This window comes from Curtobacterium sp. MCJR17_020, from assembly GCF_003234365.2.
Lineage (GTDB): Bacteria > Actinomycetota > Actinomycetes > Actinomycetales > Microbacteriaceae > Curtobacterium.
In genome coordinates this window covers 3,636,780-3,692,335 of the sequence record NZ_CP126260.1, presented here as the reverse complement: position 1 = coordinate 3,692,335, position 55,556 = coordinate 3,636,780, and the positions used below count along the sequence as shown (strand labels likewise).

Sequence of the window (55,556 nt, the reverse complement as noted above, 5' to 3'; positions counted from 1 at the left end):
ACCGCGATGGCCCTGGTGGCCGTCCTCGGCACGGCCGGCTGCGCCGAGGCTGCTCCGACCAGCGCTGCGGCGAGCTACCGCAACCTGCCGACCTCGGGGCGCCCGGACTACCAGCTCGGCGGCTCCTACACGCCGCCGTCCGGTGTGACGATCGTCGAGCGGGACAGCACCGCGAAGGCCGCGAAGGGCAAGTACGACATCTGCTACGTCAACGGGTTCCAGACGCAGCCCGAGTCCGCCCGCACGTGGACGAAGTCGTACCCGTCGGCGATCCTGCGCGACCGGGCCGGCAAGCCGGTGTCCGACCCGGGCTGGCCGGACGAGATGCTCCTCGACACCCGGACGGCGGCGAAGCGCGCGCTCATCACGAAGGTGCTCGCGAAGTCCATCGCCCGCTGCGGCGACCGCGGGTTCGACGCGGTCGAGTTCGACAACCTCGACTCGTGGACCCGGAGCGGGAAGCGGCTCACGCGCGCCGGCAACCTGGCGCTCGCCAAGTCACTCGTCGACACCGGGCACCGCCACGGCCTGGCCGTCGGGCAGAAGAACACGCCGCAGCTCGGGGCCTCCGGCCGGAAGCAGACCGGGTTCGACTTCGTCGTGGCCGAGGAGTGCGTGCAGTACCGGGAGTGCTCGGCGTACACGAAGGCCTACGGCAAGCGGGTCATCGACATCGAGTACGCGGACACCCTCGAGCGCTCGTGGGGCTCGGTGTGCGGGCTGAAGAGCCGCCCGGCCATGACGATCCTGCGCGACCGCGACCTGGTGACCCCGAAGGACGACGCCTACGTCTTCGAGCACTGCTGAGCGCGGGTTCCTTCCCAGAACGCCCGCGATGGAACGTCGAATCGGGCGTACCGGGCCGGAACTTCCGACCAGGTACGCCCGGAAGCACCAGGTACGCCCCCGAAGCCCCGCGCCTACGCGGGCCAGGCGTCCTTGAGCGCGGTGGCCGCCTGGTCGGCCGACAGACCCGCCGCGCGGGCAGCGGCTGCGAGCGCACGTGCGGCGTCGGCGACCGCGTCGGGCACCTCGGCCGGCCGCACCACCCGAGTACCGGCACCACGCGCGGTGTGCACGAGCCCGGCCTCCTCGAGCAGCTGGTAGGCCTTCGCGACCGTGCCGGCCGCCAGCCCGAGCTCGTCGGCCAGCCCCCGCACGCTCGGCAGCCGTTCGCCGTCGACGAGGTACCCCGCGCCGATCTGCGCCGCGATCTGCGAGCGGACCTGCTCGAAGGGCGGCACGCGTCCGCCGGCGTCGAGTGCGACCAGTCCTGCCATGCGTTCCACCCTAGAAGTCGTACTGCTCGCCGACCGGGATCGGCACCGGCACGGTGTTGCCCGGAGGCGCGAGCGGACACGCCCACGCCGGGTCGTACGCGCACGACGGGTTGTACGCGAAGTTGAAGTCCAGCACGAGCGAGTCGGCGTCGTCGCCGCCCAGGTCCGAACCCTTGATGGTGTCGAGCAGGTAGCGTCCGCCGCCGTACGTGCCGCGGGCCTTGCCGGCGCTGGAGTCCTTCACGGGGACGAACAGCCCGCCCGCGTAGCCGCCGTGCGACCAGACGTCGAGCGTCCCGACGCCCGGGACCGTCACGACGCCGAGGCGGTCGAAGTGCACGGTGCCGTCGGTTCCGGTCTCGTAGTCGAACTCGGCGGGCTCGGCCGGTTCGATGGGCATCTGGAACCGCCAGGCGGGGTCGTAGTCCGGAACGGGCAGCGACTCGAAGTCGCGGGCGTCCTCGTCCAGGAGCGGCGACGCGGGGTGCTCCGCGAACATCGCGTCGCGGGTCTCCCGCCACAGTGCGTGCGCCGTCTGGGGGTCCGGCGTCGCACGGACACGGCGGTACAGGTCGAACGTCATGCGCCGCCAGTCCACGGTCGCCAGCGTGCTGCGCACACGGTCGTCGGTCGTCGGCTCCTGGGGGCGCGTCTGGCTCACGTGGTCGAGGCTACGCCCGCTCCGCGGTGGACGGGAGGCCCGACTCGCCTCGGTCAGGCAGCATCCGTCCGCCAGGTGGGCGCGAGCGCACGCATCCGGTACGCCCGCCACTGCCAGATGACCCACATCCCCGGCCACAGCAGTGCGCCGAGGGCCCACGGCCGCATCCGGTAGGTCAGGCGGTCGATGAGCAGCGTCCGGTCGCCAGGAGCCGGCGCGACCGCCATCCGGTGGCGCATCGTCATGCGGCCGAACAGCCCGCTCGTGCCGCCGCCGTTGTCACGCTGCACGGGGACGCCGTCGATCTCGTACAGGTCGAGGTCGACGTGCGTGTCGCCGCTCGGAAGCAGGCCGAACGCACTCGCGGTGATCGGGTGCGGGTGCCCCGGTTCCCACCGCTCCGGGAACCCCTCGGGGCTGCGCGAGCGGTACACCAGGAACGGCTTCGTCACCGCGACCATCACGGACGGGGACAGCAGGGCATCGCGCACGGCGTCGACCGGCGCATCGAGGACGATCCGGATGCCGACGTGCATGCCCAGGACCCTACGCTCGCGGCTGACGACCACACTCGGCAAATGTGAAATACGAGTATGTGAGTGTGGACAGCATGCGAACCACTCACCACCGCCTCCCCCTGCTCGCCGCCCCAGCCGTCCTCCTCCTCGCCGGCTGCGCGGCCGGAACACCTCCCGAGGCCGACCCGCACGACGCCGGCACGTCGTGGTCGTACGAGGGCGCCGGGTCACCGGAGCGCTGGGGCGCTCTCGCTGACGAGTACGGCACCTGCGGCACCGGCGAGCGGCAGTCCCCGATCGACCTGCCGGCAGCTCGCGGTGGCGCCGACCTCGACCTCGTGGGCTCGGGTGCTGTCCGGGGGCTGACGGCGGACAACGGGCACACCGTGCAGTTCACCGCTGACGACGGCGCCTCGACGACCGTCGCCGGCGAGGAACTCGACCTGGTCCAGATGCACTTCCACGCGGGCTCGGAGCACACCGTCGACGGCGAGCCGGCCGACGCGGAGTTCCACTTCGTGCACGCCGACGACCGCGGAGCCCTGACCGTCGTCGGGGTCCTCGCCGAGCGGGGCGCGCACAACCCGGCGTACGAGAGCTACCTCGCCGGGGCGACGGCAGGGGCGGGTCGCGAGAGCACCGTGGACGTCGAGGCGATGCTGCCTGCGTCGCGCTCCTTCGCGACCTACGAGGGCTCGCTCACCACGCCGCCGTGCACCGAGGGGGTGCGGTGGATCGTGCTCGAGGACCCGATCGAGCTCGGCGCCGACCAGCTCGCCGACCTCGAGGCAGCGCACGTCGAGAACGCGCGTCCGGTCCAGCCACTGGGCGACCGGACGGTCCGTCACACGCTCTGACGGTCAGGCGTGCCGGGCGGACCGGCGGCGCGACCCCTCGGCGCGGTCGTGCCGCCGGAGCCGCTCGGCCAGGGACAGCCGGACCGCCGGCCACTCCGAGGCGATGATCGAGAACACCACGGTGTCGCGGAGCGTGCCGTCGCGGCCGATCGAGTGGTTCCGCAGCACGCCGTCCTGCTTGGCGCCCAGACCGGCGATCGCGGCGCGGGACTGGTGGTTGTGCCAGTGCGTGCGGAACTCCACCGCGATGCACTGCCAGGCCTCGAACGCGTGGGACAGCATCAGCAGCTTCGCCTCGGTGTTGATGCCCGACCGCTGCGCCGACTTCGCCAGGAAGGTGCTGCCGATCTCGACGTGCCGGTTGCCCGGGTCGATGTTCATGAAGGTCGTCGAACCGACCACGCGACCGGTCGGGCGGTCCCGCACCGCGAAGGGCACCATGCGGCCGGCCTCGTGCTCGGCGAGGCGGCGGTCGATCTCGTCCTCGACCTGGGCCGGCGCGGGCACCGAGGTGTACCAGGTGCGCCACAGATCGCCGTCGGTCACCGCTGCCCGCAGGTCGTCCGCGTGCTCCTGCGACAGGGGCTCGAGCGTCACACGGTCGCCGGTCAGGGTGGGCGCGGGGGCGATCTCCATGGAAGTGCATCCTACGGTCGTCGACCATGGTGGAGCCTGTCGGGACGGCCACCCTGTGGAGAGGGACAGCATCGTCCGGGCGGCTATCGTGACGGACGTGGCAGAACGCACCCAGGAGCAGTACCAGGTCCGGTTCGCGTGGGGCACCGGTGGTGCGGCACGCATCGTCCACGGCGCACACCTCGTCGTCTGGGTGGACGTCCTGCCGAGCTCGCCGGACGCGGCGGCGCAGCGCCGCGCGCTGCGGAACGCGACCGCCCAGCTGCCGGACGGTCCGGAGGTCGTGCTCGGCCACCTCGGCAACGCGAGTGCGATCGCGGAACGGGTGACGGGCCTCCAGGCCGATCGCGGCGACCGGTGCGTCGTCGCGGTCGTCGCCGCCGGGCTGCACCATCCCGGAGCACTGGACGACGCGGCCGAGGCCGCGGGCGAGACCGTCGACGTGCCCGACGCACCGGACTTCGCCGTCGAGGACCTGCTCGCCGCCGGCGCCGTCGTCGACGCACTCGCCGCGGTCGGGATCGACCACACCTCGCCGGAGGCCGCCGCGGCCTGCGCGGCGTACACCGGGCTCCGGCGCGCGGTGAAGCACCTGGTCACGGCGTCCGAGAGCGCGGCCGTCCTCGGTCGCGAGCAGGCGCACGCGGCGCTCGCCGTCGGACCGGACCTCGTCGTCCTGCGGGAATCGCGGGGCCGGGCGTAGCGTTCGGGCGGACAGGGACCGGAGCGCCGCCCAGGCCGTCCGGCACCAGCGAGCGAAGGAGCAACGCATGAAGGCAGTCGTCGGCGACACGGTGATCGCGGAGGCCCCGGAAGAGGACCTCATCAAGATCGAGGGCAACTGGTACTTCCCGCCGTCGAGCGTGAAGTCCGAGCTCTTCACCGAGAGCCCCACCCAGTACCACTGCCCGTGGAAGGGCGACACCCAGTACTTCACGGTGAACGTGGACGGACAGGCGCTGCAGGACCGCGCGTGGTCCTACCCGACGCCGATCCCGTCGTCGTTCGACCGCGTCGGCAAGGACTACTCGGGCTACGTCGCGTTCTGGAAGGACGTCACGGTCGTCGAATGACGACCGTCGTCTCGGCGCTCACTGCGTCAGCGTGAGCACGATCAGCGCGACGTTGAGCGCCACGATGACCGCCGCGATCACCCACGCCACCACGCGGGTGGTCGCGGCGTTCACGTCCGTGCCCATGATGCTGCGGCGCGACGTGTAGACGACCAGCGGGACGATCGCGAACGCGATCCCGAAGCTCAGCACCACCTGGCTCACCACCAGCAGCATCGTCGCGTCGGCACCGATCGCGAGCAGCACGATCGCCGGCACCAGGGTGATCACGCGCCGCGCCACGAGCGGGATCCGGACGTGCAGCAGCCCCTTCATGATCTCGGCGCCGGCCATGCAGCCGACCGAGGTCGAGGCCAGTCCGGACGCCAGCAGCCCGACCGCGAAGAGCACCCCGACGACGGGCCCGACGTGGTCGGCGATCGCCCGCTGGGCACCGGGGATCGAGTCGGTGCCGGCGACGCCGGGCAGCGTCGCCGCGGCCAGGACGAGCATGCAGATGTTCACGCCGCCGGCGACCACGAGCGCGAGGCCGACGTCCCACCGGGTCGCGACGAGCACGCGGCGGCGCTCCGGGCCGGCGGGTACGTCGCCGTGCCGGTCGCGCGCGAGCGCCGAGTGCAGGTACACCGCGTGCGGCATGACCGTCGCGCCGAGCATCGACGCCGCGAGCATCACCGACTCGGAGCCCTCGAACCGCGGCACCAGGCCGCTGACGAGCTGGGCGGGGGAGACCTGCGCGAAGAGCAGCCCGGCGCAGAAGCCGACGGTCAGGATCGCGAGCATCGCCGTGACGACGGCCTCGAAGGTGCGGGTCCCGCGGCGGCTGTGCAGGGTCAGCAGGAGCATCGAGACCACGCCCGTGATGAGCCCGCCAGCGACGAGCGGCAGGCCGAAGAGCAGGTGCAGGGCGAGTGCGCCGCCGATCACCTCGGCGATGTCGGTCGCGGCCGCGACGATCTCGGCCTGCCCCCAGAACAGCAGTCTCGGGGTGCGACGCATCCGCAGGCCGAGGTGCTCCGGCAGGGACTTGCCCGTGACGACGCCGAGCTTGGCGGACAGGTACTGCACGACCACGGCGCTGGCGTTCGCGGCGACCAGGACCCAGAGGAGCAGGTAGCCGTACTTCGCCCCGGCGGTGAGGTTGGCCGCCACGTTGCCGGGGTCGACGTAGGCGATGGCCGCCACGAACGCCGGGCCGAGCAGGGTGAGGCCCGCGGCGCGGCGGCGCGGCGTGCCGGAGGGCTGCTCGGTGGTCCTGGCGGCGGCGGTGTCGGTCACGGGACCAGCATGCCAGAGAATTCGGTGCGCCGAATCTTTTTTTTCGCGCTGCCTTGTCGGCTGATTGGAGGGTGGTCAGACCGCTGCGCGCCGAGCGCGGTGCGCGCGGACCTTTGCGCGGTTCCCACAGCGCTGCATCGAGCACCAGCGGCGCGTCCCGCCCCGCGAGGAGTCGTAGAAGACCAGCGCGCAGTCGTCCGCCGAGCAGCGGCTCAGACGCGTCGGCCGGCCGTCGGCCTCGACGTCGTCGAAGCCGACCTCGGTGAACAGCGCGACGGCGTCGCGCGCGACGCTGGACAGTGCCTGGGCCAGGCGGACGCGGTTGGCTCCCGCACGGCGTCGGCCACCCGGGAGGCTCGGGGGCACGTCCGGCAGGGCGGCGAACAGGTTGACGGTGTCGATGTCGTCGGGCGCGGGGCGCGTGCGGCCGGTCCCGGCACGCAGGCCCGCCGCGACGGCGGTGCGCTCGGCCGCGGTGGTCGCCGGGCCGGGGGCCGCGGCGACGGCGAGTCGGGCGATCGCCGCGCGGAGCGCGCGGGCGTCCTGCAGCTCGCGCGCGCTCGCCCCGACGTCGATCGGTTCGGTGTGGTCGCTGAGCCACTCGTCCAGGTCCGCCGGGCTCGCGAGCAGCTCACCGAGCTGCGATCGGGGACGCCGGCCGTCCGGGTCGTCGGCGAACCCGCCGGTGTGCGCGAAGTCCAGGGCGATCCGACCGGCGTCGAAGAACCATGTGGATCCGGCGTCCGTGCGGATGTGCTGCCCCGTGTGCATCCGTCCAGGCTAACGGGTTACCGGCGCGCCTCCGAGCGCGGACGGACTCATGCGGTAGTCGAGGCCACCGTTGACGGGGTGTCAGCCTCGCTCCGGCGCCGCCAGACGATGGCGTTGCGCGCATCGAACCGGCGGGAGCACCGGGCGCAGGCGAGCTGGCGGGTGGGCGTCCGGTAGCGGAAGTGCTCGTGTCCGGCGGGACAGGTCCCGATCCACGGTGCGAGCTCGCTGGCGATCGGACCGTCGTGCAGCCGCGACCCCGTGTACCCGATGGCGGCCGCGGTCCGCTTCCACTTCGGGCCGTGGCCCGCACGAGCGCCGGCGAGGGCGTGGGCGACCTCGTGCAGCAGGACCTGCTCGACGTCGTCGTCCGAGAACCGTGTCGCCAGGTGCCGGCTGACGGTGATGCGCTTCCGGGCGAAGTCGCACTGTCCTGCCCGGGTCTTCGCGTGGTCGAACCCGAAGGCCCATGAGCCCGCGCCGAGGTGCTGGGTGATGAGTGCCTCGGCACGGGAGCGGACCGTCTCGAGTGCGGTCACTGGTCGGCGCGGGGGTCGGCCTGGCCCTTCTTGGCTGCCCGGGCGGCGATCCGTCCCCAGATGTCGTCGGCCTCGGTGCGCGCGGCGTCCGGCGCCCCGAGCACCCGGCGGCGGATCGGCGGCACCTGCTTGACCGGCTCGGCGACGCGCATGGTCGGTTCGTCGTCCTCCGCGCGGCGGGCGGCGACCTCGCGGGCCGTCCGTGGCTTGTCGGCGGGTTCGGCGGGATGCGTGATCGAGGCACGCATCGCCGCCTCGACCGCGGTGCGCAGGGCGTCGGTGCGCTCGGACGGGGCTCCGGCCTGACGGAAGGCCTGGTAGGCGCGGGACAGTGCGGCGCGGGCCTCCTCGAAACGGTCGTTCTCGAACAGCGACCAGCCCTCGATCTCGGCGGCGGCACCCTCGAGCTCCGGCCACTCCTCGGTGGCTGCGGTGTCGCGGGCCAGGGCGGCCTCGGTCGCGGCACGCTCGTGGCGCCCGAGGTCGTGCAGGATGTGCGCGCGCCGGATCCGGGCGGCGACCTTGTCCTGGCGTTCGCCCGTGAACATCGCGAGGCGGAAGACCTCCTCCGCGACGACGAGGGACTCGTCGAGACGGCCGAGCAGACGGAGCAGCTCGGCGCGTTCCGCGAGCGCCTCGGTGCTGCGGCTCTGACCGAGGTCGCGCAGACGCTGGTGCACGGCGTCGACGTCGACCGCCGGCCGCAGGCTGATGGGCGCGAAGGTGCTGCCCGGGCTGACCCCGGCCGTCACGGGAGCCGCGTGGCGCGGTTCACGGGACGGGTCGGACGGGTCGGGCTGCTGACGGTCGTCGGGCGGGAGGGACATCGGTTCGAGGGTAGCCGCGCTCTGCCGGGAGCGGCCGGTGCGACGCGCTCAGGCTTCGCGCCGGTGGACGCGGAACGGCCCGCCGTGCCGGAGCACGACGGGCCGTTGCGGACCGGTTCAGCGGATCAGGACATCCCGCTCGCGGCGACTGCCGCGATGCCGATGGCGATGGCGAACGCGATCACCGCGACGACGGCGAGGACGATCGCGAAGACGCCCCAGGCGCGCCCGCGCTTGGTGACGGCGGCGATGATGCCCTGCACGATCGCCCACAGGCCGAGTGCGGTGCCCAGGTAGAACATGAGGGATCCGGTGACGGCGCTGGACGACGTCATCAGTTCGGTGATCTGCGAATCACTCGGCGTCGCCCCGCTGTTCTCCATCGAGTCGCGGAACGCGTCGGAGCCACCGAACGCCTGTCCGAACAGGTACCCGCCGATGACACCGACGACGAGCGCCGCGAGGCCGACGACGAACGCGATCACGCCGAGGGTCTTCTTCTTGGCCTTCGGCTCCTCGTAGCTCTGCCAGGCGGGCGAACCGGAGCTCGCGGGCGCCGCGGCGTACGGCTGCTGGCCGTACTGCTGCTGGCCGTACTGGTCCTGCTGCTGCCCGTACTGGTCCTGCTGCTCGCCGTACTGCGGGGCGGACTGCCCGTACTGCGGGGCGGACTGCCCGTACTGCGGCGTCGGCTCGCTCCGCTCGCCGTACCGCGGTGCGTCGGCGGCGGGCTGCTGCTGCGGGGCTTCGCCCCAGCGCGGCGCCTGGCCGTCGCCCGTCCGGTCCTGGTTGCTCCGGTCGTCGTTCGTCATCAGGGGATCCCATCGCTCGGTCGCGCACCTGCGCGGTCGTTCAGACCATCCTGACAGCCGCATCCGCCGAGTGTCCGGCAACGGCCTGGCGCGCCGTCCCGTCGTCACCGCGGGGTCAGGCGCCGAACACGCTCCGGTTCGGCTCCGGTGACGCCACGGCCGTCGCGTCGGTGACGATCGGCGCCCCGGCGATGAACGCCCGCAACTCGGCACCGTGGACGACCTTCGCCGGCATCGGGTCCGACGAGTACCGCCGCGGCATCTCGGCGATCGGCAGCTCGGTCGGCGAGCCGAGCAACACGATGTTCCCGAACCGTCGCCCCTTGAGCATGCCGGTGTCCGCCACCGCTGCGACCGACGGCAGCACGGCCTGCAGCGTCGACGCCTGCCCCCGCGCGAACGCGAGGCCCGCGCCGTCGGCCACGTTCACGGCGACGATGCCGGTCGGTGACAGGAACGCAGCGACCTCGCGGTAGAACTCGATGCTCGTCACGTGCGCCGGGATCTGCGAGCCGCCGAAGACGTCCACCACCGCCAGGTCCACCGTGCCGCGCAGCCCGGAGGGGAGCTTGCCGAGCACCTCGCGCGCGTCGCCGTACCGCACCCGGATCGACGCACCGCGGGGGAACGGCAGGACCTCGCGGACGTGGTCCACCAGGTCGCGCTCGAGCTCGATGACCTGCTGGCGCGAGCCCGGCCGGGTCACCGCGACGTACCGGGGGAGCGTCAGGGCGCCGGCGCCGAGGTGCAGCGCCGTGACCGGGCCGGACGGCAGCAGGTCGATGGCGTGCCCGATCCGCCGGATGTACTCGAACGCCAGGTGGGTCGGGTCCTCGAGGTCGACGTGCGACTGCGGAGTGCCGTCCACCACGAGCGTGAAGGACCCCGGGCGGTGCCGGTCCGGCTCGACCACCGAGTACCCCGCACCGATCCGGAACCCGTCGAACGCATCAGCCATGCCGTCAATCGAACACCACCCGACCGGCACCACGATCACCACCCGGGCCCCCACCCCTGGTTGGTGTGCCCGCGGGCGCCCCGGAACGAGGCTGGATCCATCGGTCGGGAACGTCCCGCCGGGTCACCTCGAAAGGCACACCATGTCGGTCCAGCTCCTCGTCAACGTCCTGATCGGCGTCGCACTCGTCGGCTTCCTCGGGTACCGCCAGGCCACCTGGCAGTACCTCGACCCGGCGCGCATCTGGCGCACGCCGATGACCATGGCGATCGTCGGCGTGGTGGTCCTGGCGCAGTCGGGGGCGACGATCACCACGACCGACGTCGTGTTCCTCGGCATCGAGGCCCTGATCACGATCGGCGTCGGCCTGACGATGGGCACCATCACCCGGTTCCGCACCGTCGCCACCCCGGACAGCAAGGGTCGGACGATCCAGTCCCGCACGGGGTGGCTCGGGGCGTCGCTCTGGATCGTGCTCATCGCCGTGCGCGTCGGCCTCGACGTGCTCGGCGGCCACCTCGGTGCGCACCTGCTCACCTCGACCGGCGCGATCCTGCTCGTGCTCGCCCTGAACCGCGCCGCACGCGCCGTGGTCATCGACCAGCGCATCCCGCGCGGACACGGCGGAGACCAGAGCGACCGCGGAGACCGGACCGCCAGTGGCCGCACCACCCGCGGCATGATGGTGCGGTGACCCTGCTGAGCGGACAGGACCCGACCGACCTCCCCGGGGGTCGGTCCCGTTCGGCGACCGCCTGGGGACTCAACGCCCTCGGCATCGTGATCGTCGGGTTCTGGTTCGTGAAGAACGGACTCGAGCTGCAGCCCCCCGCGTGGGTGTGGGTGCTCGGTGCGGTGGCGCTCGCCGCGTGGGCACTCCGTGAGTTCGGCCGGACGCCGCAGCTGCTCGTCGTCGCGGGCACGGTGATGATCGTCGCCGGGTCCCTCACCGTGGTGGCGACCGACTCGCTCATGATCGTCCCCGTGATCGTCGGGCTCGTCCTGCTCGGCGCGAACCTCCGGGTGCCGGTCTGGGGCGCAGCGGTCGCCGCGGTGGGGGCGGTGGTGGTCATCGCCGTCTGCGCGAGGATCGAGCACGCCTCGGTCCAGTTCGTCCTCGGCACGAGCGGCGGGCTGTTGCTCGGCGTGCTCATCGGGTTCAGCCGCCGGCAGTTCCGGGTCGCGGCGCAGCGTGCGCGGCAGGCCGAGCGGGAACAGCAGCGGGCACAGCTCCTCGCCGACCGGTCCCGGGCCTCGCGGGACATCCACGACGTCCTCGCGCACTCGTTGGGCGGTCTCGTCCTGCAGCTCGACGCGGTCGAGGCCCTGCTCGAGGCCGGCCGGGTCGACGACGCGACGAAGCGCGCCGGCGAGGCCAGGACCCTGGCGGCGGACGGCCTGGCCGAGGCCCGCCGAGCCGTGCACGCGCTGCGCGACGACGCGGACGCCGAGCCCGACGCCACCCCGGACCGCGCCACCACCCCGGACCGCGCCACCGCCCCGGGCGCCTCCACCCCGGACCAGGCCACGGCACTGCAGCCGGCCACGCGGACGCGCGGCGCCGACCTGACGGACGCAAGCCGGGCCTCCCGGCCGTCCGACGACGACAAGCCGGGCCACACCGACAGTGCCCGCACCGACCGCACCGACCTGACCGCCCTCGTCGACGCCCACCGCTCGTTCGGCGGCACCATCGTGGTGCAGGGCGACGCGACCCTGGCCGCACTCGACGAGGCGCACCGCGCCGCCGTCGTCCAGGTCGTCCGCGAGGCCCTCAGCAACGCTCGCCGACACGCCCCCGGCCGCCCCGTGTCGCTGTCCGTCATCCGCGACGGCGACGCCGTGGACGTCGTCGTGGCCAACCCGCTCACCGGCGGCGGTCAGGGCCTGATCGGGATGCGCGAGCGCGTCGAGGAGCTCGGCAGCGGCGCGACGGTCGAGGCGGAGCGGTCCGACGACGAGTTCGTCGTCGCGGTGCACCTGCCGATGGACGCCGGGGTCACCACCGAGGGGGATGCCGTGGTCACCACCGAGGGGGAGGCCTCGTGACCATCCGTGTCCTCGTCGTCGACGACCAGGCGATCGTCCGCGACGGCCTGGTGACGGTGCTGTCGCTCGTGCCGGACCTGCAGGTGACGGGTGAGGCCGCCGACGGTGCCGAGGCGATCGCGGCGGTGGACCGTGACGCTCCCGACGTCGTGCTGATGGACCTGCGCATGCCCGGTACCGACGGACCGACGGCGACCGCGCGCATCGTGGCCGACCACCCGCAGGTGGCGGTGCTCGTGCTGACGACCTACGCGGACGACGAGTCGATCGTGACCGCGCTCCGGGCGGGTGCGCGCGGGTACCTGACGAAGGACGCCGGACGGACCGAGATCGCGACGGCGATCCGGGCGGTCGCGTCGGGGCAGTCGACGTTCGACGCGACGGTGGGCGCGCGGCTGGTGGCGCAGCTCGCCGGCGGCGGCGGGGCGACGGGGTCCGCACCCGCTGTGCCGGCGCTGCGTGACCGGTTCCCGGACCTCACCCCGCGCGAGGCCGACGTGCTCGAGCACATCGCGGCGGGCCGGACGAACCCGCAGATCGCGGCGGAGCTGTTCCTGACGGTGCCGACGGTGAAGTCGTACGTGAACCAGGTCTTCGCGAAGCTCGGGGTCGCCACCCGTGCCGAGGCAGTCGCGCGCGTCCTGCGCTGACCGGTCCTGGCCGGTACGTGAATGCGTACACATGGACGGCCAGCGGACGCCAAGACTCGTTCCGTACTGTTCATCCGGTCGTCACGCGGAACCGCGTCGATGCGTGCTGTGCCCCACACCTCGCGCGTCCGCCCTCCCGACGTGACCACGACGTGCCGTCGAGCGCCCCCACCGCTCGAGCGTGCGCGCCGTCGGCGCGCGTCAGCGTGCCCCTTCCGGTCACCCGCGCGCGCTGGCCGTGATCACATCGCACCCGTCATGTAAAATACGGGATGCAACACTCCGCCGAGCCGCAGGAGACCCGCATGACCGCCGACACGATGAGCGTGCCCACCGCACGCCTGGCCGCACCGACGACCCGCGCCACCACGCGCACGACCGCGAGCCGGACGACGCGGGTGCCCCGCGCCTCCCGTCCGGCCCACGCCGACCACGAGACGGCGCCCACCTGGATGCGCGTCGTCGGCGCGGTCCTGCTCCTCGGCGGGCTCGGGCTGACCGCGGCGGTGACCGCCTGGCCCGGCGACGCACCGGAGACCGCACTCATCGTGCCGGCGCTGGTCGCCGTCGTGGCGGGCGTGCTCCTGCTGCTCGCGCGGGCCGGGTTCGCCGTCACCGACACGCACGTCACGCTGCACTTCCGGCCGCTGCCGCCACGGCGCATCGCGCGTCGGCGCATCACCGACGTCCGACTCGTCGAGGCGGACGCCCGCACCTACGGCGGCGTCGGCCTGCGGATCGGTCGCGGCGTGCGCGCCCTGATCCTCACCCCCGGACTCGGGATCGAGCTCACCGACGACCGTGGCCGCGTCACCTTCGTGCGCACCCGCCGCCCCGAGGACGCCTTCCGTGCGCTGGCGGGACGGCAGGTGCGGCCGGGAGGCTCGGGGCACGTCGAGCGCGAGCGCCTCGGCTGAGCGCACGGCCGGGTCCACTGCGCGGGGCGGGTACGCAAGTCCGTTGCGGGCCGTTGCGGGCCGTTGTGGGCCGTTGTGGGCCGTTGCGGGCCGTCGCGTGCGGGCGCGGGCCGGTCGCGGGCTGGGAATTCCGCGGGCACGCGGCGGCTTATACACGCCACTGCCGAATCTGGTCAAGCCAGGACTGGACAGCACGACTCGGCGCGAACTATGATGGCAGTTCGCGCTCCCTGGCATCCGTGTCGTCATATTGCGGTCGACGCAGAGTTCTGAGTTGTACAAGCTCAACTCGCCCTGGTGCAGCCGGACCCGTATATGGCGGCGGGTCCCGCTCACGGAGATCATCCCACACGTGCACCGACGTTCCGCGTCAGGCACGCGTCGGCGTGGTCGCAGGGCATGAACTCGCGGGGATCGCCGAGCGATCATCTACTCACCTACATGCTGCTCGTCAGTATCGGCCCGACGGGGCCTACGGAGGTCACACCCTTGGCTGCTGCGCCCAACGCATCCACCAACCCCAAGAACGGTCGCAACCACTCGCGACTCTCGTTCGCCAAGATCACGGACACCCTCACGGTTCCTGATCTGCTCGCACTCCAGACGGAGAGCTTCGACTGGCTCGTCGGCAACGACGTCTGGAAGGCCCGTCTCGCAGAGGGACAGGAGCAGGGTCGCACCGACCTCGCCCTGCACTCCGGGTTGGAGGAGATCTTCGAGGAGATCTCCCCGATCGAGGACCTCGGCGAGACCATGCAGCTCTCGTTCACGGCGCCCGAGCTCGAGGACCCCAAGTACTCGATCGACGACTGCAAGGAGCGTGGCAAGACCTACGCCGCACCGCTGTACGTCAACGCCGAGTTCATGAACCACATGACGGGTGAGATCAAGACGCAGACGGTCTTCATGGGCGACTTCCCGCTCATGACCGAACGCGGCACGTTCATCATCAACGGCACCGAGCGCGTCGTCGTGTCGCAGCTCGTCCGTTCGCCCGGCGTGTACTTCGAGCGCCAGCAGGAGAAGACGTCCGACAAGGACATCTACTCCGCTCGCGTCATCCCCTCGCGTGGTGCGTGGCTCGAGTTCGAGATCGACAAGCGCGACCAGGTGGGCGTGCGCATCGACCGCAAGCGCAAGCAGTCGGTCACGGTCTTCCTCAAGGCGCTGGGTCTGACCAGCGAGGAGATCATGGAGGAGTTCCAGGGCTTCGCCTCGATCGAGTCGACCCTCGAGAAGGACGCCATCCTCACGAAGGAAGAGGCGCTCAAGGACATCTACCGCAAGCTGCGCCCGGGCGAGCAGGTCGCTGCCGAGGCCGCGCGTGCGCTGCTCGACAACTTCTACTTCAACTCGAAGCGCTACGACCTGGCGAAGGTGGGCCGCTACAAGGTCAACCGCAAGCTCGGGATCGACGCCCCGCTGTCCGACTCGGTGCTGACCGTCAAGGACATCGTCGCGACGATCAAGTACCTCGTGTCCCTGCACGCCGAGAAGACCACGCTGAACGGCGTGCGTGACGGCGAGCCGGTGCAGCTGCGCCTCGACGTGGACGACATCGACCACTTCGGCAACCGTCGCATCCGCGCCGTCGGCGAGCTCATCCAGAACCAGGTCCGCACGGGTCTGTCCCGCATGGAGCGCGTCGTCCGCGAGCGCATGACCACGCAGGACATCGAGGCGATCACGCCCCAGACGCTCATCAACGTGCGTCCGGTCGTCGCCGCGATCAAGGAGTTCTTCGGAACGTCCCAGCTGTCGCAGTTCATGGACCAGAACAACCCGCTCGCGGGCCTGACGCACAAGCGTCGTCTCTCGGCCCTCGGCCCGGGTGGTCTGTCCCGTGAGCGTGCCGGCGTCGAGGTCCGTGACGTCCACCCGTCGCACTACGGCCGCATGTGCCCGATCGAGACCCCGGAAGGCCCGAACATCGGCCTGATCGGCTCGCTCGCGTCGTTCGGTCGGATCAACTCGTTCGGCTTCATCGAGACCCCGTACCGTCGCGTCGTCAACGGCGAGGTCACGAAGACCATCGACTACCTGACCGCCTCGGAAGAGGACGAGTTCGTCGTCGCGCAGGCCAACGCGCCGCTGACTGACTCGTTCCACTTCGCCGACGACAAGGTCCTCGTCCGCAAGAAGGGTGGCGAGGTCGAACTCGTCGCCAAGGGCGAGGTCGACTACATGGACGTCTCGCCGCGCCAGATGGTGTCGGTCGCGACCTCGCTCATCCCGTTCCTCGAGCACGACGACGCGAACCGCGCCCTCATGGGTGCGAACATGCAGCGTCAGGCCGTCCCGCTGCTCCGTTCCGAGTCGCCGCTCGTCGGCACCGGCATGGAGGGCTACACCGCGATCGACGCCGGTGACGTCGTCACCGCCGACAAGGCCGGTGTCGTCTCCGAGGTCTCGGCCGACGCCGTGACCCTGCAGCTCGACGAGGGTGGCACGCAGACCTTCTACCTGCGCAAGTTCGACCGCTCCAACCAGGGCACGAGCTACAACCACCGCGTGGTCGTCTCGGCCGGCGAGCGTGTGGAGCAGGGCGAGGTCATCGCCGACGGTCCCGCGACGGAGAACGGCGAGCTCGCGCTCGGCAAGAACCTCCTCGTCGCGTTCATGCCGTGGGAGGGCTACAACTACGAGGACGCGATGATCCTGTCGCAGAACCTCATCAAGGACGACACGCTCTCCTCGATCCACATCGAGGAGTACGAGGTCGACGCCCGCGACACGAAGCTCGGCAAGGAGGAGATCACCCGTGACCTCCCCAACGTCAGCCCGGACCTGCTGGCCGACCTCGACGAGCGCGGCATCATCCGCATCGGTGCCGAGGTCCGCCCCGGCGACATCCTGGTCGGCAAGGTCACGCCGAAGGGCGAGACCGAGCTCTCCGCTGAAGAGCGCCTCCTCCGCGCCATCTTCAACGAGAAGTCGCGCGAAGTCCGCGACACCTCGCTGAAGGTGCCCCACGGTGAAGAGGGCACGATCATCGGCGTCAAGGTGTTCGACTCGCAGGACGGCGACGACGAACTCGGCTCTGGTGTCAACCAGCGCGTGGTCGTCTACATCGCCCAGAAGCGCAAGATCACCGCGGGTGACAAGCTCGCCGGTCGTCACGGCAACAAGGGCGTCATCTCGACCATCCTCCCGGTCGAGGACATGCCCTTCCTCGCCGACGGCACCCCGGTCGACATCGTCCTGAACCCGCTCGGCGTCCCCGGCCGCATGAACTTCGGCCAGGTCCTCGAGATCCACCTCGGTTGGCTCGCCAAGCAGGGCTGGAACGTCGAGGGCATCCAGGAGTGGGCATCGGCCCTCCCCGAGGCAGCGCACAGCGCCGCTCCGGGCACGAAGGTCGCCACCCCGGTGTTCGACGGTGCGTACGAGCGCGAGATCGAGGGCCTCCTCGACTCGACCCTCCCGAACCGCGACGGCGAGCGCCTGATCGGCTCGTCCGGCAAGGCGCAGCTCTTCGACGGTCGCTCCGGCGAGCCGTTCCCCGAGCCCGTCTCGGTCGGCTACATGTACATCCTCAAGCTGCACCACCTGGTCGACGACAAGATCCACGCTCGTTCGACGGGGCCGTACTCGATGATCACGCAGCAGCCGCTGGGTGGTAAGGCGCAGTTCGGTGGCCAGCGATTCGGTGAGATGGAGGTGTGGGCGCTCGAGGCGTACGGCGCCGCGTACGCCCTCCAGGAGCTCCTGACGATCAAGTCCGACGACATCCTCGGCCGCGTGAAGGTCTACGAGGCGATCGTCAAGGGCGAGAACATCCAGGAACCCGGCATCCCCGAGTCCTTCAAGGTCCTCATGAAGGAGATGCAGTCGCTCTGCCTGAACGTCGAGGTCCTCTCGGCCGACGGCCAGGCGGTCAGCCTGCGCGACAACGATGACGAGGTCTTCCGCGCTGCGGAGGAGCTGGGCATCAACATCTCCTCGCGGTTCGAGTCGTCGTCCGTCGACGACATCTGATCCCGCCCGTACATCGAAGCCTGAATCAAGCAAGAGAGAAGAACATTGCTCGAAGCAACTTCCTTTGACGCCATTCGGATCGGCCTCGCGACCGCCGAGGACATCCGTCAGTGGTCGTACGGCGAGGTCAAGAAGCCGGAGACCATCAACTACCGCACCCTGAAGCCCGAGAAGGACGGTCTGTTCGGCGAGCAGATCTTCGGTCCTTCCCGCGACTGGGAGTGCGCCTGCGGCAAGTACAAGCGTGTCCGGTTCAAGGGCATCGTCTGCGAGCGCTGCGGCGTCGAGGTCACCAAGTCCTCGGTCCGTCGTGAGCGCATGGGCCACATCGAGCTCGCTGCCCCCGTCACGCACATCTGGTACTTCAAGGGCGTCCCGTCGCGCCTCGGGTACCTCCTCGACATGGCGCCGAAGGACCTCGAGAAGGTCATCTACTTCGCGGCGTACATGATCATCGACATCGATGAAGAGGGCCGTCACGCGGACATGCCGGGTCTCGAGAACGAGATGCGTCTCGAGATCAAGACCCTCGAGGGCCAGCGCGACTCGATCATCGCCGACCGCCTCAAGAAGCTCGAGGACGACCTCGCAGCCCTTGAGGAAGAGGGTGCGAAGGCTGACGTCAAGCGCCGCACCAAGGACACCGCCGAGAAGGAGATGTCCCAGGTCCGCAAGTCGTTCGACGAGGACATCACCCGTCTCGAGCGTGTGTGGGAGGACTTCCGCAACCTCAAGGTGGGCGACCTCAAGCCCGAGGACGCCGTCTTCCACGAGCTCCAGGACCGGTTCGGGATCTACTTCGACGCCTACATGGGCGCCGAGGCGATCAAGCTCCGGCTCGAGGCGTTCGACCTGGCTGCCGAGGCCGAGGCGCTGCGTCTGCAGATCGCCGAGGGCAAGGGCCAGAAGAAGATCCGCGCGATCAAGCGTCTGCGCGTCGTCAGCTCCTTCCTCGCCACCGGCAACTCGCCGGCAGCGATGGTGCTCGGCGTCGTGCCGGTCATCCCGCCGGAACTGCGCCCGATGGTGCAGCTCGACGGTGGCCGTTTCGCCACGTCGGACCTCAACGACCTCTACCGTCGTGTGATCAACCGCAACAACCGTCTCCGCCGCCTGCTCGACCTCGGTGCCCCCGAGATCATCGTGAACAACGAGAAGCGCATGCTGCAGGAAGCCGTTGACGCGCTGTTCGACAACGGTCGTCGTGGACGTCCGGTCACGGGTACCGGCAACCGCGCCCTGAAGTCCCTGAGCGACATGCTCAAGGGCAAGCAGGGTCGTTTCCGCCAGAACCTGCTCGGCAAGCGCGTCGACTACTCGGGCCGTTCGGTCATCATCGTCGGCCCGCAGCTGAAGCTGCACCAGTGCGGTCTGCCCAAGCAGATGGCGCTCGAGCTCTTCAAGCCGTTCGTGATCAAGCGCCTGATCGACCTGTCGCACGCGCAGAACATCAAGTCGGCCAAGCGCATGGTCGAGCGTTCGCGTCCGCAGGTGTGGGACGTGCTCGAGGAGATCATCCGCGAGCGCCCCGTGCTGCTGAACCGTGCGCCGACGCTGCACCGTCTGGGCATCCAGGCGTTCGAGCCGCAGCTCGTCGAGGGCAAGGCCATCCAGCTCCACCCGCTCGTGTGTGCTGCGTTCAACGCGGACTTCGACGGTGACCAGATGGCCGTGCACCTGCCGCTGTCGGTGGAGGCCCAGGCCGAGGCCCGCATCCTGATGCTCGCCTCGAACAACATCCTGAAGCCGTCCGACGGCCGTCCGGTGACCCTGCCCGCACAGGACATGATCATCGGTCTGCACCACCTGACGACCGTCCGCGAGGGCGCCGTCGGTGAGGGCCGTGCGTTCTCCTCGGTCGCCGAGGCGATCCTGGCCAACGACCAGCACACGCTGCACCTCAACGCCATGGCGAAGATCCGCATGACGGGTGTCCACTTCGCCGAGGGTGAAGCTCCCGAGGGCTACGAGCAGGGCGACACCGTCCTCCTCGAGACGACCCTGGGCCGTGCGCTCTTCAACGAGACCCTCCCGGCGAACTACCCGTTCGTCCAGAAGGTCACCGACAAGGGCGTGCTGTCCGCGATCGTCAACGACCTCGCCGAGCGGTACTCCAAGACCGAGACGGCCGCTGCGCTGGACCGGATCAAGGACGCCGGCTTCTACTGGGGCACGCGCTCCGGTGTGACCGTCGCCCTGTCGGACGTCGTGACGCCTCCTCGCAAGAAGGAGATCATCGCGGGCTACGAGATCCAGGCCGCCAAGGTGCAGGGCGAGTTCGACAAGGGTCTGATCACCGACTCCGAGCGTCGCGCCGACCTGATCAAGATCTGGACCGAGGCCACCAACGAGATCGCGCAGGAGATGCGGGACAACTTCCCCGTCGACAACACGATCAACCGCATGGTGTCGTCGGGTGCTCGTGGTAACTGGCTGCAGGTCCGCAACATCGCGGGTATGCGTGGTCTGGTGAACAACCCGAAGGGCGAGATCATCGCCCGCCCGATCATCAACTCGTACCGCGAGGGCCTGACCGTGGCGGAGTACTTCATCGCCACCCACGGTGCTCGCAAGGGTCTTGCCGACACCGCGCTCCGTACCGCGGACTCCGGGTACCTCACCCGTCGTCTCGTGGACGTCTCGCAGGACGTCATCATCCGCGAAGACGACTGCGGTACGACCCGTGGCCTCGAGCTGCCGATCGCGACCGTGGACGCCGACGGCAAGCTGGTCCGCGACCCGCGCGTCGAGAACACCGTGTACTCGCGCACCCTGGCCACCGAGGCCGTGGACGCCAAGGGCACGGTCGTCGCCGAGGCTCGCGAGGACGTCGGTGACGTGCTCCTCGAGAAGCTGCTGGCAGCCGGAGTCGAGAGCATCAAGGTGCGCTCGGTCCTGACCTGCGAGTCGGCCGTCGGTGTCTGCGCGAAGTGCTACGGCCGTTCGCTCGCCACCGGCAACCTGGTCGACATCGGTGAGGCAGTCGGCATCATCGCCGCACAGTCCATCGGTGAGCCCGGTACCCAGCTGACGATGCGTACCTTCCACACGGGTGGTTCGGCCTCGGCCGACGACATCACCCAGGGTCTGCCGCGTGTCACGGAGCTCTTCGAGGCCCGTACGCCCAAGGGCGCGTCCCCGATCGCCGAGGCCCCCGGCCGCGTCGTCGTCGAGGACACGGACAAGGGCCGTCGGATCATCCTCACGCCGGACAACGGTGACGAGCCGTTCATCTACCCGGTGCTCAAGCGTGCGACGCTCCTCATCGAGGACAACCAGCACGTCGAGCTCGGCGAGCAGTTCATCGCCGGTACCGTCGACCCGAAGGAAGTCCTCCGGGTCAAGGGTGTCCGAGAGGTCCAGAAGCACCTGGTCAACGGTGTGCAGGACGTCTACGGCTCGCAGGGTGTGCCGATCCACGACAAGCACATCGAGGTCATCGTCCGTCAGATGCTCCGCAAGGTCACCGTCGTCGACCACGGCGACACCGACCTGCTGCCGGGTGAGCTCGTCGACCGGTCGCGTTACAACATGCTGAACCGTGCGGCGCTGCAGGAGGGTCGCAAGACCGCTTCGGCTCGCCAGGAGGTCATGGGCATCACGAAGGCGTCCCTCGCGACCGAGTCGTGGCTGTCCGCCGCTTCCTTCCAGGAGACCACCCGCGTGCTCACGCAGGCGGCCATGGAGGGCAAGCAGGACCACCTCGTCGGCCTCAAGGAGAACGTCATCATCGGTAAGCTCATCCCCGCCGGGACGGGCCTCAGCCGGTACCGCGACGTGGACGTGAACGCGACGGAAGAAGCGAAGGCAGAGCGGTACCCCAACCGCATCTTCGCGGACGACTCGTCGTTCTCGGACGCCGACCTGAGCTTCGTCGACTTCGACAGCTTCTCGTCGGACGACTTCACGCCGGGCACCTACAACTGAGTCTGATGTGATCCCACGAAGGCCCCGTCTCCGCAAGGAGGCGGGGCCTTCGTCGTGTCGTCACCACGTGACGGACGGGAGGCCCGGTGCCAGGCCGCCACGGGCCTCCCGGCCTGCGGGCGGTGGCGTCTAGAGCGCGCGGTCCGCGCCGTTGTCGCGTCCCGATCCGCGACCCGTCTCGTCCACGAGCGAGAACAGGCTGAGGACGTTGCCGTCGGGGTCGCGGACGTCGAACCAGTTCACGGCGCCGTCGACGCACTCGACCGGGCCGATGTCGATGCCGAGTGCACCGATCCGGGCGTGCTGCGCGCCGACGTCGTCGACGCCGAACCGGACGCTCACCGGGTTCTCCTCGGCGGAGTCGTCTTCGTAGAGCTGGATCCAGATCCCGCCGACCTCGTACTCGGCGACACCGTCCTCGGGTTCGAGGTCCGGTTCGGTGCGCTCGAAGACGGCGCCGTACCAGAGGCAGGACGCCTCGATGTCGGTGACGGGCAGCCCCACGGTCACGCTCGTGATGTCCATGACTCATCATGGTCCCGGTCGGGCCTGCTCGTCGAGGGGCTTTCCGCGGCGTCTCGCTGCGCGACGGAACTGGCAGGCTGGAGGGATGGCGACCCTGCGCGAACGGATCACGGCCCCGGCACACCTCTCGTTCCCCACGCCGATCGGCGGCTTGACGTTCCGGGCCGGCGGGCTCGACGACGTCGGGGCGATGCACGCCGTCGCGGTCGCGTCAGCCGCGGTCGACGACCCGCACGCTCGTCCCTCCACAGCTGACCTCGAACGGTCGTTGTCCACCGATGGGCTGGACGTCACCAGGGACACCGTGGTGGGCGTCGATGCTGGAGGGCATGTGCAGGCCTACGGCATCGTCATCGACGTCCCCTCCCGCGTCACCGCTGCGCGCGCCGTGCTCGACGGGGCGGTCCACCCCGACCTGCGCGGGCAGGGGATCGGACGGCGGCTGCTCGCTTGGCAGGTCGGCCGGGCACGGCAGCGCCTGGCGACGCTCGACGTCGACCTGCCGGCGACGCTCGACGTCGGTGGGCGCCGGGGGTCCTCGGCGCTCCGGCTGGCGGCGCACCACGGCTTCGCGCCGGTGCGCACCTGGCTCGACATGCAGGTCGTGTTCGACGACCGCGGTCCGGACACCGACGGGGTGCCCGTGCTGGCGGACGGGTTCGTCCTGCGGCCCGTCACCGCGGACGACATCGAGCCGCTCCGGACGGCCAAGAACGACGCCTTCCGCGACCACTGGGGTTCCCAGCCGATGGTCGCGTCGGACTGGCGGGGGTTCCTCACCTCGGACAAGAGCCGGCTGGACCTGTCGCGGGTCGTCGTCGGTGCCGACGGTTCGGTCGTGGCGTTCACGATCGTCGAGGTGGAGCCCGACGGGTTCGCTGCCCGGGGCCGTTCGTACGGGTACGTGCACTGGGTCGGCGTCGTGCGTGCAGCTCGGGGGACGGGGCTCGCCCCGATCGTCCTCGACGCCACGCTGCAGGCGATCCGCGCCGACGGGTTGTCCGCGGCGGTGCTGCACGTCGACGCTGAGAACCCGAGCGGAGCCGGGCGCATCTACGAGCGACTCGGGTTCGTCGCCGGCGAGGTCCACGTCACCGCGTCGACGTCGCTCTGACCGTCGCGTCGGGGGTCCTGGACCCCAGTTCTGGGTGCATCCGGCCCCCCTCCGCCCCCTCCTTCTGGGACTGCGGCCGACGACTGACGCAGAAGTAGCGTGGTCGAGCGCCACATCCCTGGTGGTGCGCAACCCGACCACGTCTCGCCGCGCGCGAGTCCAAGGAGGCACAGGACGCATGGCGACCCTGTCCGAGATCCTCATCCTGAACGGCGCCCTGCCGATCGAGCACCTCGACTCGATGACGGGCGACGAGGACCTCGACGAGCGCGCGATCCGCGGACTGGTCGACCAGGGCGTCGTGAGCGAGGCGCAGTTCATCACCGCCCGCGCGGCGTCGAACAACTCCCGCACCGTCCCGTTGACCGACTACCCGGTCGACGGCACCGCGGTCTCGATCCTCCCCGCTGCGCTCTGCCGGCGCCACGGCGTCCTCGGCGTCGGGTTCGAGGGCGAGCTGCTCATCCTCGCGATGGTCAACCCGACGAACGTGCTGGCGATCGACGACGCCCGCGCTGCGTCCGGCCGGCCGATCAAGCCGCTCCAGGTCGACGAGCGCGACCTGCTCACCGCGCTCGACCGCTACCTGCGTGCCGACGACGAGCTCAACGACCTGACCTCCTCGCTCGAAGAAGAAGCCTCGGTCAGCTCCTCGGCCCAGGTGGACCTGGCCGACGGTGCCCTCGACGACGTCCCGATCGTCCGCTTCGTGAACCTGCTCGTGTCGCAGGCGATCCAGGACCACGCCTCGGACATCCACATCGAGCCCGGCGAGCACGAGGTCCGGATCCGCTACCGCATCGACGGTGTGCTGCACGAGATGGCCCCGGCGCCGAAGAACATCCAGAACGGCGTCATCAGCCGTCTGAAGATCATGAGCGACATCGACATCGCCGAGCGTCGCAAGCCGCAGGACGGCCGCATGTCGGTCCGCCACGGTGGCCGCCAGATCGACCTCCGTGTGGCGACACTGCCCACCGTGTGGGGCGAGAAGGTCGTCATGCGGATCCTCGACAACACGAACACGTCGCTGACCCTCAAGGACCTCAACCTCCTCGAGCAGAACTTCCAGGCCTACCAGCGGTCGTACTCGAAGCCGTACGGCATGATCCTCGTCACCGGGCCCACCGGCTCGGGCAAGTCCACGACGCTGTACACGACCCTGAACGCGGTCGCGAAGCCCGAGATCAACGTCATCACGGTCGAGGACCCGGTCGAGTACCGGATGGCCGGCATCAACCAGGTGCAGGTCAACCCGAAGGCCGGGCTGACCTTCGCCTCGGCGCTGCGCTCGATCCTGCGATCCGACCCCGACGTCGTCCTGCTCGGTGAGATCCGCGACCACGAGACCGCCCAGATCGCGATCGAGGCATCCCTCACCGGACACCTCGTGCTCTCCACCCTGCACACGAACGACGCCCCCTCGGCCGTCACCCGCCTGACCGAGATGGACATCGAGCCCTTCCTGGTCGGCTCCGCCCTGGACTCCGTCGTGGCCCAGCGTCTGGCGCGACGGCTGTGCGACCGGTGCAAGGCACCCGCCGTGTACGAGGCCGAACAGCTCCGCACCCTCGGGTTCCTGCGCCCCGGCGACGAGGTCCCGGCGTTCTTCGCCCCCATCGGCTGCGCGGTCTGCTCGAACACCGGGTACCGCGGCCGCATCGCCCTGCACGAGGTCATGACCGTCACCGAGGAGATCGAACGCCTCGCCGTCTCGCGCGCCTCGAGCGCCGAGATCAGCCGCGTCGCCCAGGCGCAGGGGATGCTGACGCTCCGCCAAGACGGTTTCGAGAAGGTCAAGCTCGGTCTCACGAGCGTCGACGAGATCCTGCGCGTGGTCGCGTAGTCACGAGAGAGCGCAGCACATGACCGACTCCGTGTACGACATCACGCACCCCGGCGACGAGCCCGTCGCCGGCTGGCACCCGGGCAACCCCGGCACCGAAGTGGGCTCCCGCCGTGCAGCACGTCTGGCCGCCGCCGCAGCGTCGGCCCCTCCGGAGCAGGTGTACGACCTCGGGGACGACACCGCCGGATGGCCGGCACCGTCCGGATCGCCCGTCGCCGTCCCCGTCGCGCAGCCGCTCGCCGCTCCGGCGACGCCGCCCGCCGGGGTGCCGTCGTCGACTGCGACCTACGGCTACGCCGAGGCGCCGACGCAGCAGCTCCCCACGGCGCCAGCGGCCCCGGCGAAGACCGCCACGATCGGTGGCGACATCGAGTTCTCGCGCCACGCGCGCGAGGTCGCCGACCCCGACCTGATCACCGCACTCGCCCAGGTCGTGTACCAGGGCGCATCCGACCTGCACGTCACCGCCGACGCCCCGCCCACCGTCCGCGTCGACGGCTCGCTCCGTCCCGCAGTCCCCGGAGGCGCGTGGTCGCGCGGCAAGGTCATCGCCGCACTCAAGACGATGCTGTCGGTCGAACAGGCCGGCCAGTTCGACCAGGAGCAGGAACTCGACTTCGCGTACTCGCTGTCGCCGGAGTACCGCTTCCGCGTGAACTTCTACCAGCAGCGCGGCAACTGGGGCGCGGCCTTCCGCATCATCCCCACCAAGATCAAGACGCTCAAGCAGCTCGGCATCCCCGAGCACGTCGGCGACTTCGCCGGCCTGCCCCGCGGACTCGTCCTGGTCACCGGTCCGACCGGCTCCGGCAAGTCCACGACCCTCGCCGCCCTGATCGACCTGGTGAACGAGAGCCGTGCCGACCACATCGTGACGGTCGAGGACCCGATCGAGTTCATGCACGAGCACAAGAAGGCGATCATCAACCAGCGCGAGGTCGGTGCCGACACGCACTCCTTCGCCGCAGCACTGAAGCACGTGCTGCGTCAGGACCCCGACGTCATCCTGATCGGGGAGCTCCGCGACCTCGAGACCATCTCGGTCGCGCTCACCGCGGCCGAGACCGGTCACCTGGTGTTCGCCACCCTGCACACGCAGAGCGCCCCCGGCACGATCGACCGCGTCATCGACGTCTTCCCTCCACACCAGCAGGGCCAGATCCGCACGCAGCTCGCGGCGACCCTGCAGGGCGTCGTCTGCCAGACCCTGGTGCCGAAGGCCAACGGCGTCGGCCGGGTCGTCGCCACCGAGATCATGACGATCACCCCCGCCATCGGCAACCTGATCCGCGAGGGCAAGACCTACCAGATCACCTCGGCCATGCAGGCCGGTCGTGACCTCGGCATGCACACCATGGACCAGGACCTCGCCGAACTGGTCAACGTCGGCACGATCTCGCGCAAGGCCGCGATGGAGAAGGTGCACGACGAAGAGGGCTTCGACCGGCTGGTGCAGCGCGTCGAGTCCCCGTCCGACTCCTCGGCAGCCGCGATCGCCGCCAGCGGGATCGACTTCGGCGACAAGTTCTCCGGAGGCTACTGATGTCCCTCGCATTCGACTACCGCGGGCGCGACGGTGCCGGCAAGCTCGTCAAGGGCCGTCTCGACGCTTCGTCCGAAGGAGCGGTCGTCCAGCGGCTCCGGGGCATGGGCGTCTCGCCGATCGCGATCACGGAGTCCAAGGCCGGCACCGGCCTGCAGACCGAGATCAAGATCCCGGGCTTCGAGAAGGGCGTCGGTCTCAAGGACCTCGCGATCATGTCGCGCCAGGCCTCGACGATGCTCACCTCGGGACTCTCGCTGCTGCGCGCGCTGTCGATCCTCGCCGACCAGACCGAGAACAAGAAGCTCAAGGACATCCTCGGCAAGGTCCGCGACGACGTCGAACGCGGTGTCTCCTTCTCCGAGGCCGTGGCGAAGTACCCGGTCGACTTCCCGCCGATCATGATCAACATGATCCGTGCGGGGGAGACCGGTGGGTTCCTCGACCAGGCCATGGACTCCATCGCCACCAACTTCGAGAAGGAGCACAAGCTCCGGACGACGATCAAGTCGGCGATGACCTACCCCGTGGTCGTCCTCGTGATGTCGTTGCTCGCCGTCGCGATCATGCTCATCTTCATCGTGCCGATCTTCCAGGACATGTTCTCGTCGCTCGGCGGCAAGCTCCCCCTGCCGACGATGATGCTCGTCTACCTGTCCCACGCCATGCGGTACATCGCGATCCCGCTCGCCATCGCCATTGCGGTCTTCTGGTTCTGGTGGCGTGCGAACAAGAACACCGATCGGGTCCGCGCCTTCGTCGACCCCATCACCCTGAGGCTGCCGGTGTTCGGTCCGCTGCAGAAGAAGATCGTCATCGCACGGTTCTCCCGGAACTTCTCGAACATGATCGGCGCCGGCGTGCCCATCCTGCAGGCATTGCGCATTGTTGGCGAGGTCTCGAACAACTTCGTCGTGAAACGCGCGCTCGACAATGTCGCAGAAGCCGTGCGAAAAGGCGAATCAATTGCTGAACCCTTGTCCAAGGAAGCAGTCTTCCCGGCAATGGTGACGCAGATGGTCGCCGTCGGTGAAGACGCCGGATCGCTCGAGATCATGCTCGAGAAGATCGCGGTGTTCTACGACGCCGAGGTCGAGGCGACCACCGATGCCCTGACGTCGCTGATCGAGCCGCTCCTGATCGCGTTCCTCGGGGTCGTCGTAGGCGGCATGATCATCGCGCTGTACATGCCGATCTTCCAGATCACCAACGTCGTCCAGAACGCTTCCTAGTCATTCCACCCCCATGCGGGGGCGGTGCGCAATTGCCGCATCCCCCGCACTGGGGGTGTTTCGCACCCCGGGTGCCCCCCGTTCTCGGGATTCCCCGGTGGATTGCCCCCCGAATACGCTGATGTGCGGCGGCCGAGCAAGCCCCGAAACAATTCCTCCTCATTCCCCGCAGAATGGAAACAAACATGTACTTCGCTCTCATGGGCAAGCTCGACGCTCGCCGCAAGGGTCTCCTGAAGGACGACGAGAAGGGCTTCACCCTCATCGAGCTCCTGGTCGTCGTGATCATCATCGGCATCCTCGCCGCGATCGCCATCCCGGTCTACATCAGCGTGCAGAACAACGCGAAGAACTCGGCTGTGAAGTCCGACATCTCCAACGCGAAGACCGCGGTCGTCACCGTGATGACGAACGGAGCGACGAGCACCCTCCCGGCATCTCTGACCGCGGATCAACTCACGTCGGGCGACTACAAGGCCGCGGGGAGCACCTCTGGCGTTGACACGACCCTGACCTACACGGTGACCAACGACAAGAGCGCGTTCTGCATCCAGGGGAAGAGCACTTCCACCGGGAAGACCTTCGGCGCCACCGACGCGTCGGGCGTTGCTGAGGGTACGTGCAGCGCAGGCGTCTTCACGAAGGCCTCCTCGTAACCAGTCCCGGATGGGCTGTGGTCTCCGGATCGCAGCCCTTCTGGGCGTCTCGGCAACCGACACGAGGAAAGGAACGCCATGATCTCGCGCATCGCCGAGCGACTGCGTTCCGCCCGTGAGGACGAGGACGGCTTCACCATCATCGAGGTGATGGTCGCGATGACGATCTTCGCCGTGATCGCCGCCGGCATCGCCGCCGGCATCACTGCGTCGCTCGTCCTCTCGAAGGACACTCGCGCTCGCGAGGTCGCGTCGACGGTCGCGATGGAGGACATCGACAGCCTCCGCGACCTTCCCAGCATCTTCGACATCAAGAGCGGCACCGCGACCCCGACGGTCGGCAACCAGACGTTCGCGTTGACGCGGGAGGTCTCCTGGACGCGTTCCTCCGGCAGCGCGACCGCATGCGGAACCGGTGACGGCTCCCTGTCGTACAAGGCCGTCACCGTCACGGTCAGTTGGAAGACGAGCGCGTCGTCGTCCGGTTCGCAGCAGGTGACGATGTCCAGCGCGATCGCCCCGCTCACGAACATCAACTCGGACACCACGGGCTCGATCCTGATCGGCGTCACGAACGCGAACGGCCTCGGGGTCTCGGGAATCGTCCCGACGATCACCGGTCCGGACGGCGTCACCGTCCCCGCGACGGACGCCGAAGGGTGCACCTACGTCTCCGGTGTCGCACCCGGCACCTACACGGTGAAGGTCGCCCGGACCGGGTACGTCGACACGAACCAGCAGTCCAGCCCGTCATCGCAGACGGTCACCGTCGCTGCTGGCGCATCCGGAGCGGCTGCGTTCAGCTTCGACGCGGCGGCGAAGTACACCTTCGGGTACACGACCACACCATCGGTCGGTGCGGTCCTCCCCACGAACATGCCGACCACGCTCATCAACCCGGCCTCGGGGACGACACAACTGACGAACACGGCTGGGTCCGCATCATTGTTCCCCTTCGGGGTCGGCTACCGGGCGGTTGCCGGCACCTACGTCGTGGATGCGTCGGGCTCCGCGTCCTCGACGACATGCCTCGCCCCCGAGCCGGGATCCTGGACGACCCCCAATGCGAAGGGCAAGGTCGGAACGCCGTCCGAACCTGCGAACAACACGTCGACCGTCTCAGTGCAGATGGGCGCGGTCAAACTCTCCAAGCTCACCGCTGGCCAGTACCTGACCGCGAAGACCACAACGCCAGTGAACGGTGACCCGGGCTGCGCCGTGGGCATGACCCTGCAGTTCCCCGTGCTGAAGGCGGACACCGCGACGATTGCGCTGCCGTGGGGCACGTGGAGGCTCTACTCGGGGTCGTCGGCCGGTTCCACGACCAACGCCCTGACGCTCAAGACGGAGAACGCCGCCATGGTCACCAACGGGGTCGTCACCGGTGGCGCCGTCATGGTCGACCCGCGGCCGGCCAGCTGATGCGCGCGCTGCTCCGCCGTCTCCACCGCGACCAACGCGGGATCACCCTCGTCGAACTCCTCGTTGCGATGCTCATCACGTCGCTGCTCCTCACCCTGGTCGGCAGCTTCTTCGTGTCGATGCTCAAGGCGCAGCGGACCGTCTCCTCGGTGAACGAGAGCACTCGCCAAGGAACGACCTCGATGACGCAGGTGAGTCGCTACCTGCGCGAAGCATCGCGGTGGCAGGTCACGAAGACGACGAACCGAGCGGCGTTCGAGAGCGCCTCGGCGACGAGCATGCAGTTCTACTCCGGCGTCGATCTCTCGACGTCTCGCGCCGGACTCACCAAGGTCACCATCGACGTGCAGGGCACCAAGCTCCGCATGCAGCTGCAGCGTGGAGACTGTCCTGCGGGCGGGTACTGCACGTTCACCGGCACGACGAAGACCGTCGTCCTGGCCGACGTCGTCCGGACGAGCGGCGCCAACAGCGCCCTGTTCGGCTACGTCAACGCGTCGGGGGACACGATCAGCCCGACGTCCGCCACCCTCGACTCGATCCGGTCCGTCGACGTCACACTCAAGGTGGCATCCGCATCGGGCACGACGGCGAACGACACCACGTTCCAAGCCACCATCAACCTGCGCAACCTCGACTACGGCGCAGCGACGGAGTCATGATGCTCATCCGTACCCTCCGCGCTCTCCGCGCCCTGCGCGAACGCGACGACGAACGCGGTGTCGCTCTGGCGGCGGTCATCGGCCTCGGCGCGGTACTCATGATCGTGCTGTCGCTCGTCGTCGCCACCGCGACGAGCGGTGCGACGAAGGCGGCGAACGACGACGACTACAACAAGGCCATGGCCGCGGCGTACGCAGGCCTCTCCGACTACCAGGGTCGCCTCGCTGCGGACAACTCCTACGTCAACTACGGCGTCCGCACCGCGTTCTCGAGTACGAGTACCTACTCCCTCGACAGCACCAACAAGGCATTCGGGACCGCACTGGGCGGGACCTGGGCCCCGGTCGTCGGCAGCACCGACCAGTTCTTCCGGTACGAGGTCGACAACTCCGACTACGCGAACACCGGCAAGGTGCGGCTGCGGGTCACCGGCAAGGCGGACACCGCGACCCGCACGCTCGTCGTCGACCTCCGCGGCGACGGGTTCGTCAACTACCTCTACTTCACCAACTACGAGTCGCAGGACCCGAGCCTCACGGGCGAGACCGTCACGGGCGGATCGGCGCGGTGCACGTCAGCGCACCGCAACGACAGCAACTGGAACCAGACCACCAGCTGCAACGCCGTTCAGTTCGCCTCCGGAGACACACTCGACGGTCCGGTCCGGACGAACGACGTGATCACCGCCTGCGGTGCGACCTTCAACTCGACCGTGCAGGACACGGGCGCCGCCGGCTTCTTCTACACCAGCAAGGAAACTGCGATCAGCTCGGCCTGCAGGACCTCGACGAAGTTCAACGGCGGCCCGATCACGACCGCCGGCACGCTGCCGATGCCGAGCACGAACGCGAACATGAAGCAAGAGGCCCGGACTGACATCCCGGACAAGGTCGCGAAGCCCGGGTGCGTCTACACCGGACCGACCTCGATCACCTTCCTGGCCGGGGGCAAGATGCGGGTCGTCTCGCCGTGGACGAAGAAGACCCAGCTGACCGGGGCGACGAACGGCACGATCACCGGTGGCAGCACCAATGACGCGCTGTGCGGATCCGTGTCGGCACTCGGTGGTTCGGGTGCGGTGATCCCGACCCTGCCGTCCAACCTCGTCTACGTGCAGACGGTTCCGAGCGTCAGCGGCGATCCGAACTACTGGGCCGCCAACACCACGCCGAGCGGGACGGTGAACGGAACCGTGACCTCGGGGTCACCGGTCTACTGCCAGCAGAACGTCAAGAGCGGGAGCGGGAGCAACGCGACGACGACCTCCGACTACGGCAACGGACTCGGGTACCCGAAGAACAACGAGTTCACCGGGAGCCTCGGTGACTCCGGGTACTACGGGTGCCGGAACGGCGACGTCTTCGTGTCCGGGTCGTTCGGCGGGCAGATGACCCTCGCGGCCGAGAACTTCGTGTACGTCACCGGCAGCATCGTCTACCAGAACGGCCGGAGCTCGGACGACATGCTCGGCATCGTCGGCCAGAAGGCCGTCTCGATCTACAACCCCATCTCGTGCTCCTCGGGAACCAGCAGTGCTTGCTCCACGTCGAACGGATCGTCCGCGAACCTCGCGGCCACCACGAACATCGAGGTCGACGCCGCGATCGCGAGCAACCTGGGGACCTTCAACGTCCAGAACGGCGCGTTCGGGGCGAACCTGGGCACCCTCACGATCTACGGTTCGATCGCGCAGCAGTTCCGAGGATCGGTGCGCACCTCGTACTCGGGCGGCAGCAGCTGGTCCACGGGCTACGCGAAGGTGTACTCCTACGACCGACGGCTGAAGACGTCCGCCCCGCCGAAGTTCCTGCAGCCCGTCTCGACCACCTACGGCGTGACCACGGAGACCGAGTCCGCCACGGCCTACCGCGCCGACGGCACCCCGACGGGCAAGTGACCATGACCGTTCTGTCGTCCGTCGCACCGTTCGTCACCGTTCTCGTCGGGCTGCTCGGACTGGCGATCGGCTCGTTCCTCAACGTCGTCGTGTACCGGGTGCCCGCGGGGATGTCCGTCGTCGCACCCGCGAGCTCGTGCCCGGGCTGCGGGCACGAGATCCGCCGTCGGGACAACGTCCCGGTCGTCTCCTGGCTCCTCCTGCGCGCCCGGTGCCGCGACTGCAGCGCGCCCATCTCGGCCCGCTACCCGCTCGTCGAGGCCGCCACGGGCCTCCTGTTCGTCGTGGTGGCGATGTTCTCGATGCTCGCTCCGTGGTCGCCGTTGGCCGGCCTCGACGGCACCCGGGGACTCGTCCGCGGCGCGTTGTTGCTCGCCGCGTTCCTGTACTTGATGGCGATCAGCGTCTCGCTCACCCTCATCGACCTCGACACGCACACGCTGCCGAACCGCATCGTGCTGCCGGCCTACATCGTGCTGCCGCTGCTCCTGCTCGCTGCGTCGGCGGTCTCCGGTGACTGGGCTGCTGCGCTCCGGGGCCTCATCGGTCTCGTCGTCCTCGGGTCCGTCTACCTGGCGCTTGCGCTCGCAGTGCCCGGCGGGATGGGACTCGGAGACGTCAAGCTCGCTGGCGTCCTCGGCCTCGTGCTCGCGTACCTCGGATGGGGACCCCTCGCAGTGGGTTCTTTCGGGGCGTTCCTGCTCGGCGGTACCTTCGCAATCGTCCTCCTGGTCGTACGCCGGGCGGGCCGCCGGAGCGGGATCCCGTTCGGCCCCTGGATGCTCGCGGGTGCCTGGCTCGGCATCGCCGTCGGAGCGCCGGTCTGGGACCTCTACCTGGGTGTGCTCGGGCTCGCCTGACGTCGGAACCACGACGCCGCACCGCACCATCAGACCGACCCGAAGACGGTCACGGAAGGACCAGCAATGCCGAAGAGCATCGTCGGCGTCGACATCGGCGCCGCAGCGATCCGCGCCGTCGAGGTGCAGGACGCCGATCGGCCGAAGCCGACCATCGTGCGGTTCGCCGAGGTCCCGGTCCCCGAGGGCGCCACGCGTCAGGGGGAGGTGGTCGAGCCCAACACCGTCGCCGGTGCGCTCCGCCAGCTCTGGTCGATCGGACGCTTCCGGTCGAAGGACGTCGTGCTCGGTATGGGCAACCAGCGTGTGCTGTCGCGCGACCTGACGGTGCCACGTGCACCGATCGCACAGATCCGCGAGTCCCTGCCGTTCCAGGTGCAGGACATGCTCCCGGTCCCGGTCGGCGACGCCATCCTCGACTTCTACCCGACGGGTGAGGGTTTTGGGGAGAACGGCCCCACCGTCACCGGCCTGCTCATCGCCGCCGTGAAGGACGCGGTACTCGCGAACGTGCGCGCCGTCCAGAACGCCGGCCTCAACCCGGTCGGCGTGGACCTCATCCCGTTCGCGTTGGCGCGGGTGCTCGCTCCGACGAGCAGGCGGGGAACGGTGGCCATCGTCGAGTGCGGTGGCAACACGACGACCGTGGTGGTCGTCACCGACGGGGTTCCGAAGTTCGTCCGCATCATCCCGACGGGTGGCGATGACGTCACGCGGATGCTCGCTGGACGGATGTCCATCAACGAGAACGCTGCCGAGGCCGTGAAACGACACCTCGGCATGGACCCGCTCACCGCGAAGACGGGAGACGACGCGCTCGCCGTCGCTGCAGTCCGCGAGACGGTGGGCGAGATGCTCGCAAGTCTGCGGAACACGATCAACTACTTCGCGAACACCCACCCGGAGGAGCCCGTCGCCGAGATCCTGCTCAGCGGTGCGGGAGCGGCCCTTCCCGGATTCGCGGTCGCGTTGTCGGAGTTCACCCGGACGCCGGTCCGGTTCGGTGCTCCCTTCGCCAACGCGGCCGTCGCGAAGTCGGTCCGGACTGAGGACCTGCACGCGCACGGCACGTCGATCGCGGTCGCCTGGGGACTCGCGGCCGGAGGGAAGGCAGCATGAGCCAGACGACCAAGTCGATGCTGCCCACGGTTGCTCGTCGACGCGGCAACGCGGACAGCGCCGCCGCCCGGGTGGCGGTGGACAGTGCCGAGCGTGTCAGGCGGCAAAGTCGGGGCAACGCGAACGAGATCGTGATCGGCAGACGTCCCAGTGTGGACCTGCTGCCCACCGAGGTACTCGCCGATCGCCGAGCGCGCAGGGTGGTCCGCCGCATGTGGGCCGGTGTCGTCCTGGTCGCCGTCCTCGTCGGCATCGCGATCGGCGGCGCCGATCTCCTCGGCACGCAGGCGCACGACGACCTCACCGATGCCCAGAACCAGACGCTCTCCCTGCTGCGACAGCAGTCCCAGTTCAAGGACGTCCGCGACACCGAGACCGGGACGGTGCTGCGCGAGGCCGCGCAGTCCGTCGGCGGTTCCACCGAGATCGCATGGCAGCCCTACCTGACGTCGCTGAAGTCCTCGCTGCCCGCCGGCGTCGCGATCACCGGCGTGGCCATCGACTCGGCGACCCCGCTCGAGGCGTACGCCCAGGCGGACACTCCCCTGCAAGGGCAGCGCGTCGCGACCCTGACGATCGACGCCCAGAGCCCGACCCTGCCGTCGGTGCCGGAGTGGCTCGATGCCGTGAAGGGGTTGACCGGCTTCGTCGACGCGACCGCGAACTCGGTCACCCTCGACGAGACGACCGGCACCTACACGGTGAACATGACGATCCACGTCGACGATGCCGCCTACGACGGCAAGTACCAGGACAAGGGCGAGTGAGATGACGCGCAACCGACTCAACATGCTGGTCGCCGTGGTGGCGATGGTCGTCGTCGCGCTCGCCGGGTTCTTCCTCGGTGTGCAGCCGCAACTCGCCCAGGCCGCGAACGACCGGGTCGAGCAGACCTCGGTGGACGCGACGAACCGCACGACGGCGGCGGAGTTGGCCCGGCTCAAGGACCGCGCAAAGTCCCTGCCGGCGCTCAAGGCCGAGCTCGCGAAGCTCACGGCCTCGGTGCCGTCGGGAGCGAACATGTCGTCCTTCTACGGAGCGGTCGACGGGGTCGCCGCCAGCTCCGGCGTCAAGGTCTCCGCGATCACGACGTCGGACGCGGTCGCCTACACCGCACCCGTGTCGGCTGGTACCGCCACGGACGCTGAGGTAGCCCCGACCGACGAGGCGACGGCAGACGCGACGGCCCCGGCGACGGCCGAACCCACCGCCGCGACCACCACGCCGCTGACCGACCCGGCGATCTCAGGCGAGAACTTCTCTGCCATCCCGGTCTCCGTGTCGGTCGACGGGTCCTTCGACCAGGCCCTCGCGTTCGTCGGTGGACTCCAGGACGGAGCCCGTCTCTTCCTCGTCAACACCGTCTCGTCGTCGGCCACGCAGGACTCCACTGACCAGGCCGCAGCCGCTTCGACGACGTGGACCTTCGGCGGGTACGTCTACGTCCTGACGACCGAGGCGAGCGCCTCGGCGAAGGGCTGATCCGACCCCCTCCCACTGGGGTGTGACGCGCCACGCCGACCCCTCTTCCGCGACACCCGTCGCTGTGCGTACGATGCTCACGACGCCGTGATCGCGGCTGCTCATCCCCTCTCGAACGGTCGGCTCGAACCGGCCGTTCCCGTCGTGCCCGGAGTCGCGCGTGTTGGTCGGAATCGTGGAATTCTTTGGTTGGTTCGGCGCCGTAACTGTGTTGGCAGGTTACATTCTCTTCTCCACGGGGAAGCTCCCGAACGGGCCGGTGTACCAGCTCTTCAACCTCGTCGGTGGGCTGGCCGTCGCCGTCAACGTGGCGGCGCACCACGCGGTGCCGTCCACCATCGTCAACGGCATCTGGGCGATCGTGGCCGTGGTCGTCCTGGTGAAGATGGGACGCGCCCGTCGCGCGGCGAAGCGCGGCGAGCCGGCGGCCTCCGAGGCGACCGTCCTGCACGCCGAGCCGGCGTCCACCACCGGCGTCCTGCCGATCATCGGCCCGGCCCTGCGTGACCACGAGCCGGAGGAGCCCTCCGAGGCGGACGCAGCCCCGGGCCTCCAGGCCGCACCGGCCGCCAGCACGACGCAGGCCGCTCCGATGACCGAGACCGTCCCGATCATCACCGCGACGATCGCTCTCGCCCTCGTCGCCGCAGCGCAGCAGCAGGTGGACCACGCCGACCACGCGGAGCGGACCGAAGCCACCCGCTGACCGTCCCGGCGGCGATACGATCACCTCATGTCCCGGTGGTTGATCGCGACGATGACGTCCGTCCTCTTCATCGCGCTCGTCGTCGCCGTCGCGGGGTTCGAAGCGCTCCTCGCCGACGTCGAGGCGATCGCGCAGCCGGACGCGACCCCGTACCTCGGCCCGGCCATGGTGATCGGCGCCGCAGTGGTGGTGTTCCTCGCGACAGTGGTCGGCGCGCGAGAGGGCAACCCCGGTGTCACCGGCCTGGTCGCCGCCGCGACCGCCTACCTGGTGATGCTCGGCGTCGGTGCCGTCGGGTACGCGGCGATCCGTCGCGACCTGACCGAACTCCTCGTCTTCCCGGCCGGCTACGCGCTCGGACCGTTCGTCGTCGGGTCCGTCGTGGTGGCGCTCCTGTCGGTGATCGGCGGGATCTCCATGGCCCGGCACCAGGCCCGGACGACGGGCTCGACACCCACGGCGGGGCAGCGGCAGGAGCCGACCGTCGCGGGTGACGACACCGTCGGGCGGTAGTCTGCCCGGGCAGGACGCATACGCAACGGGGGAACGATGAGCGACGAGAACACGCCGGATCCGGACCAGCAGGACGGTTGGGGAGCCGTGCCGTCGGTGGCGTCGATCCGCGGGACGCACGAGGGGCCGGCAGGCGCCGGGTTCACCACGCCCGCGCCGCGCGCTCCGCGCCGGAAGCTCCGCCGTGGCCAGCTGGTCGGGATCATCGCCGGCAGCACCGCGGTCGTGCTGTTGCTCGTCGCCGGTGTCGTCGGGTTCTCGGTCGGCTCGGCCACCCACTCGGCCGACCGCCCCGTGCGGGCGTTCCTCGACGACCTGACCGCGGGGAAGGTCACCGACGCCCTCGACGCAGCGGGCATCGACCGGACGAAGGCCGACGTGCTCCTGACCGACGCCGCGTACGCGAAGGCGACCGCGAAGGTCACCGGCTACCGGGTGGCTGCGACGCGCACGGACGGCGACACCGCCACCGTCCGCGCCTACCTGCGCCAGGCCGGGCGGGACGTCGCGGCGACCTTCACGCTCGACAAGACCGGCACCGACTGGGGCGTGTTCCCGGTGTGGGAGCTGCAGGCGCCGGAGCTCGGCAGCGTCGACGTCAGCGTCCGGGGTCCGTCCGGTGCCTCGGTGCAGGTCGCGGGCACGTCGACGAAGACCCCGAAGGACGGCACGGTCGGTCTCCGCGCCCTCCCCGGCACCTACGCGGTCACATACGACGGCGGCAAGTGGACGAAGGCGACTGGTGGCAGCGCCGTCGTGGGCGGGTTCGGTGGCAGCGCCTCGACGCCCGTGCAGATGACCGCGACGCTCACGAACGCGGGGGACCAGGCAGCGAAGCGGGCCGTGGACGCCTGGGTGGACGGCTGCATCGCCTCGAACGACGCCGCGCCGGCCGGGTGCAGCTTCTACGCGTACGGCGAGAACCCCGCGTACACGTACACGAACGAGAAGTGGACGCTCGAGTCGCGGCCGACCGTCGCCGTCGGCAGCTGGACCACGAACGGATGGCTCGTCTCCACCACCACGTTCGGCCGGGCCACCTTCACGGCGGACATCGCCGGCGCGGGCGGCACCGGGACGGCCACGGCAGGGCCGCTCAACGTCAACGCGAGCGGGTACATCACGGGGTTCTCGAGCTCGGGCGCGACGTTCCGGTCGGCGGTCGGCAATGGGTCCTCGGACACCGGCTCATGACGGTGTCCGGCGTGGTGCCGGCCCGGATTGATTTCGTCCCGTTACGCGGGTAGTCTCTTCTGGGTGTGCGCCCTCGGGCGCGCCCGAAAAGTCCGGCGAGCGAGATCGCCCAGTCGGACCACTCCGTCCCCCCGCAGGTTCCTCCGCCGTCAGGCGGTCATCAGCGTGGGACGAGGAAGCCGGCGGATCGCGCCGGCCAGAGAGCACGAGCGAAGAACCAGGAGAACAGTTGCCTACTATTCAGCAGCTGGTTCGCAAGGGTCGTACGCCGAAGGTCACCAAGACCAAGGCGCCCGCCCTGAAGGCGAACCCCCAGCAGCGTGGTGTGTGCACCCGCGTCTACACCACCACCCCGAAGAAGCCGAACTCCGCACTGCGCAAGGTCGCTCGTGTGAAGCTCTCGAACGGCACCGAGGTCACGGCGTACATCCCCGGTGAGGGCCACAACCTCCAGGAGCACTCGATGGTGCTCGTCCGTGGCGGTCGTGTGAAGGACCTCCCCGGTGTGCGGTACAAGATCATCCGTGGCGCCCTGGACACCCAGGCCGTGAAGAACCGTAAGCAGGCTCGTAGCCGCTACGGCGCGAAGAAGGGTTGAGTTAGATGCCTCGTAAGGGTCCCGCCCCCAAGCGTCCCGTCGTCGCCGACCCGGTCTACGGTGCGCCGATCGTCAGCCAGCTCGTCAACAAGATCCTGCTCGACGGCAAGAAGGGCCTCGCCGAGCGCATCGTCTACGGTGCACTCGAGGGCGTCACTGCCAAGAACCAGCAGGATGCTGTCGTCACGCTCAAGAAGGCGCTCGACAACGTCCGTCCGACCCTCGAGGTCCGCAGCCGCCGCGTCGGTGGCTCGACCTACCAGGTCCCGGTCGAGGTCAAGCCGCACCGCGCGAACACCCTCGCGCTCCGCTGGCTGACCTCGTACGCCAAGGCCCGTCGCGAGAAGACGATGACCGAGCGTCTCATGAACGAGATCCTCGACGCGTCGAACGGTCTCGGTGCCGCGGTCAAGCGTCGCGAGGACACGCACAAGATGGCCGAGTCGAACAAGGCCTTCGCCCACTACCGCTGGTAGTCCCGGCACCGTCCGGGCACCGGTGGTCAAGAACCCCGGCGCCCGGACGGCCGCCAACCTCTCCTACAACTCTTCCGGAGGAACCCTGTGGCACAGGACGTGCTCACCGACCTGAACAAGGTCCGCAACATCGGCATCATGGCGCACATCGATGCCGGCAAGACCACGACGACCGAGCGCATCCTGTTCTACACGGGCATCACGCACAAGATCGGTGAGGTCCACGACGGCGCTGCCACGATGGACTGGATGGCGCAGGAGCAGGAGCGCGGCATCACGATCACGTCGGCCGCGACGACCTGCTTCTGGGACAACAACCAGATCAACATCATCGACACCCCCGGTCACGTGGACTTCACGGTCGAGGTGGAGCGTTCGCTCCGCGTCCTCGACGGTGCGGTCGCCGTCTTCGACGGCAAGGAGGGCGTCGAGCCCCAGTCCGAGACCGTGTGGCGTCAGGCCGACAAGTACAACGTCCCGCGCATCTGCTTCGTCAACAAGATGGACAAGCTCGGCGCGGACTTCTACTACACCGTCGACACGATCATCAACCGCCTCGGTGCGGAGCCCCTCGTGCTCCAGCTGCCGATCGGTTCGGAGAGCTCGTTCGAAGGCGTCGTCGACCTCGTCCAGATGCGTGCACTCACCTGGCGCGGCGACGCCAAGGGTGACGTCGCGATGGGTGCGAAGTACGAGATCGAAGAGATCCCGGCCGACCTGCAGGACCGCGCCGCCGAGTACCGCGAGAAGCTCATCGAGCGCGTGGCCGAGGCGGACGACGTCCTCATGGAGCGTTACCTCGAGGGCGACACCGACTTCTCGGTCGACGAGATCAAGGCCGCGATCCGCGCCCTCACCGTGAGCAGCACGCTCTACCCGGTGCTGTGCGGTTCCGCGTTCAAGAACCGCGGTGTCCAGCCGATGCTCGACGCCGTCATCGACTACCTCCCGTCCCCGCTCGACGTGCCGCCGATGATCGGCCACGACGTCAAGGACGAGGAGAAGGAGATCATCCGCAAGCCCGACGCGTCGGAGCCGTTCTCGGCTCTCGCGTTCAAGGTCGCGGTGCACCCCTTCTTCGGTCGCCTCACCTACGTCCGCGTGTACTCCGGCTCGATCGAGTCCGGCGCACAGGTCATCAACTCGACCAAGGGCAAGAAGGAGCGCATCGGGAAGATCTTCCAGATGCACTCCAACAAGGAGAACCCGGTCGCCAACGTGACCGCTGGCCACATCTACGCGGTCATCGGCCTCAAGGACACCACCACCGGTGACACCCTGTGCGACCCGACCAACCAGGTCGTCCTCGAGTCGATGACGTTCCCGGAGCCGGTCATCGAGGTCGCGATCGAGCCGAACACCAAGGCCGACCAGGAGAAGCTCTCCACGGCCATCCAGAAGCTCGCCGAAGAGGACCCGACGTTCCGCGTCGAGCTCAACGCCGAGACCGGTCAGACGACGATCAAGGGCATGGGCGAGCTCCACCTCGACATCCTCGTCGACCGCATGAAGCGCGAGTTCCACGTCGAGGCGAGCGTCGGCAAGCCCCAGGTGGCCTACCGCGAGACCCTCACGAAGATCGTCGAGCGGTACGACTACACCCACAAGAAGCAGACCGGTGGTTCCGGCCAGTTCGCGAAGGTGCAGATCGCCCTCGAGCCGATGGAGGTCACGAGCGAGAAGGTCTACGAGTTCGTCAACGCGACCTCCGGTGGCCGTGTCCCGCGCGAGTACATCCCGTCGGTCGATGCCGGTATCCAGGACGCCATGCAGGTCGGCATCCTCGCGGGTTACCCGACCGTCGGCGTGAAGGCCATCCTCAAGGACGGCGCGGCGCACGACGTCGACTCGTCCGAGATGGCGTTCAAGATCGCCGGTTCCATCGCCTACAAGGAAGCGGCCCGCAAGGCCGGTCCCGCGATCCTCGAGCCGATCATGGCCGTCGAGGTCCGTACTCCTGAGGAGTACATGGGCGACGTCATCGGTGACCTGAACTCCCGTCGTGGCCAGATCGCCTCGATGGAGGACGCCTCGGGCGTCAAGGTGGTCCGCGCGAGCGTGCCGCTGTCCGAGATGTTCGGCTACGTCGGCGACCTGCGGTCGAAGACCTCTGGTCGTGCGGTCTACTCGATGACCTTCGAGACCTACAGCCAGGTCCCGGCCAAGGTCGCCGAGGAGATCATCGCGAAGAACGCGGGGGAGTGACGCTCGAGCGTCTCTCCACAGGCGGGGGTGCCCGGCGACGGGCCCCTCGTCACCAAGTAAAGTAAAGACACACACCGCGCATCAACGGTCGCGAGCCCATCCAGGGCCGGCCGGGGATGACGCTTCCGAGTCCTGAGGAGGACCCACAGTGGCCAAGGCCAAGTTCGAGCGCACCAAGCCGCACGTCAACATCGGAACCATCGGTCACGTCGACCACGGCAAGACCACGCTCACGGCGGCGATCACCAAGGTTCTGCACGACCAGTACCCGGACCTCAACGAGGCCCGTGACTTCGCGCAGATCGACAACGCTCCCGAGGAGCGCCAGCGCGGCATCACGATCAACATCTCGCACGTCGAGTACCAGACCGAGAAGCGTCACTACGCGCACGTCGACGCCCCCGGTCACGCCGACTACGTGAAGAACATGATCACGGGTGCGGCGCAGATGGACGGCGCGATCCTCGTGGTCGCCGCCACCGACGGCCCGATGCCCCAGACGCGTGAGCACGTGCTGCTCGCCCGCCAGGTCGGCGTCCCCTACATCGTCGTCGCGCTGAACAAGTCCGACATGGTGGACGACGAGGAGATCCTGGAGCTCGTCGAGCTCGAGGTCCGCGAGCTCCTCGGCTCGCAGCAGTTCGACGAGGACGCCCCCGTCGTGCAGGTCTCGGCGCTCAAGGCGCTCGAGGGCGACGAGAAGTGGGTCAAGTCGGTCCAGGACCTCATGGCCCAGGTCGACGAGCACGTGCCGGACCCGGTGCGCGCCACCGACCAGCCGTTCCTGATGCCGATCGAGGACGTCTTCACGATCACCGGTCGTGGCACCGTCGTCACCGGTCGCGTCGAGCGTGGCACGCTCAACCTGAACGAGGAGGTCGAGATCGTCGGCATCCGCGCGACGCAGAAGACCACCGTCACGGGCATCGAGATGTTCCGCAAGCTGCTCGACCAGGCGGTCGCCGGTGACAACACCGGTCTGCTCATCCGTGGCCTCAAGCGCGAGGACGTGGAGCGCGGCCAGGTCGTCGTCAAGCCGGGTTCGGTCACGCCGCACACCGAGTTCCAGGCGAACGCGTACATCCTGACCAAGGAAGAGGGCGGGCGTCACAACCCGTTCTACGCGAACTACCGCCCGCAGTTCTACTTCCGCACCACGGACGTCACCGGCGTCATCACGCTGCCCGAGGGCACCGAGATGGTCATGCCCGGCGACACCGTCGCCATGACGGTCGAGCTGATCCAGCCGATCGCCATGGAAGAGGGCCTCCGTTTCGCCATCCGTGAGGGTGGTCGTACGGTCGGCGCCGGTACGGTCGAGAAGATCGTCAAGTAACTCCGGTTACCTGCCTCAGCGGGGTCGAGCCTTCGGGCTCGGCCCCGCTTTGCCGTTGCCCCGACAGGTCGTGGTACCGCCCACGAGTCACTGACGGCCGCTCACGGCCCTGGCGGGCGGCGGACGGGAGGCCCGGGGTACGCCCGCCACGACGGCGCCGGTCCGCCCCGTACGGCGTCCCAGGCATCGGGGAGTTGGCTCGGACGGGTGACCCGTCTCCGCCGTTCCACGACCTCCGGTCGTGGCTACCACCGTGTCCGGAGCGGACGCGGCTTCTCGTACCGTGACCCCGACGGTGCGACCGTCACCGATGCCGCGGTGCGTCAGCGGCTCGAGGACCTCGTCATCCCGCCGGCGTGGGACGACGTCTGGATCTCGCCGTACGAGAACGGGCACGTCCTCGCGACCGGGATCGACGGGGCCGGCCGCCGCCAGTACATGTACCACCCGTCGTGGCGCGAGCGGATGGACCGGATCAAGTACGACCGCGCGCTGGCACTCGCGGAGTCGTTGCCGGTCGCACGGCGCGGGGTGACGCTGGACCTCCGGCGACCGGAACCGGATCGCCGCCGAGCGCTGGCCGCGGCGTTCCGGATGCTCGACCAGGGATCGCTGCGAGTCGGTTCGGAGCGATATGCCAGCGAGCACGGCAGCCGCGGGCTGTCGACCCTGCTGTGCGCGCACGCCCACGTCTCCGGTGACGACATCGAGCTCGACTTCCCCGGCAAGAGCGGGCAGGAGTGGTCGTCGTCGATCCACGACGCCGACCTCGCGACGGTGATCGCCGGCATGAAGCGCCGCGGGCCGAACGCCCGACTGCTGTCGTTCCGCGAACGCCGCGGTGACGAGTGGGAGCCGTTGTCCGCCGAGGACATCAACGCCTACGTCAAGGAGCGTGCGGGTGACGACTTCACCGCGAAGGACTTCCGCACCCTGCACGGAACGGTGGCGGCAGCCGTCGACCTGGCGCAGACCGGTCCGCTGTCCTCGCAGGCGAAGCGGAAGCGTGCGGTGTCCCATGCCGTGAAGGCCGCGAGCGACGAGCTCGGCAACACCCCGACGGTGTGCCGGCAGAGCTACATCGACCCGCGGCTGCTCGACGCCTACGAACACGGCGAGACCATCGATCCGGCCCGGATCCACGCCGCCGAGTCCGAGGTCCGGGCGCTGCTCTACCGACAATGACCCCGGGAGCGTCCGGATGACGTAGCGTTGGTCGACGTGCCGGACCACCCCACACGGCACGGAAGGACCCACAACAGTCGTGACTGACGAGTGCATCCACGGTTTCCCCACCGAGCTCTGCGACATCTGCGCGCCCCGGCAGCGTGAGGAGTCGGCGATCCCAGCCGCTCCGGCGCCACGGCGGACCCGCATCACCACCAACCTGCGCGTCGACCCGCCGGCCTCCGGCCCCGGGACGTCGCTGCGTTCGCCGACGTCCCTCCGGTCGTCGTCGGCCGACCTGCCCGAGGCTCGGGTGTTCGCGTCGCTGCGTGCGCACCACGTGACCCATATCGACAACCTCGACGGCATCGTCGGGTCCGGCGCCATCCTGGCGGCGGACCAGGCGGAGCCCGCCGTCGACGTCAGCAGCCCCGAGACCCGAGCCGCTCGCGCCGAGGCCGAAGCACCCGACGGCAGCACCATCGCGAGCCACGTCCCCTTCACCCTGTCGCCGGATGCCGTCCGGTGGGACGAGCTCCGCTCCGGCGCCGTCGGGGAGCGGTGGTCCGACGCCGCCCGACGCACGCGCGCGGTGGACTACGTCGTGCTCGTCGTCCCGGTCTCGGCGTTCGGTGACTCGGTGGTCGTCGCCGACCAGGACGCCGACGCCGACGACGTCCGGTTCGCCGTCGGCCCCGACGCCGGGACGAACCTGATCCGCCGCACCGACTTCTCCGACCCCGAGATGCTCGGACTCGAGCTCCTCGCGGGGCCGAGCGTGCCGTTCTCGTCCGTCGCGGTGATCGGTGTCCCGAACGACAAGGCCCGTCAGACGGTCCGTGCGGTGCTCGCCGACCACGGCGGCCACGCGCCGCGCGTGGCGGTCTTCCCGCCGTGGTTCGTCCCCCCGGTGACGGCCGAGTAACCGTGTCCACGAGCGCCCTCCGGACCATCTCCGGAGGGCGCTCCGCGTTGCGGCGGCGACCCGTGCCTCCAGGCCGTCCGATCCGCGTGGATCCGGGGAAGCGAGCCGGTGTCGACACGCCCGGCAATTCGCGACACGCCCGGGTTGCACGTGGGCTCGGGACATGCGAGACTTGTCCGGTTCCGAATTCCCCGCGGGTGCGAGTCCGCAGGATCACTGCTCTGGCAGTGCACAACCCCCCTGTTCAGCAGGGCTGGGTTGGGCCGCAGGCAGCAGAACACGACTCCCCGAGGTCATGACGGACGCGACACTGTTGCGCCCGGAGTGCGAGGAAGTCGATTGCCCACGCTGGACGGCCAAGGTCGCCCGCGCGGTTGACAGGTGAACAGCGGTCATCCCCAGCGGATGCGGCCGGTTGGTTCAGGAAAACAGCACGGTCTGCAGCAATGCGGAGCCGAGCGGCGTCAGGCGGCCTGCGGGTGCGCGGCGCAGAGAGAGGACAAGAGACACATGGCGGGACAGAAGATCCGCATCCGGCTCAAGTCGTATGACCACGAGGTCATCGACACGTCGGCCCGGAAGATCGTCGACACGGTGACCCGTGCCGGTGCGACCGTGGTCGGCCCGGTGCCACTCCCCACCGAGAAGAACGTGATCGCAGTGATCCGTTCCCCTCACAAGTACAAGGACTCGCGCGAGCACTTCGAGAAGCGCACGCACAAGCGGGTCATCGACATCGTCGACCCGACGCCGAAGGCCGTCGACTCGCTCATGCGACTCGACCTGCCGGCAGACGTCAACATCGAGATCAAGCTGTAAGGGGGCTGACCAATGGCGAACTCAACCAAGACCGTCAAGGGCCTCCTCGGCAAGAAGCTCGGGATGACCCAGGTGTGGGACGAGAACAACAAGTTCATCCCCGTCACAGTGATCGAGGTCGGCCCGAACGTGGTCACCCAGATCCGCAACGCTGAGCGCGACGGCTACGAGGCGATCCAGATCGCCGCCGGTGCCATCGACCCGCGCAAGGTCAACAAGCCGGCCGCCGGCCACTTCGAGGCCGCTGGCGTGACCCCGCGTCGCACCCTCACCGAGATCCGGACCAACGACTCCGCTGAGTACACGCTCGGCCAGGAGCTCACCGTGGACGGCACGTTCACGGCGGGCCAGAAGGTCGACGTCGTCGGTACCTCCAAGGGCAAGGGCTTCGCCGGTGTCATGAAGCGCCACGGCTTCCACGGCGTCGGCGCCTCGCACGGTGCACACCGCAACCACCGCAAGCCCGGCTCGATCGGTGCTTCCTCGACCCCGTCGCGTGTCTTCAAGGGCATGCGCATGGCCGGTCGTATGGGTGGCGACCGCGTGACCGTCCTCAACCTCACGGTGCACGCCGTCGACGCCGAGAAGGGTCTGCTGCTCGTCAAGGGCGCCGTCCCCGGTGCTCGTGGCCGCTCCGTCTTCGTCCGCACCGCCGTGAAGGGTAAGTGATCATGGCCACCACGACCGCAACCACGATCGACGTCCTCGACGCATCGGGTGTCAAGTCCGGCACCGTCGAGCTGCCCGCAGCTCTCTTCGACGTCGAGACCAACGTCCCGCTGATCCACCAGGTCGTCACCGCGCAGCTCGCAGCCGCGCGTCAGGGCACCCACAAGACCAAGAACCGCGGCGAAGTCCGCGGTGCCGGTCGCAAGCCGTTCAAGCAGAAGGGCACCGGCCGCGCCCGTCAGGGTTCCGTCCGTGCTCCCGAGCACACCGGTGGTGGCGTCGTCCACGGACCGACCCCCCGCGACTACTCGCAGCGCACCCCCAAGAAGATGATCGCCGCAGCGCTGCTCGGCTCGCTCTCGGACCGCGCCCGCGGTGGCCGCATCTCGGCTGTCGACGGCTTCGTCGAGGCCGACGTGCCGTCGACCAAGGTCGCTCGCACGCTCCTCGAGAAGGTCGCGCCCGTCAAGCACGTGCTGATCGTGCTCGAGTCGAACGACGAGCTGACGCTCAAGTCGATCCGCAACCTGCCGAACGTCCACGCGCTCTCGTACGGCCAGCTGAACGCCTACGACGTCCTCAAGTCGGACGCCGTCGTCTTCAGCAAGAGCGCCCTCGACGCCTTCATCGCGTCGAAGACCGCGAAGGAGATCACCGCATGAGCGGCTTCAACAAGGACCCGCGCGACGTCATCATCTCGCCGGTCGTCTCGGAGAAGAGCTACGCGCTCATCGACCAGGGCAAGTACACGTTCATCGTGGACCCCCGTTCGAACAAGACCGAGATCAAGCTCGCCATCGAGAAGATCTTCGAGGTCAAGGTCGCGAGCATCAACACGCTGAACCGCCCGGGCAAGACCCGTCGCACCAAGTTCGGTCTCGGCAAGCGCAAGGACACCAAGCGCGCCATCGTGACGCTCAAGTCCGGTTCGATCGACATCTTCACGGCTGTCGGCTGAGGACCAGAGGGATAAATCATGGCTATTCGTAACTACAAGCCGACGACCCCCGGTCGTCGCGGCTCGTCGGTCGCCGACTTCGCTGAGATCACCCGTTCGACTCCGGAGAAGTCCCTGCTTCGTCCGCTGCCGAAGACCGGTGGTCGCAACAGCTCCGGCCGCATCACCACGCGTCACATCGGTGGTGGCCACAAGCGCCAGTACCGCGTGATCGACTTCCGTCGCTCCGACAAGGACGGCGTGGACGCCAAGGTCGCTCACATCGAGTACGACCCCAACCGCACTGCGCGCATCGCGCTCCTGCACTACGTGGACGGCACGAAGCGGTACATCATCGCGCCGAACAAGCTCAAGCAGGGCGACGTCATCGAGCAGGGCCCCGGCGCCGACATCAAGCCCGGCAACAACCTGCCGCTGCGCAACATCCCCGTGGGTACCGTCGTGCACGCCATCGAGCTCCGCCCCGGTGGCGGCGCGAAGATGGCCCGCTCGGCCGGCGCCTCGGTGCGTCTCGTCGCCAAGGACGGCCCCTACGCGCAGCTCCGTCTGCCGTCGGGCGAGGTCCGCAACGTCGACGCACGCTGCCGCGCCACGATCGGCGAGGTCGGCAACGCCGAGCAGTCGAACATCAACTGGGGCAAGGCCGGCCGCATGCGCTGGAAGGGCGTCCGCCCGACCGTGCGTGGTGTCGCGATGAACCCGGTCGACCACCCCCACGGTGGTGGCGAGGGCAAGACCTCCGGTGGTCGTCACCCGGTCAGCCCCTGGGGCCAGGCCGAGGGTCGCACGCGCAAGCCGAACAAGCCGAGCGACAAGCTCATCGTCCGTCGCCGTAACGCCGGCAAGAAGCGCAAGTAGGAGTTCAGAAGATGCCACGCAGTCTGAAGAAGGGCCCCTTCGTCGACGAGCACCTGCTCCGCAAGGTCGTCACGCAGAACGAGGCCAACACCAAGAACGTGATCCGTACGTGGTCGCGACGGTCGATGATCGTCCCGAACATGCTCGGGCACACCATCGCGGTGCACGACGGCCGCAAGCACATCCCGGTGTTCGTCACCGAGTCGATGGTCGGTCACAAGCTCGGCGAGTTCGCGCCGACCCGCACCTTCCGTGGTCACGTGAAGGACGACAAGAAGGGCCGTCGCCGCTAACGCGGGGACGCAGAGGAGGAACGAAATGGTGGAGTCGATCGCACGCGTGCGACACATCCGCGTCACGCCTCAGAAGGCCCGTCGCGTCATCGAGCTGATCCGCGGCAAGCAGGCCCACGAGGCGCTCGCCATCCTGAAGTTCGCCCCCCAGGGCGCTTCGGAGCCCGTGTACAAGCTGGTCGCCTCGGCGATCGCGAACGCCCGGGTGAAGGCTGACTCGACGAACAGCTTCCTCGACGAGCGCGACCTCTACGTGAGCCGCGTCTTCGTCGACGAGGGAACGACCCTGAAGCGGTTCCAGCCGCGCGCCCAGGGCCGGGCCTTCCGCATCAACAAGCGCACCAGCCACATCACGGTCGTCCTCGCGACGCCGGAAGAGGCTGAGGCTGCCGCGACGAGCAAGAAGGCGAGCAACTAATGGGCCAGAAGGTCAACCCGTACGGCTTCCGTCTCGGGATCACGACGGACCACGTCTCGCACTGGTTCACCGACAGCAAGAAGGCCGGTCAGCGCTACGCCGACTACGTGGCCGAGGACATCAAGGTGCGCGAGTACCTGAAGAAGACCCTCGACCGCGCCGGTGTGGCTCGCATCGAGCTCGAGCGCACCCGTGACCGTGTCCGCGTGGACATCCACACGGCGCGTCCGGGCATCGTCATCGGCCGCCGCGGCGCCGAGGCGGAGCGCGTTCGCGGTGAGCTCGAGAAGCTCACCAAGAAGCAGATCCAGCTGAACATCCTCGAGGTCAAGAACCCCGAGACCGAGGCCCAGCTCGTCGCGCAGGGCATCGCCGAGCAGCTCTCCGCTCGTGTCGCGTTCCGTCGCGCCATGCGCAAGGGCCTGCAGGGTGCACAGCGCGCCGGCGCCAAGGGTGTCCGCATCCAGGTGTCGGGCCGTCTCGGCGGCGCCGAGATGTCCCGTTCGGAGTTCTACCGCGAAGGCCGTGTGCCGCTGCACACCCTCCGCGCGAACATCGACTACGGCTTCTACGAGGCCCGGACCACGTTCGGCCGCATCGGCGTGAAGGTCTGGATCTACAAGGGCGACATCACGAACAAGGAGCTCGCTCGCGAGCAGGCGAACCAGCGTTCGTCGCGCCCCGAGCGTCGTGGCGGCCCGCGCGGTGAGCGTGGCGACCGTGGCGGCGACCGTCGTGGCGGCGACCGCGGTGACCGCCGCCCGCAGCAGGCCCCGCAGGACGCGCCGGCCGGCGCAGGAGTTGAGGCGTAACCATGCTTATTCCCCGTCGAGTCAAGCACCGTAAGCAGCACCACCCGAAGCGTTCGGGTCAGGCAACCGGTGGTACCAAGGTCAGCTTCGGCGACTACGGCATCCAGGCCCTCACCCCGGCGTACGTGACCAACCGTCAGATCGAGTCCGCTCGTATCGCCATGACGCGTCACATCAAGCGTGGCGGCAAGGTCTGGATCAACATCTACCCGGACCGTCCGCTCACGAAGAAGCCGGCTGAGACCCGCATGGGTTCCGGTAAGGGCTCGCCCGAGTGGTGGGTCGCCAACGTCAAGCCGGGTCGTGTGCTCTTCGAGCTCTCCGGCGTCACCGAGGACATCGCCCGCGAGGCGCTGACCCGTGCAATCCACAAGCTGCCCCTCAAGGCACGCATCATCAAGCGCGAGGAGGGCGACGCATAATGGCGATCGGTTCCAAGGAGCTCCGTCCGACGGAGCTCGACACGTTCGAGAACGAGCGTCTCGCTGACGAGCTGAAGAAGGCCAAGGAGGAACTCTTCAACCTCCGCTTCCAGTCGGCCACCGGCCAGCTGGAGAGCCACGGTCGTCTCCGTGCCGTCAAGCGCGACATCGCTCGCATCTACACCGTCCTCCGCGAGCGCGAGCTCGGCATCCGTGCCACTCCCGCGCCCGTCGAGACCGCCACCAAGGCCAAGAAGACGACGAAGAAGGCTGACAAGCCGGCTGAGTCGACCGAGGCCGAGACCGCCGAGGAGAAGTAATGGCGAACGAAGAGAAGACCTCCGCCGCCCTCACTCGCGGCTACCGCAAGACGCGTCGCGGCTACGTGACCAGCGACAAGATGGACAAGACCATCGTGGTCGAGGTCGAGGACCGCGTGAAGCACGCGCTCTACGGCAAGATCATCCGTCGCACGTCCAAGGTGAAGGCCCACGACGAGCTCGGCACCGCTGGTGTCGGCGACCTCGTCGTGATCAGCGAGACCCGTCCCCTCAGCGCTTCAAAGCGCTGGCGCCTGGTCGAGATCCTCGAGAAGGCCAAGTAGGCCTCGGCCTGCTTCGGAATAGGAGACAGCAGTGATTCAGCAGGAATCCCGCCTGAAGATCGCCGACAACACGGGTGCCAAGGAGATCTTGACCATCCGCGTGCTCGGTGGTTCGGGTCGTCGCTACGCCGGTCTCGGTGACGTCATCGTCGCCACGGTGAAGGACGCCATCCCCGGCGGCAACGTGAAGAAGGGTGACGTCGTCAAGGCGGTCATCGTTCGCACCAAGAAGGAGACCCGTCGTCAGGACGGCTCCTACATCAAGTTCGACGAGAACGCGGCAGTGATCCTCAAGGCCGACGGCGACCCGCGCGGCACGCGCATCTTCGGTCCGGTCGGTCGCGAGCTCCGAGACAAGAAGTTCATGAAGATCATCTCGCTCGCGCCGGAGGTGCTGTAAGCCATGGCGAACATCAAGAAGGGTGACCTCGTCCAGGTCATCACGGGCGCGACGCAGGAGCGTGGCGGCGACCGTGGCAAGCAGGGCAAGGTCATCGAGGTCCTCAAGGACAAGCAGCGCGTCGTCGTCGAGGGCGTGAACTTCGTCACGAAGCACGTCCGCGTCGGCCAGACGCAGCGCGGCTCGAAGACGGGTGGCATCGAGAAGCACGAAGCCTCGATCCACGTGTCGAACGTCGCTCTCGTCGACCCGAAGACGAAGAAGCCGACCCGCGTCGGCTTCCGTACCGAAGAGGTGGAGAAGGGCGGGGTCAAGAAGACCGTCCGTGTCCGCTACGCCAAGAAGTCAGGTGAGACGCTCTGATGACTGACACGACTGCAACGACTGAGGCCCCCAAGGCCCAGCCGCGCCTCAAGCAGAAGTACAAGGACGAGATCAAGGCCACGCTCACCGAGCAGTTCGGCTACGCGAACGTCAACCAGGTCCCCGGCCTGGTCAAGGTCGTCGTGAACACCGGTGTCGGCGAGGCCGCTCGCGACTCGAAGATCATCGAGGGGGCCATCAAGGACCTCACGGCGATCACGGGTCAGAAGCCCCAGGTCAACATCGCTCGCAAGTCCATCGCGCAGTTCAAGCTGCGCGAGGGTCAGGCGATCGGTGCGCACGTCACCCTCCGTGGTGACCGCGCCTGGGAGTTCCTCGACCGCCTGATCTCCCTCGCACTGCCCCGCATCCGCGACTTCCGCGGTCTCAGCGACAAGCAGTTCGACGGGAACGGCAACTACACGTTCGGTCTCTCGGAGCAGTCCGTGTTCCACGAGATCGACCAGGACCGCATCGACCGTGTCCGCGGCTTCGACATCACTGTCGTCACCACCGCGAAGACGGACGACGAGGGACGCGCGCTGCTCCGTCAGCTCGGCTTCCCGTTCCGCTCCAACGAGCAGACGGTCTAAACTACTTCGGGCGGTGCGGGCCGGAGGATTCACGTCCTCCGGCCCGCACGCACGAACACACCGATCCTGGGGAACCGCCCCGGGATCACTCGATCGCTCAGGTCGGCATTCGTGGAACGGGTGTCGAAACCAGGCGAGAAATGGACGAACATCATGACGATGACCGATCCGGTCGCAGACATGCTGACCAGATTGCGGAACGCGAACTCCGCGCACCACGACGCCGTCGCGCTCCCGAGCTCCAAGCTCAAGAAGAACATCGCCGACATCCTCAAGCGTGAGGGCTACATCAGCGAGTGGAAGGTGGAGGACGCCCGAGTCGGGCAGACCCTCACCATCGACCTGAAGTACGGTCCCGAGCGCGAGCGTTCGATCGCCGGCATCAAGCGCGTGTCGAAGCCGGGCCTCCGGGTCTACGCGAAGTCGACGGAGATCCCCCAGGTCCTCGGTGGCCTCGGCGTGGCGATCCTCTCGACCTCGTCCGGCCTGCTGACCGACCGCGAAGCCGAGCAGAAGGGCGTGGGTGGGGAAGTCCTCGCCTACGTGTGGTGATCGACAATGTCACGAATCGGACGTCTTCCCATCGACATCCCCGCCGGCGTGACCGTCTCCGTTGACGGTCAGAGCGTGGCGGTCAAGGGCCCGAAGGGCGAGCTCGCGCTCGTCATCGCGGAGCCCATCCAGGCCAAGGTCGAGGAGAACCAGGTTCTCGTCACCCGTCCGGACGACGAGCGCGAGTCGCGTTCGCTCCACGGCCTGACCCGTACCCTCATCGCCAACAACATCATCGGCGTGACCCAGGGCTACACCAAGGGCCTCGAGGTCGTCGGCACCGGTTACCGCGTGCAGGCGAAGGGCTCGAACCTCGAGTTCGCGCTCGGGTACTCCCACTCGATCACGGTCGAGCCGCCCGCAGGCATCAGCTTCGCGGTCGAGGGCAACAACAAGGTCACGGTCGCCGGCATCGACAAGCAGGCAGTCGGCGAAGTGGCGGCGAACATCCGGAAGCTCCGGAAGCCCGAGCCGTACAAGGGCAAGGGTGTCCGTTACGCCGGCGAGAACGTGCGCCGCAAGGCCGGAAAGTCAGGTAAGTGATCATGGGACTCCTCAAGACACGAGGCAAGAGCAAGGCGGCCGCCAAGGCGCGTCGTCACAACCGTCTCCGCAAGAAGATCACCGGCACCGAGGCTCGTCCCCGTCTCGCCGTCACCCGCTCGTCGCGTCACGTGTTCGTGCAGGTCATCGACGACGCGAAGGGTCACACCCTCGCAAGCGCCTCGACGATGGAGGCAGACCTCCGCTCGTTCGACGGCGACAAGACCGCCAAGGCCCGTCGCGTCGGTGAGCTCCTCGCCGAGCGCGCGAAGTCGGCTGGCGTCGAGGCCGTGGTCTTCGACCGCGGTGGCAGCAAGTACGCCGGTCGCGTCGCCGCGATCGCCGATGGTGCCCGTGAAGGAGGGCTGAACCTGTGAGCGACAACGCGAACACCAACGAAGACGCCAAGACCGAGGCCGTCGAGGCCACGGACGCCGTCGAGACCACCGAGGCGAGCACGGAGGCCCCCGAGGCCACCGAGGCGACCGCTGAGGGCACCGAGGCAGCCGCCGAGGGAACCGACACCGCCGCGAAGGGCAAGGAGGCGGAGGCACCTGCCGTCGCCGAGCGTCCCGTCGAGACCGCTGCCGGTTCCGCATCGAACAACCGCGACTCGGCCGACAACCGTGGCCGTCGTGGTGGCGGTCGTGACCGTCAGCAGGGCCGCGACCGCAACAACCGCGGTGGCGACAGCCAGTTCCTCGAGCGCGTGGTGACCATCAACCGCGTGTCGAAGGTCGTCAAGGGTGGTCGTCGCTTCAGCTTCACGGCGCTCGTCGTCGTGGGTGACGGCAACGGCCTCGTGGGCGTCGGCTACGGCAAGGCCAAGGAGGTCCCCACGGCGATCTCCAAGGGTGTCGAAGAGGCGAAGAAGAACTTCTTCCGCGTCCCCCGCGTCGGCAACACCATCCCGCACCCCGTGCAGGGTGAGGCCGCTGCTGGCGTCGTCCTCCTGCGTCCGGCCGGCCCGGGTACCGGTGTCATCGCCGGTGGTCCCGTCCGCGCCGTGCTCGAGTGCGCCGGCATCCACGACGTCCTGAGCAAGTCGCTCGGTTCGTCGAACACCATCAACATCGTGCACGCGACCGTCGAGGCTCTGAAGCAGCTCGAGGAGCCCCGCGCCGTCGCGAGCCGTCGTGGCCTCGACGTCGAGCGGGTCGTCCCGGCTCGTCTGCTCCAGGCCGAGGCCGCAGCCCTGCGTGCCGCGACCGAGAAGGCAGGTGCGTGATGGCGACGCTGAAGATCACGCAGATCAAGTCCGTTATCAGCGAGAAGCAGTACCAGCGCGACACGCTCCGCAGCCTGGGTCTCAAGCGCATCGGCCGTACGGTCGAGCGTGAGGACAACGCCCAGAACCGCGGGTACATCGCAACGGTGGCGCACCTCGTGAAGGTCGAGGAGGTCGACGCATGAGCGACGAGAAGAACGAGCGCGTGCAGGTGCTGAAGCTGCACCACCTCCGCCCCGCAGAGGGCGCCAAGAAGGACCGCACCCGTGTGGGTCGCGGTGAGGGCTCGAAGGGCAAGACCGCTGGGCGTGGTACCAAGGGCACGAAGGCCCGTTACCAGGTCCGGGTCGGCTTCGAGGGTGGGCAGATGCCGCTGCACATGCGCACCCCGAAGCTCCGCGGGTTCAAGAACCCGTTCCGGGTCGAGTACCAGGTCGTGAACCTGGACAAGATCTCGGAGCTCTACCCCGATGGTGGCGACGTCACCGTTGCGGGCCTGGTCGCCAAGGGCGCCGTCCGCAAGAACGAGAAGGTCAAGGTTCTCGGTCAGGGTGACATCACCGTGAAGATCACGGTCACGGTCGACAAGGTCTCGGCGTCCGCCGCCGAGAAGATCGTGGCTGCTGGCGGCACCGTCTCCCAGTAACCCCCGTCGGCGGCCCGTGCGTTTGCGCACGGGCCGCCGTTACGGTTTCCTTGACAGTGGCCGGCATCCGCCAGCCTGGTCGGCCCTGCCGACCGACACCGGAACGGCCGCGATCGACGGCCCCGGTCCCAGAAGTTCGGAGTCCTCGTGTTCAGAGCGGTCGCG

63 protein-coding genes (2 of these 63 cut by a window edge) are annotated in these 55,556 nt (G+C 68.9%); 52 read left to right on the top strand and 11 right to left on the bottom strand.

Annotated features, from left to right (window positions below; translation table 11 throughout):
- A protein-coding gene (locus DEJ14_RS17630; protein WP_111083506.1) for an endo alpha-1,4 polygalactosaminidase crosses the window boundary here: on the top strand, positions 1-807 show its 3' portion. It extends 27 nt beyond the left edge of the window; only the last 807 of its 834 coding nucleotides appear in the window; the start codon falls outside the window, past its left edge; it ends in the stop codon at positions 805-807.
- Between the two features lie 113 nt (positions 808-920).
- Here the strand turns inward: DEJ14_RS17630 and DEJ14_RS17625 are convergent, their stop codons facing one another.
- From DEJ14_RS17625 to DEJ14_RS17615, 3 genes are all read right to left on the bottom strand, one after another.
- Positions 921-1,280 carry a GntR family transcriptional regulator gene (locus DEJ14_RS17625; protein WP_165901018.1) on the bottom strand — a complete coding sequence of 120 codons (360 nt, stop codon included), beginning with the start codon at positions 1,278-1,280 and terminating at the stop codon, positions 921-923.
- A 10-nt stretch (positions 1,281-1,290) separates the two neighbouring features.
- On the bottom strand, positions 1,291-1,863 hold the full coding sequence (locus DEJ14_RS17620) for a DUF1684 domain-containing protein (protein WP_111083817.1): 573 nt from the start codon (positions 1,861-1,863) through the stop codon (positions 1,291-1,293).
- A 131-nt stretch (positions 1,864-1,994) separates the two neighbouring features.
- Positions 1,995-2,477: a hypothetical protein gene (locus DEJ14_RS17615; protein ID WP_111083504.1), complete on the bottom strand. Its 483-nt coding sequence runs from the start codon at positions 2,475-2,477 to the stop codon at positions 1,995-1,997.
- 74 nt (positions 2,478-2,551) lie between these two features.
- Between DEJ14_RS17615 and DEJ14_RS17610 the strand changes: the two genes are divergently transcribed.
- Positions 2,552-3,316 carry a carbonic anhydrase gene (locus DEJ14_RS17610; RefSeq protein WP_146249646.1) on the top strand — a complete coding sequence of 255 codons (765 nt, stop codon included), beginning with the start codon at positions 2,552-2,554 and terminating at the stop codon, positions 3,314-3,316.
- Between the two features lie 3 nt (positions 3,317-3,319).
- Here DEJ14_RS17610 and DEJ14_RS17605 read toward each other — a convergent pair whose 3' ends face one another.
- The gene (locus tag DEJ14_RS17605) at positions 3,320-3,952 is read right to left on the bottom strand and encodes a GNAT family N-acetyltransferase (RefSeq protein WP_111083502.1); all 633 of its coding nucleotides are present in this window, start codon (positions 3,950-3,952) and stop codon (positions 3,320-3,322) included.
- 97 nt (positions 3,953-4,049) lie between these two features.
- On the opposite strand from DEJ14_RS17605, the gene DEJ14_RS17600 reads away from it, so the two are divergent.
- Entirely contained in the window at positions 4,050-4,655 is a 606-nt protein-coding gene (locus DEJ14_RS17600) for a hypothetical protein (protein ID WP_258373126.1), read from the top strand.
- 67 nt (positions 4,656-4,722) lie between these two features.
- Positions 4,723-5,025, top strand: coding sequence for a DUF427 domain-containing protein (locus tag DEJ14_RS17595; RefSeq protein WP_111083501.1), 303 nt, complete (start codon positions 4,723-4,725; stop codon positions 5,023-5,025).
- Positions 5,026-5,043: 18 nt separating this feature from the next.
- Here DEJ14_RS17595 and DEJ14_RS17590 read toward each other — a convergent pair whose 3' ends face one another.
- From DEJ14_RS17590 to DEJ14_RS17565, 6 genes are all read right to left on the bottom strand, one after another.
- On the bottom strand, positions 5,044-6,303 hold the full coding sequence (locus tag DEJ14_RS17590; RefSeq protein ID WP_111083500.1) for an Nramp family divalent metal transporter: 1,260 nt from the start codon (positions 6,301-6,303) through the stop codon (positions 5,044-5,046).
- Between the two features lie 75 nt (positions 6,304-6,378).
- A complete protein-coding gene (locus DEJ14_RS17585) occupies positions 6,379-7,074 on the bottom strand; it encodes a CGNR zinc finger domain-containing protein (protein WP_111083499.1) in 696 nt (231 codons plus the stop codon).
- 47 nt (positions 7,075-7,121) lie between these two features.
- Positions 7,122-7,613 (bottom strand): SprT-like domain-containing protein, encoded by a 492-nt coding sequence (locus DEJ14_RS17580; protein WP_111083498.1) that lies wholly within the window; start codon positions 7,611-7,613, stop codon positions 7,122-7,124.
- Positions 7,610-8,440: a hypothetical protein gene (locus DEJ14_RS17575; RefSeq protein WP_111083497.1), complete on the bottom strand. Its 831-nt coding sequence runs from the start codon at positions 8,438-8,440 to the stop codon at positions 7,610-7,612. Before DEJ14_RS17575 ends, DEJ14_RS17580 begins: the two co-directional genes overlap by 4 nt.
- A gap of 125 nt (positions 8,441-8,565) precedes the next feature.
- A complete protein-coding gene (locus DEJ14_RS17570) occupies positions 8,566-9,252 on the bottom strand; it encodes a hypothetical protein (RefSeq protein ID WP_111083496.1) in 687 nt (228 codons plus the stop codon).
- Between the two features lie 115 nt (positions 9,253-9,367).
- On the bottom strand, positions 9,368-10,210 hold the full coding sequence (locus DEJ14_RS17565) for a spermidine synthase (RefSeq protein WP_111083495.1): 843 nt from the start codon (positions 10,208-10,210) through the stop codon (positions 9,368-9,370).
- Between the two features lie 142 nt (positions 10,211-10,352).
- Here DEJ14_RS17565 and DEJ14_RS17560 point away from each other — a divergent pair, with 142 nt between their 5' ends.
- The 6 genes from DEJ14_RS17560 (at position 10,353) to rpoC (ending at position 21,731) form a co-directional block, all read left to right on the top strand.
- Positions 10,353-10,904 carry a hypothetical protein gene (locus DEJ14_RS17560; RefSeq protein ID WP_111083494.1) on the top strand — a complete coding sequence of 184 codons (552 nt, stop codon included), beginning with the start codon at positions 10,353-10,355 and terminating at the stop codon, positions 10,902-10,904.
- Complete coding sequence (locus DEJ14_RS17555; RefSeq protein ID WP_111083493.1) at positions 10,901-12,259, top strand: sensor histidine kinase; 1,359 nt, start codon at positions 10,901-10,903, stop codon at positions 12,257-12,259. The genes DEJ14_RS17560 and DEJ14_RS17555 overlap by 4 nt, the downstream gene beginning before the upstream one ends.
- Positions 12,256-12,909: a response regulator transcription factor gene (locus DEJ14_RS17550; protein ID WP_111083492.1), complete on the top strand. Its 654-nt coding sequence runs from the start codon at positions 12,256-12,258 to the stop codon at positions 12,907-12,909. Before DEJ14_RS17555 ends, DEJ14_RS17550 begins: the two co-directional genes overlap by 4 nt.
- A 305-nt stretch (positions 12,910-13,214) precedes the next feature.
- Positions 13,215-13,826 (top strand): hypothetical protein, encoded by a 612-nt coding sequence (locus DEJ14_RS17545; protein ID WP_146249645.1) that lies wholly within the window; start codon positions 13,215-13,217, stop codon positions 13,824-13,826.
- A 489-nt stretch (positions 13,827-14,315) separates the two neighbouring features.
- Positions 14,316-17,804, top strand: coding sequence for a DNA-directed RNA polymerase subunit beta (rpoB, locus tag DEJ14_RS17540; protein ID WP_111083490.1), 3,489 nt, complete (start codon positions 14,316-14,318; stop codon positions 17,802-17,804).
- Between the two features lie 45 nt (positions 17,805-17,849).
- The gene (gene rpoC / locus DEJ14_RS17535; RefSeq protein ID WP_111083489.1) at positions 17,850-21,731 is read left to right on the top strand and encodes a DNA-directed RNA polymerase subunit beta'; all 3,882 of its coding nucleotides are present in this window, start codon (positions 17,850-17,852) and stop codon (positions 21,729-21,731) included.
- A gap of 129 nt (positions 21,732-21,860) precedes the next feature.
- On the opposite strand, the gene DEJ14_RS17530 is transcribed toward rpoC, so the two are convergent.
- Positions 21,861-22,256 (bottom strand): VOC family protein, encoded by a 396-nt coding sequence (locus DEJ14_RS17530; RefSeq protein ID WP_111083488.1) that lies wholly within the window; start codon positions 22,254-22,256, stop codon positions 21,861-21,863.
- A gap of 85 nt (positions 22,257-22,341) precedes the next feature.
- Here DEJ14_RS17530 and DEJ14_RS17525 point away from each other — a divergent pair, with 85 nt between their 5' ends.
- The 42 genes from DEJ14_RS17525 to secY form a co-directional block, all read left to right on the top strand.
- On the top strand, positions 22,342-23,370 hold the full coding sequence (locus tag DEJ14_RS17525; RefSeq protein WP_181437357.1) for a GNAT family N-acetyltransferase: 1,029 nt from the start codon (positions 22,342-22,344) through the stop codon (positions 23,368-23,370).
- Positions 23,371-23,548: 178 nt separating this feature from the next.
- Complete coding sequence (locus tag DEJ14_RS17520; protein WP_111083486.1) at positions 23,549-25,216, top strand: GspE/PulE family protein; 1,668 nt, start codon at positions 23,549-23,551, stop codon at positions 25,214-25,216.
- A gap of 19 nt (positions 25,217-25,235) precedes the next feature.
- Positions 25,236-26,762, top strand: a complete 1,527-nt coding sequence (locus tag DEJ14_RS17515; protein ID WP_111083485.1) for a type IV pilus twitching motility protein PilT — start codon at positions 25,236-25,238, stop codon at positions 26,760-26,762.
- Positions 26,762-27,994 carry a type II secretion system F family protein gene (locus tag DEJ14_RS17510; RefSeq protein WP_111083484.1) on the top strand — a complete coding sequence of 411 codons (1,233 nt, stop codon included), beginning with the start codon at positions 26,762-26,764 and terminating at the stop codon, positions 27,992-27,994. Before DEJ14_RS17515 ends, DEJ14_RS17510 begins: the two co-directional genes overlap by 1 nt.
- Positions 27,995-28,179: 185 nt before the next feature.
- Entirely contained in the window at positions 28,180-28,650 is a 471-nt protein-coding gene (locus DEJ14_RS17505; RefSeq protein ID WP_284179806.1) for a type II secretion system protein, read from the top strand.
- A 78-nt stretch (positions 28,651-28,728) separates the two neighbouring features.
- Complete coding sequence (locus tag DEJ14_RS17500) at positions 28,729-30,072, top strand: prepilin-type N-terminal cleavage/methylation domain-containing protein (protein ID WP_111083483.1); 1,344 nt, start codon at positions 28,729-28,731, stop codon at positions 30,070-30,072.
- On the top strand, positions 30,072-30,734 hold the full coding sequence (locus DEJ14_RS17495; RefSeq protein ID WP_111083482.1) for a PulJ/GspJ family protein: 663 nt from the start codon (positions 30,072-30,074) through the stop codon (positions 30,732-30,734). Before DEJ14_RS17500 ends, DEJ14_RS17495 begins: the two co-directional genes overlap by 1 nt.
- Entirely contained in the window at positions 30,734-32,632 is a 1,899-nt protein-coding gene (locus tag DEJ14_RS17490; RefSeq protein ID WP_111083481.1) for a pilus assembly PilX family protein, read from the top strand. Before DEJ14_RS17495 ends, DEJ14_RS17490 begins: the two co-directional genes overlap by 1 nt.
- A gap of 2 nt (positions 32,633-32,634) precedes the next feature.
- On the top strand, positions 32,635-33,492 hold the full coding sequence (locus DEJ14_RS17485; RefSeq protein WP_181437356.1) for a prepilin peptidase: 858 nt from the start codon (positions 32,635-32,637) through the stop codon (positions 33,490-33,492).
- 66 nt (positions 33,493-33,558) lie between these two features.
- Positions 33,559-34,611: a type IV pilus assembly protein PilM gene (gene pilM, locus DEJ14_RS17480; RefSeq protein WP_111083479.1), complete on the top strand. Its 1,053-nt coding sequence runs from the start codon at positions 33,559-33,561 to the stop codon at positions 34,609-34,611.
- Positions 34,608-35,378, top strand: a complete 771-nt coding sequence (locus DEJ14_RS17475; protein WP_146249644.1) for a hypothetical protein — start codon at positions 34,608-34,610, stop codon at positions 35,376-35,378. The genes pilM and DEJ14_RS17475 overlap by 4 nt, the downstream gene beginning before the upstream one ends.
- A gap of 1 nt (position 35,379) precedes the next feature.
- Positions 35,380-36,093 (top strand): hypothetical protein, encoded by a 714-nt coding sequence (locus tag DEJ14_RS17470; protein ID WP_111083477.1) that lies wholly within the window; start codon positions 35,380-35,382, stop codon positions 36,091-36,093.
- Positions 36,094-36,253: 160 nt separating this feature from the next.
- Positions 36,254-36,799 carry a CBU_0592 family membrane protein gene (locus DEJ14_RS17465; RefSeq protein ID WP_502868778.1) on the top strand — a complete coding sequence of 182 codons (546 nt, stop codon included), beginning with the start codon at positions 36,254-36,256 and terminating at the stop codon, positions 36,797-36,799.
- Between the two features lie 27 nt (positions 36,800-36,826).
- The gene (locus DEJ14_RS17460) at positions 36,827-37,312 is read left to right on the top strand and encodes a DUF6121 family protein (protein ID WP_111083475.1); all 486 of its coding nucleotides are present in this window, start codon (positions 36,827-36,829) and stop codon (positions 37,310-37,312) included.
- Positions 37,313-37,348: 36 nt separating this feature from the next.
- Complete coding sequence (locus DEJ14_RS17455) at positions 37,349-38,506, top strand: hypothetical protein (protein WP_111083474.1); 1,158 nt, start codon at positions 37,349-37,351, stop codon at positions 38,504-38,506.
- 229 nt (positions 38,507-38,735) lie between these two features.
- The gene (gene rpsL, locus DEJ14_RS17450) at positions 38,736-39,104 is read left to right on the top strand and encodes a 30S ribosomal protein S12 (protein WP_017885540.1); all 369 of its coding nucleotides are present in this window, start codon (positions 38,736-38,738) and stop codon (positions 39,102-39,104) included.
- A 5-nt stretch (positions 39,105-39,109) separates the two neighbouring features.
- Positions 39,110-39,580, top strand: coding sequence for a 30S ribosomal protein S7 (gene rpsG, locus DEJ14_RS17445; RefSeq protein ID WP_055950927.1), 471 nt, complete (start codon positions 39,110-39,112; stop codon positions 39,578-39,580).
- A gap of 87 nt (positions 39,581-39,667) precedes the next feature.
- A complete protein-coding gene (fusA, locus tag DEJ14_RS17440) occupies positions 39,668-41,785 on the top strand; it encodes an elongation factor G (protein ID WP_111083473.1) in 2,118 nt (705 codons plus the stop codon).
- A gap of 148 nt (positions 41,786-41,933) precedes the next feature.
- Positions 41,934-43,121 (top strand): elongation factor Tu, encoded by a 1,188-nt coding sequence (tuf, locus tag DEJ14_RS17435; RefSeq protein WP_111083472.1) that lies wholly within the window; start codon positions 41,934-41,936, stop codon positions 43,119-43,121.
- Between the two features lie 207 nt (positions 43,122-43,328).
- Positions 43,329-44,306: a DNA topoisomerase IB gene (locus DEJ14_RS17430; protein ID WP_111083471.1), complete on the top strand. Its 978-nt coding sequence runs from the start codon at positions 43,329-43,331 to the stop codon at positions 44,304-44,306.
- A gap of 79 nt (positions 44,307-44,385) precedes the next feature.
- Positions 44,386-45,213 carry a DarT ssDNA thymidine ADP-ribosyltransferase family protein gene (locus DEJ14_RS17425; protein WP_111083470.1) on the top strand — a complete coding sequence of 276 codons (828 nt, stop codon included), beginning with the start codon at positions 44,386-44,388 and terminating at the stop codon, positions 45,211-45,213.
- Between the two features lie 510 nt (positions 45,214-45,723).
- On the top strand, positions 45,724-46,032 hold the full coding sequence (rpsJ, locus tag DEJ14_RS17420) for a 30S ribosomal protein S10 (RefSeq protein WP_017885534.1): 309 nt from the start codon (positions 45,724-45,726) through the stop codon (positions 46,030-46,032).
- A 12-nt stretch (positions 46,033-46,044) separates the two neighbouring features.
- On the top strand, positions 46,045-46,701 hold the full coding sequence (gene rplC / locus DEJ14_RS17415) for a 50S ribosomal protein L3 (RefSeq protein ID WP_027466731.1): 657 nt from the start codon (positions 46,045-46,047) through the stop codon (positions 46,699-46,701).
- 2 nt (positions 46,702-46,703) lie between these two features.
- The gene (gene rplD, locus DEJ14_RS17410; protein WP_111083469.1) at positions 46,704-47,363 is read left to right on the top strand and encodes a 50S ribosomal protein L4; all 660 of its coding nucleotides are present in this window, start codon (positions 46,704-46,706) and stop codon (positions 47,361-47,363) included.
- Positions 47,360-47,659 carry a 50S ribosomal protein L23 gene (gene rplW, locus DEJ14_RS17405; protein ID WP_111083468.1) on the top strand — a complete coding sequence of 100 codons (300 nt, stop codon included), beginning with the start codon at positions 47,360-47,362 and terminating at the stop codon, positions 47,657-47,659. Before rplD ends, rplW begins: the two co-directional genes overlap by 4 nt.
- Before the next feature lie 18 nt (positions 47,660-47,677).
- Complete coding sequence (gene rplB / locus DEJ14_RS17400; RefSeq protein WP_111083467.1) at positions 47,678-48,517, top strand: 50S ribosomal protein L2; 840 nt, start codon at positions 47,678-47,680, stop codon at positions 48,515-48,517.
- 11 nt (positions 48,518-48,528) lie between these two features.
- Positions 48,529-48,810 carry a 30S ribosomal protein S19 gene (gene rpsS, locus DEJ14_RS17395; protein WP_017885529.1) on the top strand — a complete coding sequence of 94 codons (282 nt, stop codon included), beginning with the start codon at positions 48,529-48,531 and terminating at the stop codon, positions 48,808-48,810.
- A 25-nt stretch (positions 48,811-48,835) separates the two neighbouring features.
- Positions 48,836-49,228, top strand: coding sequence for a 50S ribosomal protein L22 (rplV, locus tag DEJ14_RS17390; RefSeq protein WP_111083466.1), 393 nt, complete (start codon positions 48,836-48,838; stop codon positions 49,226-49,228).
- Complete coding sequence (rpsC, locus tag DEJ14_RS17385) at positions 49,228-50,040, top strand: 30S ribosomal protein S3 (RefSeq protein WP_017885527.1); 813 nt, start codon at positions 49,228-49,230, stop codon at positions 50,038-50,040. The genes rplV and rpsC overlap by 1 nt, the downstream gene beginning before the upstream one ends.
- Positions 50,041-50,042: 2 nt before the next feature.
- Positions 50,043-50,462, top strand: a complete 420-nt coding sequence (rplP, locus tag DEJ14_RS17380) for a 50S ribosomal protein L16 (RefSeq protein ID WP_111083465.1) — start codon at positions 50,043-50,045, stop codon at positions 50,460-50,462.
- Entirely contained in the window at positions 50,462-50,782 is a 321-nt protein-coding gene (gene rpmC / locus DEJ14_RS17375) for a 50S ribosomal protein L29 (RefSeq protein WP_111083464.1), read from the top strand. Before rplP ends, rpmC begins: the two co-directional genes overlap by 1 nt.
- Positions 50,782-51,066, top strand: coding sequence for a 30S ribosomal protein S17 (gene rpsQ, locus DEJ14_RS17370; RefSeq protein ID WP_111083463.1), 285 nt, complete (start codon positions 50,782-50,784; stop codon positions 51,064-51,066). The genes rpmC and rpsQ overlap by 1 nt, the downstream gene beginning before the upstream one ends.
- A 31-nt stretch (positions 51,067-51,097) precedes the next feature.
- Positions 51,098-51,466, top strand: a complete 369-nt coding sequence (gene rplN / locus DEJ14_RS17365; RefSeq protein WP_111083462.1) for a 50S ribosomal protein L14 — start codon at positions 51,098-51,100, stop codon at positions 51,464-51,466.
- A gap of 3 nt (positions 51,467-51,469) precedes the next feature.
- Positions 51,470-51,829, top strand: coding sequence for a 50S ribosomal protein L24 (rplX, locus tag DEJ14_RS17360; protein WP_111083461.1), 360 nt, complete (start codon positions 51,470-51,472; stop codon positions 51,827-51,829).
- Complete coding sequence (rplE, locus tag DEJ14_RS17355) at positions 51,829-52,422, top strand: 50S ribosomal protein L5 (RefSeq protein ID WP_111083460.1); 594 nt, start codon at positions 51,829-51,831, stop codon at positions 52,420-52,422. Before rplX ends, rplE begins: the two co-directional genes overlap by 1 nt.
- Positions 52,423-52,575: 153 nt before the next feature.
- Complete coding sequence (rpsH, locus tag DEJ14_RS17350; protein WP_017885519.1) at positions 52,576-52,974, top strand: 30S ribosomal protein S8; 399 nt, start codon at positions 52,576-52,578, stop codon at positions 52,972-52,974.
- Positions 52,975-52,980: 6 nt separating this feature from the next.
- Entirely contained in the window at positions 52,981-53,517 is a 537-nt protein-coding gene (rplF, locus tag DEJ14_RS17345) for a 50S ribosomal protein L6 (protein WP_111083459.1), read from the top strand.
- 2 nt (positions 53,518-53,519) lie between these two features.
- A complete protein-coding gene (gene rplR / locus DEJ14_RS17340) occupies positions 53,520-53,894 on the top strand; it encodes a 50S ribosomal protein L18 (protein ID WP_031259041.1) in 375 nt (124 codons plus the stop codon).
- Positions 53,891-54,745, top strand: coding sequence for a 30S ribosomal protein S5 (gene rpsE, locus DEJ14_RS17335; RefSeq protein WP_111083458.1), 855 nt, complete (start codon positions 53,891-53,893; stop codon positions 54,743-54,745). Before rplR ends, rpsE begins: the two co-directional genes overlap by 4 nt.
- Positions 54,745-54,930, top strand: coding sequence for a 50S ribosomal protein L30 (rpmD, locus tag DEJ14_RS17330; RefSeq protein WP_173168934.1), 186 nt, complete (start codon positions 54,745-54,747; stop codon positions 54,928-54,930). The genes rpsE and rpmD overlap by 1 nt, the downstream gene beginning before the upstream one ends.
- Positions 54,927-55,391 carry a 50S ribosomal protein L15 gene (gene rplO / locus DEJ14_RS17325; RefSeq protein ID WP_027466723.1) on the top strand — a complete coding sequence of 155 codons (465 nt, stop codon included), beginning with the start codon at positions 54,927-54,929 and terminating at the stop codon, positions 55,389-55,391. The genes rpmD and rplO overlap by 4 nt, the downstream gene beginning before the upstream one ends.
- Positions 55,392-55,538: 147 nt before the next feature.
- On the top strand, positions 55,539-55,556 hold the 5' portion of the coding sequence (gene secY / locus DEJ14_RS17320; RefSeq protein WP_111083457.1) for a preprotein translocase subunit SecY. 1,305 nt of this gene lie beyond the right edge of the window; 18 of the gene's 1,323 nt are visible here — the first part of the coding sequence; it begins with the start codon at positions 55,539-55,541; its stop codon lies off the right edge, out of view.

What these genes read in the sequence shown, in the direction of transcription:
- DEJ14_RS17625 (WP_165901018.1), bottom strand. Translation starts at nt 1,280, where the DNA reads ATGGCAGGACTGGTCGCACTCGACGCCGGCGGACGCGTGCCGCCCTTC.
- DEJ14_RS17620 (WP_111083817.1), bottom strand. Translation starts at nt 1,863, where the DNA reads ATGACGTTCGACCTGTACCGCCGTGTCCGTGCGACGCCGGACCCCCAG.
- DEJ14_RS17615 (WP_111083504.1), bottom strand. Translation starts at nt 2,477, where the DNA reads ATGCACGTCGGCATCCGGATCGTCCTCGATGCGCCGGTCGACGCCGTG.
- DEJ14_RS17610 (WP_146249646.1), top strand. Translation starts at nt 2,552, where the DNA reads ATGCGAACCACTCACCACCGCCTCCCCCTGCTCGCCGCCCCAGCCGTC.
- DEJ14_RS17605 (WP_111083502.1), bottom strand. Translation starts at nt 3,952, where the DNA reads ATGGAGATCGCCCCCGCGCCCACCCTGACCGGCGACCGTGTGACGCTC.
- DEJ14_RS17595 (WP_111083501.1), top strand. Translation starts at nt 4,723, where the DNA reads ATGAAGGCAGTCGTCGGCGACACGGTGATCGCGGAGGCCCCGGAAGAG.
- DEJ14_RS17585 (WP_111083499.1), bottom strand. Translation starts at nt 7,074, where the DNA reads ATGCACACGGGGCAGCACATCCGCACGGACGCCGGATCCACATGGTTC.
- DEJ14_RS17575 (WP_111083497.1), bottom strand. Translation starts at nt 8,440, where the DNA reads ATGTCCCTCCCGCCCGACGACCGTCAGCAGCCCGACCCGTCCGACCCG.
- DEJ14_RS17570 (WP_111083496.1), bottom strand. Translation starts at nt 9,252, where the DNA reads ATGACGAACGACGACCGGAGCAACCAGGACCGGACGGGCGACGGCCAG.
- DEJ14_RS17565 (WP_111083495.1), bottom strand. Translation starts at nt 10,210, where the DNA reads ATGGCTGATGCGTTCGACGGGTTCCGGATCGGTGCGGGGTACTCGGTG.
- DEJ14_RS17560 (WP_111083494.1), top strand. Translation starts at nt 10,353, where the DNA reads ATGTCGGTCCAGCTCCTCGTCAACGTCCTGATCGGCGTCGCACTCGTC.
- DEJ14_RS17545 (WP_146249645.1), top strand. Translation starts at nt 13,215, where the DNA reads ATGACCGCCGACACGATGAGCGTGCCCACCGCACGCCTGGCCGCACCG.
- DEJ14_RS17530 (WP_111083488.1), bottom strand. Translation starts at nt 22,256, where the DNA reads ATGGACATCACGAGCGTGACCGTGGGGCTGCCCGTCACCGACATCGAG.
- DEJ14_RS17525 (WP_181437357.1), top strand. Translation starts at nt 22,342, where the DNA reads ATGGCGACCCTGCGCGAACGGATCACGGCCCCGGCACACCTCTCGTTC.
- DEJ14_RS17520 (WP_111083486.1), top strand. Translation starts at nt 23,549, where the DNA reads ATGGCGACCCTGTCCGAGATCCTCATCCTGAACGGCGCCCTGCCGATC.
- DEJ14_RS17515 (WP_111083485.1), top strand. Translation starts at nt 25,236, where the DNA reads ATGACCGACTCCGTGTACGACATCACGCACCCCGGCGACGAGCCCGTC.
- DEJ14_RS17510 (WP_111083484.1), top strand. Translation starts at nt 26,762, where the DNA reads ATGTCCCTCGCATTCGACTACCGCGGGCGCGACGGTGCCGGCAAGCTC.
- DEJ14_RS17505 (WP_284179806.1), top strand. Translation starts at nt 28,180, where the DNA reads ATGTACTTCGCTCTCATGGGCAAGCTCGACGCTCGCCGCAAGGGTCTC.
- DEJ14_RS17500 (WP_111083483.1), top strand. Translation starts at nt 28,729, where the DNA reads ATGATCTCGCGCATCGCCGAGCGACTGCGTTCCGCCCGTGAGGACGAG.
- DEJ14_RS17495 (WP_111083482.1), top strand. Translation starts at nt 30,072, where the DNA reads ATGCGCGCGCTGCTCCGCCGTCTCCACCGCGACCAACGCGGGATCACC.
- DEJ14_RS17490 (WP_111083481.1), top strand. Translation starts at nt 30,734, where the DNA reads ATGCTCATCCGTACCCTCCGCGCTCTCCGCGCCCTGCGCGAACGCGAC.
- DEJ14_RS17485 (WP_181437356.1), top strand. Translation starts at nt 32,635, where the DNA reads ATGACCGTTCTGTCGTCCGTCGCACCGTTCGTCACCGTTCTCGTCGGG.
- pilM (WP_111083479.1), top strand. Translation starts at nt 33,559, where the DNA reads ATGCCGAAGAGCATCGTCGGCGTCGACATCGGCGCCGCAGCGATCCGC.
- DEJ14_RS17475 (WP_146249644.1), top strand. Translation starts at nt 34,608, where the DNA reads ATGAGCCAGACGACCAAGTCGATGCTGCCCACGGTTGCTCGTCGACGC.
- DEJ14_RS17470 (WP_111083477.1), top strand. Translation starts at nt 35,380, where the DNA reads ATGACGCGCAACCGACTCAACATGCTGGTCGCCGTGGTGGCGATGGTC.
- DEJ14_RS17460 (WP_111083475.1), top strand. Translation starts at nt 36,827, where the DNA reads ATGTCCCGGTGGTTGATCGCGACGATGACGTCCGTCCTCTTCATCGCG.
- DEJ14_RS17455 (WP_111083474.1), top strand. Translation starts at nt 37,349, where the DNA reads ATGAGCGACGAGAACACGCCGGATCCGGACCAGCAGGACGGTTGGGGA.
- rpsG (WP_055950927.1), top strand. Translation starts at nt 39,110, where the DNA reads ATGCCTCGTAAGGGTCCCGCCCCCAAGCGTCCCGTCGTCGCCGACCCG.
- rpsJ (WP_017885534.1), top strand. Translation starts at nt 45,724, where the DNA reads ATGGCGGGACAGAAGATCCGCATCCGGCTCAAGTCGTATGACCACGAG.
- rplC (WP_027466731.1), top strand. Translation starts at nt 46,045, where the DNA reads ATGGCGAACTCAACCAAGACCGTCAAGGGCCTCCTCGGCAAGAAGCTC.
- rplD (WP_111083469.1), top strand. Translation starts at nt 46,704, where the DNA reads ATGGCCACCACGACCGCAACCACGATCGACGTCCTCGACGCATCGGGT.
- rplW (WP_111083468.1), top strand. Translation starts at nt 47,360, where the DNA reads ATGAGCGGCTTCAACAAGGACCCGCGCGACGTCATCATCTCGCCGGTC.
- rplB (WP_111083467.1), top strand. Translation starts at nt 47,678, where the DNA reads ATGGCTATTCGTAACTACAAGCCGACGACCCCCGGTCGTCGCGGCTCG.
- rpsS (WP_017885529.1), top strand. Translation starts at nt 48,529, where the DNA reads ATGCCACGCAGTCTGAAGAAGGGCCCCTTCGTCGACGAGCACCTGCTC.
- rplV (WP_111083466.1), top strand. Translation starts at nt 48,836, where the DNA reads ATGGTGGAGTCGATCGCACGCGTGCGACACATCCGCGTCACGCCTCAG.
- rpsC (WP_017885527.1), top strand. Translation starts at nt 49,228, where the DNA reads ATGGGCCAGAAGGTCAACCCGTACGGCTTCCGTCTCGGGATCACGACG.
- rplP (WP_111083465.1), top strand. Translation starts at nt 50,043, where the DNA reads ATGCTTATTCCCCGTCGAGTCAAGCACCGTAAGCAGCACCACCCGAAG.
- rpmC (WP_111083464.1), top strand. Translation starts at nt 50,462, where the DNA reads ATGGCGATCGGTTCCAAGGAGCTCCGTCCGACGGAGCTCGACACGTTC.
- rpsQ (WP_111083463.1), top strand. Translation starts at nt 50,782, where the DNA reads ATGGCGAACGAAGAGAAGACCTCCGCCGCCCTCACTCGCGGCTACCGC.
- rplX (WP_111083461.1), top strand. Translation starts at nt 51,470, where the DNA reads ATGGCGAACATCAAGAAGGGTGACCTCGTCCAGGTCATCACGGGCGCG.
- rplE (WP_111083460.1), top strand. Translation starts at nt 51,829, where the DNA reads ATGACTGACACGACTGCAACGACTGAGGCCCCCAAGGCCCAGCCGCGC.
- rpsH (WP_017885519.1), top strand. Translation starts at nt 52,576, where the DNA reads ATGACGATGACCGATCCGGTCGCAGACATGCTGACCAGATTGCGGAAC.
- rplF (WP_111083459.1), top strand. Translation starts at nt 52,981, where the DNA reads ATGTCACGAATCGGACGTCTTCCCATCGACATCCCCGCCGGCGTGACC.
- rplR (WP_031259041.1), top strand. Translation starts at nt 53,520, where the DNA reads ATGGGACTCCTCAAGACACGAGGCAAGAGCAAGGCGGCCGCCAAGGCG.
- rpmD (WP_173168934.1), top strand. Translation starts at nt 54,745, where the DNA reads ATGGCGACGCTGAAGATCACGCAGATCAAGTCCGTTATCAGCGAGAAG.
- rplO (WP_027466723.1), top strand. Translation starts at nt 54,927, where the DNA reads ATGAGCGACGAGAAGAACGAGCGCGTGCAGGTGCTGAAGCTGCACCAC.